The sequence below is a fragment of the Microbacterium sp. 1154 genome (assembly GCF_031455375.1).
GTDB lineage: Bacteria > Actinomycetota > Actinomycetes > Actinomycetales > Microbacteriaceae > Microbacterium.
Genome location: NZ_JAVDSN010000003.1, coordinates 282082 through 337811 on the forward strand (window position 1 = coordinate 282082; position 55730 = coordinate 337811).

General features: G+C 70.2%; 53 protein-coding genes and 1 tRNA gene (2 of these 54 only partly in view). 24 read left to right on the forward strand and 30 right to left on the reverse strand.

Features of this window, described 5'->3' with window-relative positions:
* Positions 1–50 carry the 3' portion of a heavy-metal-associated domain-containing protein gene (locus tag J2X55_RS13085; RefSeq protein ID WP_309823921.1) on the forward strand. The gene continues 277 nt to the left of window position 1, outside the view, so only the last 50 of its 327 coding nucleotides appear in the window; its start codon lies off the left edge, out of view; it ends in the stop codon at positions 48–50.
* A 57-nt stretch (positions 51–107) separates the two neighbouring features.
* On the opposite strand, the gene J2X55_RS13090 is transcribed toward J2X55_RS13085, so the two are convergent.
* The gene (locus J2X55_RS13090; protein ID WP_115919375.1) at positions 108–404 is read right to left on the reverse strand and encodes a hypothetical protein; all 297 of its coding nucleotides are present in this window, start codon (positions 402–404) and stop codon (positions 108–110) included.
* A gap of 100 nt (positions 405–504) precedes the next feature.
* On the reverse strand, positions 505–1050 hold the full coding sequence (locus J2X55_RS13095) for a helix-turn-helix transcriptional regulator (RefSeq protein WP_309823922.1): 546 nt from the start codon (positions 1048–1050) through the stop codon (positions 505–507).
* A gap of 132 nt (positions 1051–1182) precedes the next feature.
* Here J2X55_RS13095 and J2X55_RS13100 point away from each other — a divergent pair, with 132 nt between their 5' ends.
* Genes J2X55_RS13100 through cydC form a run of 4 tightly spaced genes read left to right on the forward strand, consistent with a single transcriptional unit; the run spans position 1183 to position 7054 of the window.
* Positions 1183–2622 (forward strand): cytochrome ubiquinol oxidase subunit I, encoded by a 1440-nt coding sequence (locus J2X55_RS13100; protein WP_309823923.1) that lies wholly within the window; start codon positions 1183–1185, stop codon positions 2620–2622.
* 9 nt (positions 2623–2631) lie between these two features.
* A complete protein-coding gene (gene cydB / locus J2X55_RS13105) occupies positions 2632–3657 on the forward strand; it encodes a cytochrome d ubiquinol oxidase subunit II (RefSeq protein ID WP_309823924.1) in 1026 nt (341 codons plus the stop codon).
* Between the two features lie 2 nt (positions 3658–3659).
* On the forward strand, positions 3660–5372 hold the full coding sequence (cydD, locus tag J2X55_RS13110) for a thiol reductant ABC exporter subunit CydD (protein WP_309823925.1): 1713 nt from the start codon (positions 3660–3662) through the stop codon (positions 5370–5372).
* Positions 5369–7054: a thiol reductant ABC exporter subunit CydC gene (cydC, locus tag J2X55_RS13115; RefSeq protein WP_309823928.1), complete on the forward strand. Its 1686-nt coding sequence runs from the start codon at positions 5369–5371 to the stop codon at positions 7052–7054. Before cydD ends, cydC begins: the two co-directional genes overlap by 4 nt.
* A 1-nt stretch (position 7055) precedes the next feature.
* Here the strand turns inward: cydC and J2X55_RS13120 are convergent, their stop codons facing one another.
* From J2X55_RS13120 to modA, 3 genes are read right to left on the reverse strand one after another with little or no spacing between them, the layout of a single operon-like run.
* Complete coding sequence (locus tag J2X55_RS13120) at positions 7056–8099, reverse strand: ATP-binding cassette domain-containing protein (protein ID WP_309823930.1); 1044 nt, start codon at positions 8097–8099, stop codon at positions 7056–7058.
* Positions 8096–8875 carry a molybdate ABC transporter permease subunit gene (modB, locus tag J2X55_RS13125; RefSeq protein WP_309823931.1) on the reverse strand — a complete coding sequence of 260 codons (780 nt, stop codon included), beginning with the start codon at positions 8873–8875 and terminating at the stop codon, positions 8096–8098. Before modB ends, J2X55_RS13120 begins: the two co-directional genes overlap by 4 nt.
* Positions 8872–9630 (reverse strand): molybdate ABC transporter substrate-binding protein, encoded by a 759-nt coding sequence (modA, locus tag J2X55_RS13130; RefSeq protein ID WP_309823932.1) that lies wholly within the window; start codon positions 9628–9630, stop codon positions 8872–8874. Before modA ends, modB begins: the two co-directional genes overlap by 4 nt.
* A 181-nt stretch (positions 9631–9811) precedes the next feature.
* Between modA and J2X55_RS13135 the strand changes: the two genes are divergently transcribed.
* Positions 9812–10651: a helix-turn-helix transcriptional regulator gene (locus J2X55_RS13135; RefSeq protein WP_309823934.1), complete on the forward strand. Its 840-nt coding sequence runs from the start codon at positions 9812–9814 to the stop codon at positions 10649–10651.
* 90 nt (positions 10652–10741) lie between these two features.
* The gene (locus tag J2X55_RS13140; RefSeq protein ID WP_309823935.1) at positions 10742–11653 is read left to right on the forward strand and encodes an SDR family oxidoreductase; all 912 of its coding nucleotides are present in this window, start codon (positions 10742–10744) and stop codon (positions 11651–11653) included.
* A 58-nt stretch (positions 11654–11711) separates the two neighbouring features.
* Here J2X55_RS13140 and J2X55_RS13145 read toward each other — a convergent pair whose 3' ends face one another.
* A complete protein-coding gene (locus J2X55_RS13145) occupies positions 11712–12107 on the reverse strand; it encodes a TOBE domain-containing protein (protein ID WP_309823937.1) in 396 nt (131 codons plus the stop codon).
* 164 nt (positions 12108–12271) lie between these two features.
* Between J2X55_RS13145 and moaA the strand changes: the two genes are divergently transcribed.
* From moaA to J2X55_RS13170, 5 genes are read left to right on the forward strand one after another with little or no spacing between them, the layout of a single operon-like run.
* Positions 12272–13453, forward strand: a complete 1182-nt coding sequence (moaA, locus tag J2X55_RS13150) for a GTP 3',8-cyclase MoaA (RefSeq protein ID WP_309823939.1) — start codon at positions 12272–12274, stop codon at positions 13451–13453.
* Entirely contained in the window at positions 13450–14220 is a 771-nt protein-coding gene (locus J2X55_RS13155; RefSeq protein ID WP_309823941.1) for a HesA/MoeB/ThiF family protein, read from the forward strand. The genes moaA and J2X55_RS13155 overlap by 4 nt, the downstream gene beginning before the upstream one ends.
* A gap of 14 nt (positions 14221–14234) precedes the next feature.
* Positions 14235–15458, forward strand: coding sequence for a gephyrin-like molybdotransferase Glp (glp, locus tag J2X55_RS13160; RefSeq protein WP_309823943.1), 1224 nt, complete (start codon positions 14235–14237; stop codon positions 15456–15458).
* Positions 15455–15991 (forward strand): cyclic pyranopterin monophosphate synthase MoaC, encoded by a 537-nt coding sequence (moaC, locus tag J2X55_RS13165; protein WP_309823945.1) that lies wholly within the window; start codon positions 15455–15457, stop codon positions 15989–15991. The genes glp and moaC overlap by 4 nt, the downstream gene beginning before the upstream one ends.
* Complete coding sequence (locus tag J2X55_RS13170) at positions 15988–16224, forward strand: MoaD/ThiS family protein (RefSeq protein WP_309823947.1); 237 nt, start codon at positions 15988–15990, stop codon at positions 16222–16224. Before moaC ends, J2X55_RS13170 begins: the two co-directional genes overlap by 4 nt.
* A gap of 415 nt (positions 16225–16639) precedes the next feature.
* On the opposite strand, the gene J2X55_RS13175 is transcribed toward J2X55_RS13170, so the two are convergent.
* The 3 genes from J2X55_RS13175 to J2X55_RS13185 all read right to left on the reverse strand — a co-directional run bounded on the left by J2X55_RS13175 (position 16640) and on the right by J2X55_RS13185 (position 19223).
* On the reverse strand, positions 16640–17068 hold the full coding sequence (locus J2X55_RS13175) for a molybdenum cofactor biosynthesis protein MoaE (protein ID WP_115919407.1): 429 nt from the start codon (positions 17066–17068) through the stop codon (positions 16640–16642).
* Positions 17065–17547: a MogA/MoaB family molybdenum cofactor biosynthesis protein gene (locus tag J2X55_RS13180; RefSeq protein ID WP_309823949.1), complete on the reverse strand. Its 483-nt coding sequence runs from the start codon at positions 17545–17547 to the stop codon at positions 17065–17067. Before J2X55_RS13180 ends, J2X55_RS13175 begins: the two co-directional genes overlap by 4 nt.
* Before the next feature lie 62 nt (positions 17548–17609).
* Positions 17610–19223 carry an SDR family oxidoreductase gene (locus tag J2X55_RS13185; protein ID WP_309823951.1) on the reverse strand — a complete coding sequence of 538 codons (1614 nt, stop codon included), beginning with the start codon at positions 19221–19223 and terminating at the stop codon, positions 17610–17612.
* Positions 19224–19355: 132 nt separating this feature from the next.
* Here J2X55_RS13185 and J2X55_RS13190 point away from each other — a divergent pair, with 132 nt between their 5' ends.
* Positions 19356–20837, forward strand: coding sequence for an MFS transporter (locus J2X55_RS13190; protein WP_309823953.1), 1482 nt, complete (start codon positions 19356–19358; stop codon positions 20835–20837).
* 66 nt (positions 20838–20903) lie between these two features.
* Here J2X55_RS13190 and J2X55_RS13195 read toward each other — a convergent pair whose 3' ends face one another.
* The 3 genes from J2X55_RS13195 to J2X55_RS13205 all read right to left on the reverse strand — a co-directional run bounded on the left by J2X55_RS13195 (position 20904) and on the right by J2X55_RS13205 (position 25026).
* A complete protein-coding gene (locus tag J2X55_RS13195) occupies positions 20904–22868 on the reverse strand; it encodes a helicase HerA-like domain-containing protein (protein WP_309823955.1) in 1965 nt (654 codons plus the stop codon).
* 10 nt (positions 22869–22878) lie between these two features.
* Positions 22879–23577, reverse strand: coding sequence for a phosphatase PAP2 family protein (locus tag J2X55_RS13200; RefSeq protein ID WP_309823956.1), 699 nt, complete (start codon positions 23575–23577; stop codon positions 22879–22881).
* Positions 23578–23688: 111 nt separating this feature from the next.
* Positions 23689–25026, reverse strand: a complete 1338-nt coding sequence (locus J2X55_RS13205; RefSeq protein WP_181906513.1) for a multidrug effflux MFS transporter — start codon at positions 25024–25026, stop codon at positions 23689–23691.
* A gap of 231 nt (positions 25027–25257) precedes the next feature.
* Between J2X55_RS13205 and J2X55_RS13210 the strand changes: the two genes are divergently transcribed.
* Together J2X55_RS13210 and J2X55_RS13215 are read left to right on the forward strand one after the other, a co-directional pair.
* On the forward strand, positions 25258–25965 hold the full coding sequence (locus J2X55_RS13210; protein WP_115919417.1) for a DUF3105 domain-containing protein: 708 nt from the start codon (positions 25258–25260) through the stop codon (positions 25963–25965).
* Positions 25965–26636, forward strand: coding sequence for a DUF305 domain-containing protein (locus tag J2X55_RS13215; RefSeq protein WP_115919419.1), 672 nt, complete (start codon positions 25965–25967; stop codon positions 26634–26636). Before J2X55_RS13210 ends, J2X55_RS13215 begins: the two co-directional genes overlap by 1 nt.
* A gap of 528 nt (positions 26637–27164) precedes the next feature.
* Here J2X55_RS13215 and J2X55_RS13220 read toward each other — a convergent pair.
* From J2X55_RS13220 to J2X55_RS13230, 3 genes are all read right to left on the reverse strand, one after another.
* On the reverse strand, positions 27165–28142 hold the full coding sequence (locus J2X55_RS13220) for a carbohydrate ABC transporter permease (protein WP_115919421.1): 978 nt from the start codon (positions 28140–28142) through the stop codon (positions 27165–27167).
* Positions 28139–29491, reverse strand: a complete 1353-nt coding sequence (locus J2X55_RS13225; protein WP_309823960.1) for a carbohydrate ABC transporter permease — start codon at positions 29489–29491, stop codon at positions 28139–28141. Before J2X55_RS13225 ends, J2X55_RS13220 begins: the two co-directional genes overlap by 4 nt.
* A 129-nt stretch (positions 29492–29620) precedes the next feature.
* On the reverse strand, positions 29621–30949 hold the full coding sequence (locus tag J2X55_RS13230; RefSeq protein ID WP_115919423.1) for an extracellular solute-binding protein: 1329 nt from the start codon (positions 30947–30949) through the stop codon (positions 29621–29623).
* A 238-nt stretch (positions 30950–31187) separates the two neighbouring features.
* Between J2X55_RS13230 and J2X55_RS13235 the strand changes: the two genes are divergently transcribed.
* Entirely contained in the window at positions 31188–32201 is a 1014-nt protein-coding gene (locus J2X55_RS13235) for a LacI family DNA-binding transcriptional regulator (RefSeq protein ID WP_115919425.1), read from the forward strand.
* A 52-nt stretch (positions 32202–32253) separates the two neighbouring features.
* On the opposite strand, the gene J2X55_RS13240 is transcribed toward J2X55_RS13235, so the two are convergent.
* The 5 genes from J2X55_RS13240 to J2X55_RS13260 form a co-directional block, all read right to left on the reverse strand.
* Positions 32254–36921, reverse strand: coding sequence for an ExeM/NucH family extracellular endonuclease (locus J2X55_RS13240; RefSeq protein ID WP_309823962.1), 4668 nt, complete (start codon positions 36919–36921; stop codon positions 32254–32256).
* Positions 36922–37200: 279 nt separating this feature from the next.
* Entirely contained in the window at positions 37201–37587 is a 387-nt protein-coding gene (rplL, locus tag J2X55_RS13245) for a 50S ribosomal protein L7/L12 (protein WP_108317207.1), read from the reverse strand.
* Positions 37588–37626: 39 nt separating this feature from the next.
* Entirely contained in the window at positions 37627–38142 is a 516-nt protein-coding gene (gene rplJ, locus J2X55_RS13250; protein WP_094735742.1) for a 50S ribosomal protein L10, read from the reverse strand.
* 387 nt (positions 38143–38529) lie between these two features.
* The gene (locus J2X55_RS13255; protein WP_309823964.1) at positions 38530–39375 is read right to left on the reverse strand and encodes a hypothetical protein; all 846 of its coding nucleotides are present in this window, start codon (positions 39373–39375) and stop codon (positions 38530–38532) included.
* Positions 39376–39734: 359 nt separating this feature from the next.
* Positions 39735–40136 carry an SIP domain-containing protein gene (locus J2X55_RS13260; RefSeq protein ID WP_115919431.1) on the reverse strand — a complete coding sequence of 134 codons (402 nt, stop codon included), beginning with the start codon at positions 40134–40136 and terminating at the stop codon, positions 39735–39737.
* A gap of 102 nt (positions 40137–40238) precedes the next feature.
* On the opposite strand from J2X55_RS13260, the gene J2X55_RS13265 reads away from it, so the two are divergent.
* The 4 genes from J2X55_RS13265 to J2X55_RS13280 all read left to right on the forward strand — a co-directional run bounded on the left by J2X55_RS13265 (position 40239) and on the right by J2X55_RS13280 (position 44333).
* Positions 40239–40913, forward strand: coding sequence for a YqaJ viral recombinase family protein (locus J2X55_RS13265; RefSeq protein ID WP_115919433.1), 675 nt, complete (start codon positions 40239–40241; stop codon positions 40911–40913).
* Between the two features lie 100 nt (positions 40914–41013).
* Complete coding sequence (locus J2X55_RS13270; RefSeq protein WP_309823967.1) at positions 41014–42708, forward strand: MDR family MFS transporter; 1695 nt, start codon at positions 41014–41016, stop codon at positions 42706–42708.
* A complete protein-coding gene (locus J2X55_RS13275) occupies positions 42701–43174 on the forward strand; it encodes a MarR family transcriptional regulator (protein ID WP_309823968.1) in 474 nt (157 codons plus the stop codon). The genes J2X55_RS13270 and J2X55_RS13275 overlap by 8 nt, the downstream gene beginning before the upstream one ends.
* 139 nt (positions 43175–43313) lie before the next feature.
* Positions 43314–44333 carry an NADP-dependent oxidoreductase gene (locus J2X55_RS13280; RefSeq protein WP_115919439.1) on the forward strand — a complete coding sequence of 340 codons (1020 nt, stop codon included), beginning with the start codon at positions 43314–43316 and terminating at the stop codon, positions 44331–44333.
* 2 nt (positions 44334–44335) lie between these two features.
* Here J2X55_RS13280 and J2X55_RS13285 read toward each other — a convergent pair whose 3' ends face one another.
* On the reverse strand, positions 44336–45223 hold the full coding sequence (locus J2X55_RS13285; RefSeq protein ID WP_309823969.1) for a LysR family transcriptional regulator ArgP: 888 nt from the start codon (positions 45221–45223) through the stop codon (positions 44336–44338).
* 28 nt (positions 45224–45251) lie between these two features.
* Between J2X55_RS13285 and J2X55_RS13290 the strand changes: the two genes are divergently transcribed.
* Both J2X55_RS13290 and J2X55_RS13295 read left to right on the forward strand, forming a co-directional pair.
* Complete coding sequence (locus J2X55_RS13290; RefSeq protein ID WP_309823971.1) at positions 45252–45953, forward strand: LysE/ArgO family amino acid transporter; 702 nt, start codon at positions 45252–45254, stop codon at positions 45951–45953.
* Between the two features lie 41 nt (positions 45954–45994).
* The gene (locus J2X55_RS13295; RefSeq protein WP_309823972.1) at positions 45995–46270 is read left to right on the forward strand and encodes an acylphosphatase; all 276 of its coding nucleotides are present in this window, start codon (positions 45995–45997) and stop codon (positions 46268–46270) included.
* A 1-nt stretch (position 46271) separates the two neighbouring features.
* Here the strand turns inward: J2X55_RS13295 and J2X55_RS13300 are convergent, their stop codons facing one another.
* The 6 genes from J2X55_RS13300 to rplK form a co-directional block, all read right to left on the reverse strand.
* On the reverse strand, positions 46272–47315 hold the full coding sequence (locus J2X55_RS13300; protein WP_309823973.1) for a nitronate monooxygenase: 1044 nt from the start codon (positions 47313–47315) through the stop codon (positions 46272–46274).
* Between the two features lie 9 nt (positions 47316–47324).
* Entirely contained in the window at positions 47325–48140 is an 816-nt protein-coding gene (locus J2X55_RS13305; RefSeq protein WP_309823974.1) for an amino acid ABC transporter ATP-binding protein, read from the reverse strand.
* Positions 48127–48792 carry an amino acid ABC transporter permease gene (locus tag J2X55_RS13310; RefSeq protein WP_115919448.1) on the reverse strand — a complete coding sequence of 222 codons (666 nt, stop codon included), beginning with the start codon at positions 48790–48792 and terminating at the stop codon, positions 48127–48129. The genes J2X55_RS13305 and J2X55_RS13310 overlap by 14 nt, the downstream gene beginning before the upstream one ends.
* A gap of 88 nt (positions 48793–48880) precedes the next feature.
* Positions 48881–49684, reverse strand: a complete 804-nt coding sequence (locus tag J2X55_RS13315; RefSeq protein WP_115919450.1) for an amino acid ABC transporter substrate-binding protein — start codon at positions 49682–49684, stop codon at positions 48881–48883.
* 191 nt (positions 49685–49875) lie between these two features.
* On the reverse strand, positions 49876–50568 hold the full coding sequence (gene rplA, locus J2X55_RS13320) for a 50S ribosomal protein L1 (protein WP_094734955.1): 693 nt from the start codon (positions 50566–50568) through the stop codon (positions 49876–49878).
* A gap of 11 nt (positions 50569–50579) precedes the next feature.
* On the reverse strand, positions 50580–51011 hold the full coding sequence (rplK, locus tag J2X55_RS13325) for a 50S ribosomal protein L11 (protein WP_058232721.1): 432 nt from the start codon (positions 51009–51011) through the stop codon (positions 50580–50582).
* 332 nt (positions 51012–51343) lie between these two features.
* Here rplK and J2X55_RS13330 point away from each other — a divergent pair, with 332 nt between their 5' ends.
* Positions 51344–52303 carry a hypothetical protein gene (locus J2X55_RS13330; protein ID WP_115919452.1) on the forward strand — a complete coding sequence of 320 codons (960 nt, stop codon included), beginning with the start codon at positions 51344–51346 and terminating at the stop codon, positions 52301–52303.
* Positions 52304–52745: 442 nt separating this feature from the next.
* Here the strand turns inward: J2X55_RS13330 and nusG are convergent, their stop codons facing one another.
* From nusG to J2X55_RS13345, 3 genes are all read right to left on the reverse strand, one after another.
* Positions 52746–53876 carry a transcription termination/antitermination protein NusG gene (gene nusG / locus J2X55_RS13335; protein WP_309823978.1) on the reverse strand — a complete coding sequence of 377 codons (1131 nt, stop codon included), beginning with the start codon at positions 53874–53876 and terminating at the stop codon, positions 52746–52748.
* Between the two features lie 60 nt (positions 53877–53936).
* Positions 53937–54212, reverse strand: a complete 276-nt coding sequence (gene secE, locus J2X55_RS13340) for a preprotein translocase subunit SecE (RefSeq protein ID WP_115919456.1) — start codon at positions 54210–54212, stop codon at positions 53937–53939.
* Positions 54213–54254: 42 nt separating this feature from the next.
* Positions 54255–54327, reverse strand: a tRNA-Trp gene (locus J2X55_RS13345).
* 253 nt (positions 54328–54580) lie between these two features.
* Between J2X55_RS13345 and J2X55_RS13350 the strand changes: the two genes are divergently transcribed.
* Positions 54581–55730 carry the 5' portion of an HSP90 family protein gene (locus tag J2X55_RS13350; RefSeq protein ID WP_309823980.1) on the forward strand. It continues 677 nt past the right edge of the window, so the window shows 1150 of its 1827 coding nt (coding positions 1–1150); the start codon lies at positions 54581–54583; its stop codon lies off the right edge, out of view.

A 55730-nucleotide genomic window follows, 5' to 3' on the forward strand; every position in this document is an offset into this window, starting at 1 on the left:
ACGCACTCGCCGCGGCGATCGACGAAGCGGGTTACACGCTCGTCCGCTGACCTGGACAGGGTCGGCGGCGCCCTGCGCACGGGGGCGCGCTCACCGCGACGCGGACGTCAGAAGACGCGGCGCACCAGCGCGTCGACGGCCGCGTGGAACGTGAGGTGCTGCGACACCTCGACCGCGCGGTCGTAACGCGCACCGCCGAGCGCCACGAAGACGGCGCCGACGACCTCGACGTACCCGACGATGTACCCGTCGCGGGCGACCTCGTACAGGTCGAGATCGATGCGCGTCCACGGGATCTCGGTGGGAACAGGCGGGGCCACGAGGGGGACTGCGGTCGCCTTGGCGGCGGCGCGAGCGGCGGCCTTCGTCGATCCCGGGCGGCTGAGGGGTGCTTCCATGACCATGCGAGAACTCCTTGGCTCTTCCGGGGTGTTCTCAGAGTGCGTTGTCCGGCCCTGAACCGCGCGGCCCTTGACGGGACGACGGATCGGGGATACGGCGAGATCAGACGGCGCTGCGTGCGGGGCGGCCCCGGCGTGGGCGCTCCTCAGACAGGTCGAACGGCTCCGCCCCCACGGTGAGCCTCTCGACCTCGTCGAGCCAGCGCAGGTCTGCCTCGAGCCTCTCGCGGCGAGCCGCGCGCACGATGGCCGCGGGAACGGCATCCGTCGTCTCGTCCTGGACCTCGGCGAGCGCCGCACGGACGGCATCGCGTTGAACGGACAGGATGCCGGGCACGTCCGCCCCCGGCAGCGTCAGGGCCAGCGCGATCTTGAGGGCGACGTCGTCGCGCCCCTCGACCAAGGACGGCCCGGCGAGCCATGCTCTCACCTCGGCCCGGCCGTCGGCGGTCAGCTCCCACAGCACGCGCGCTTCGTCGTCGAGGCCCGCGCCCTGCACCAGCCCATCGCGCTCGAGACGCTCGAGGGTCGTGTACACCTGCCCGACGTTGACGCGCGCGCCGGTGCGACGCTCGTATTCGGCCCGCAGTTGAGAGCCGTAGCAGGTGCCGCGATCGAGGATCGCGAGCAGGCTCAGACGGACGGTCACGGGCGCCTCCTGGCGGGTCAGAAATGACTTGCCGAGTATATCGTTCGACGCCGAGGGATCCCCCGACGCGCCGGTAAGGCCCGGCGTAGCATGTGGTCTGACCACACAAGACGGTTCGATCGGAGGCTCCTGATGGAGTGGCTCGACCCCCTCGCCCTCGCCCGCTGGCAGTTCGGGTTGACGACGCTGTACCACTTCCTCTTCGTCCCGCTGACGCTCGGCATGTCGCTCATCGCGGCGATCTTCCAAACCATCTGGTACCGCACCGGAGACGTGCGGTGGCTGCACATCACCCGCTTCTTCGGCAAGATCTTCCTCATCAACTTCGCCATGGGCGTGGTGACCGGCATCGTCCAAGAGTTCCAGTTCGGTATGAACTGGTCCGCCTACTCCCGCTTCGTCGGCGACGTCTTCGGAGCCCCGCTCGCCTTCGAGGGCCTGCTCGCCTTCTTCCTCGAGGCCACCTTCATCGGCCTCTGGATCTTCGGGTGGGACAAGCTCCCCCGCCTCGCGCACCTCGCGAGCATCTGGATGGCGTCGATCGGCGCGACCCTGTCGGCGTACTTCATCATCGCCGCGAACGCCTTCATGCAGAACCCGGTCGGCTACCAGATGTCCGCCGACGGACACCGCGCCGAGTTGGTCGACTTCTGGGCGATGCTCACCAACCCCGTCGCCCTCGCGGCCTTCCCGCACACGATCTTCGCCGGGTGGATGTTCGCGGCGATGGTCGTCGTGGCCGTCTCGGCCTGGCACATGGCCCGCGGGCGCAACACCGACCTCATGCGTAAGACCCTGCGCTTCGGCCTCTGGTCCACCCTCGTCTCGTTCGTCCTCGTCGCCATCGTCGGCGACCAGTTGAGCCTGGTGATGGTGGCGACCCAGCCGATGAAGATGGCGGCAGCCGAGGCGACGTTCAACACCGTCTGCGGACAGGATGCCTCGTTCTCGATCTTCACGCTCGGCACCCCCGACGGAACCAGCGAGCTGTTCTCGATCCGCGTGCCCTTCCTGCTCAGCATCCTGTCCACGCACTCGCTGGACGGCTGCGTCGAGGGCATCAACGACCTCAACACGCTGTACAGCCAGCAGATGTTCCCCCAGTTCGCCGACCAGGTCGACGGCAACTTCGCCCCCGTGCTGTGGGTCACCTACTGGGCCTTCCGCTGGATGATCGCCCTGGGTGGGATCGCGGCGCTCGTCAGCGTCGCGGGCCTCTGGGTCACGCGCAAGAAGGCGACCCGCCCGGTCGCCCCGTGGATGTGGCGCGTCGCGATCTGGGCAGCTCCCCTGCCGATGCTGGCGAGCCTCGTCGGCTGGATCTTCACCGAGATGGGCCGACAGCCGTGGATCGTCTTCGGGCTCATGCTCACGCAGGACGGCGTCTCGCCCAGCGTCCCCGGCTGGAGCGTGCTCATCTCGTTGATCGCCTTCACCCTCGTCTACGCCACCCTCGCCGTCGTGGAGTTCGGCCTCATCGTGAAGTTCGCGCAGAGGGGCCCCGATCCGCTGCCCGACCCCGATGCCGAACACGACGACTCGGTCGAGAACACCCCGACCACGGTCTACTAGGAGCCCCTCATGGACCTCGCACACCTCTGGTTCTGGATCGTCGCCTTCCTCTTCGTGGGCTACTTCGTGCTAGACGGCTTCGACTTCGGCGTGGGGATGTCATTGCCCTTCCTCGGCAAGGACGACATCGCCCGTCGCCAGATCATCAACACGATCGGCCCCGTCTGGGACCTCAACGAGACCTGGGTGATCGTCGCCGGCGCCGCCCTGTTCGCGTCGTTCCCCGAGTGGTACGCGACGCTGTTCAGCGGCTTCTACCTGCCGCTGCTGGCGATCCTCATCGCCCTGATCGCCCGCGGCGTGTCGTTCGAGTACCGCCACCAGCGCGACTCCGCGAGGTGGAAGCGCACTTTCGACCGCATGATCGTCGCGGGGTCCGCCGCCCCCGCGTTCCTCTGGGGCGTGGCGTTCGCGAACATCGTGCAGGGCGTGCCGCTCGATGCCGACCACGAGTACGTGGGCACCGTGCTGACGCTGCTGAACCCCTACGGCATCCTCGGCGGGCTCACGACCCTCAGCCTGTTCTTCCTGCACGGGGTGTACTTCGTCGCGCTCAAGACCGACGGCCAGGTGCGCGCCGACGCGAGGCGCCTCGCGGGCCGCGCGGGCCTCGTCACGATCGCCCTGGCCGCGCTCTTCCTCGTCTGGACGATCGCGAACGCCGCCGGCGCCCCGCTGTTCCTCGGCGTGGTCGCCCTCTCGGGCGTCGCCGCGCTGACGCTGATCGGTTCGTGGCTCGCCAACGCCCGCGACCGCGAGGGCACCGCCTTCACCCTCGGCGCGGTGACCATCGTCGCCGCCGTCGCCGCGCTGTTCTTCGCGCTGTTCCCGAACGTCATGCCCTCCACGCTCGGTGCAGGCTCGAGCCTCACGATCGACAATGCGTCGAGCACCGACTACACGCTCACGATCATGAGCTGGGCGGCGCTCATCTTCCTGCCGCTGATCCTCGCTTACCAGGGCTGGACCTACTGGGTGTTCCGCAAGCGCGTGACCCGCGCCCGCATCGAGAAGGCCGCGCTCGTCGCCCACTGACCATGAAACCCGTCGACCCGCGGCTTCTCCGCTACGCCACCGCCTCTCGCGGCTTCTTCGCCGTGACCGCGGCGATCGTGCTCGCGCAGACGGGCGTGATCGTCGGGTTCGCGTGGGCGCTGACCGCCGCGCTGGTCGGCGTGATCGAGGGCCGGCCGGTCGACGAGCTGTGGGGATACGTGGGGGTGGCGGCATCCCTCGTGCTTCTGCGGGGACTGCTCATCGCGGCCTCGGAGAGCGCGGCGGCGCGGGGGGCGGCGGCGGCGGCGCGGCAGGTGCGGGCGGCGCTCGTGGGCGCGGTCGTTCGTCTCGGACCGGGCTGGCTGGCCCGGCGCAACTCCGCGTCCCTGTCGCTCACCGCGGGACACGGGCTCGAGGCGCTGGATGCGTACTTCGGGCGATACCTCCCGCAGCTCGTGTCCACCGCGCTGACCATGCCGATCGTGATCGGCGCCATCGCCCTGGCCGACCCCCTGTCGGGGCTGATCGTGGTGCTGACGATCCCCCTGATCCCGCTGTTCATGGTGCTGATCGGCCTCGCGACCCGCGGCGTCCAGGAGCGCCAGTACCGAACCCTCGGCCGCCTCGCCGCGCGTTTCGCCGACACCGTCGAGGGCCTGGGAACGCTCAAGGCGTTCGGCCGTCAGCACCGCGCGGCGCGCTCGATCGAGACCCTCACGCGGGACTACAAGCGCGAGACGATGACGGTGCTGCGCGTGTCGTTCCTCTCGGGGTTCGCGCTGGAGTTCCTGGCCTCGATCTCGGTCGCGATCGTCGCCGTCACCATCGGCTTCCGCCTGCTCTCGGGCGATCTGACCCTGCTGACCGGCCTCTTCGTGCTCTTGCTCGCCCCCGAGGCGTACCTGCCGCTGCGCCAGGTCGGTGTGCAGTTCCACGCGGCGTCCGAGGGGGTGGCGGCCACCGACGAGATCTTCGACGCCCTCGACGCCGCCCGCGCGGTCGAAACCCCCGAAGAGCGGATCCCGGATGCCGGTACCCCGGCGCTCGGCTCGACGATCGCCCTCGACGGGGTCCGCGTGCACCGCGAAGGGCACGCGCTCCCCACGGTCTCGCTGTCGGTGTGGCCCGGAGAGATCGTCCTCGTGACCGGGCCGAGCGGCGTCGGCAAGTCGTCGCTGATCGCCGCGCTCCTCGGGTACGCGGAGCACGACGGGCGGGTGCGCATCGACGGCGTCGCCGTGCCGCACGCGCGCGCGTCGGTCGCCTGGGCGGGGCAACGGCCCGGTCTGGTCTCGGGCACCGTCGCCGAGAACGTCGCGCTCGGCTCCCCCGCCGACGCCGACCGGATCGCGGCAGTCCTCACCGATACGGGGGCGGCCGACATCGACCCGGCCACCCCGCTCGGCGCCGGCGGCGCGGGACTCTCGGGCGGGCAGGCTCAGCGCGTCGCCGTCGCGCGGGCGCTGTACCGCGCGCGGGTCGGCGGCGTTCCGGTGCTCGTGCTCGACGAGCCCTCGAGCGCTCTGGATGCCGACACCGAGGCGCACCTGTGGACGACGCTGCGGCGCGAGGCCGACGCCGGCCGTGGCGTGCTCCTCGTCTCGCATCGCCGCTCCGCCCGCGCGATCGCCGACCGCGTGGTCGAGCTCACGCCCCCGTCTTCCCCGCTCGAGTCGCCGGAATCTGTCGCCCGAGCGGTCCCTGAAGTGACAGACTCCGGCGACTCACGCGGGGTGGAAGAGGTCCGCTCGTGAACGCCCGGGTGCGCGGCATCCTGAACTCCGCGATGCCCTCGCGTCGGCGCTTCGCGCCCGCGGTACTGTCGGGCTTCGGCACCGCGGCGAGTTCGATCGCGCTGCTCGCGGCGAGCGCCTGGCTCATCGCCCGGGCCGCAGAGCAGCCGCTCGTGATGTACCTGTCGATGGCCGTCGTCGGCGTCCGCGCGTTCGCGCTGTCGCGCGGGGTGTTCCGCTACCTCGAGCGCCTCACGGGTCACGATGCCGCCCTGCACCAGCTCGCCGGTGTCCGCGCCGATCTGGTGCGCGACCTGGTTCCGCTCGCCCCCGACGGTCTCGCGCGCTCGCGCCGCGGCGGGCTGCTCTCGAGTGTGGTCGACGATGTCGAGGAGCTCCAGAACCTCCCCCTGCGGGTCGTGCTGCCGCTCTCGGTCGCCGCGGTGACCTCTCTCGCCGCCGTGGCCTTCACCGCTTTCATCTCGTGGCCGGCCGCCCTCGTGCTCCTGGCGTGCCTCGCCGGCGCCTTCGGCCTCGCGGTCGCCGTCGGCTGGGCTGCGGGCGCCCGCGCCGAGCGCTCGATCGCACCGCTGCGCGCCGACGTCGCCGACGCGGTGCACGATCTGCTCGCCCGTCTCGACGTGCTGACGGCGTACGGGGCCCTGGACGCCGCGACCGAGCGCGTCCGTCTAGCCGATACCGCGCTGCGCCGGGCCGTCGTCCGACGCGGCGGCGCCCAGGGGCTCACCTCGGGCGCGGTGTCGGTGCTGGCGGGGGTCGCCTCTCTCGCCGCCCTGCTCGTCGCCGCTCCCGCGGTCACCGGCGGGACGCTGTCGGGGCCCGGTCTCGCGGTCGTCGTGCTGCTGCCGATGGCGGTGTTCGAGGTGTTCGGGCCGGTGCCCCTCGCCCTCGCCTCGTGGCGGCAGGTGCGGGCGGCGGCGGAGCGCATCGCCGAGGCCGTGCCCGAGAGCGTCCCGGACGGGCTCCCGCGAGACGAGCCGTCCGCGACCGACGAGGCGCCCGCCCTCGGCGCGGGGATCGAGCTCCGTGGCATCCGGGCGCACTGGCCCGCCCGCGGTGACGACGGGGGCGACTCCGGCCGCCTGCACGAGGTCGACCTGCGCGTCGGGCCCGGCGAGCGCGTCCTCGTGACGGGCCCGAGCGGGGCGGGCAAGACGACGCTCGCCCACGTCATGACCCGCTTCCTCGACTACGAGGGGTCGTACCGGATCGGTGGCCGCGAGACACGGAGGATCGCGGGAGACGACCTGCGCCGCACCGTCGGGCTGATCGAGCAGTCGCCCTACCTGTTCGACGAGTCGGTCCGCCAGAACCTGCTGTTCGCGCGCGAGAGCGCGAGCGACGAGGAGCTGTGGACGGTGCTCGATCGGGTCGGACTCGCCGACTGGACACGAGAGCGTGGGGGGCTGGACGCCGCGGTGGGCGATCGGGGCGGGCTCGTCTCCGGCGGTCAGGCGCAGCGACTGGGCCTCGCGCGGGCCCTCTTGCGCGGCTTCCCGGTGCTCGTGCTCGACGAGCCCACCGCGGGCGTCGACCCGGCGGCATCCGATGCCCTCCTGGGTGACCTGCTCGGTGCCGTCGGACGCGAAAGCGCGGTGGTCCTGATCTCGCACGTGGAGGTACCCCCGGGGCTCGTCGACCGCGAGGTGCGGCTCGAGAACGGACGCATGGCGGCGGAATGAGTCAGGATGCCGCGACGAAGCGGACGCGCTCCGGGGCGACGCTCACGCGCACCGCGTCACCCGGGCGGATCGTCGCGGCCTCGGCCGGCGGCACCTCCGCCGCACCGTGATCGGTGGCCACCCGCACGCCCGTCGGCGTCGGCTCGAGGTGGACCACCGTCGCCGGAACCCCCTCGCCGAGCCGCGCGTCCACCGCGCGATACACCGCGGCGAGCGGGACGCCGTCGACCGCGGCGAGAGCGAGCGAGGCGGCATCCCTCGCCTCCAGGCGCAACGCACCCCGCACGAACGCTCCGCCCCGCGCCACCCCCTCGAGTCGCTCGAGCCCCGCGATCCGCGCCGCGACGTCGGTGGCGGGCGCCGAGAGCACCTCGCGCACGGGCCCCTCCTGCGTCACCCGCCCGCGTTCCACGATGACGAGCCGGTCCGCGAGGGCCGCGGCATCGATCGCGTCATGCGTGACCGCGACGGTCGTCACCCCGGCGAGACGCTCGCGCAGCATCGCCCGGATCTCGGAGGCCGTCACCGCGTCGAGCGCGACGAGCGGTTCGTCGAGCAGCACGACCCGGGGCTCGGCCGCGAGCGCCCGCGCGACGGCGACGCGCTGCTGCTCCCCGCCCGACAGCTGCGCGGGGCGCCGGTCACCCGTGCCGGGGAGCCCCACGCGGTCCAGCCACTCGTCGGCTTCCGCCCGGGCACGGGATGCCGGTACCCCGGCCGACCGCGGACCGAAGGCGACGTTCTCGCGCGCGGTGAGGTGCGGGAACAGTCGGGCCTCCTGACCCAGCAGCACGATCCCGCGCCGCATCGGGACCGTGCGCAGCCGCGGCGCACGGTCGAGCACCCGGCCGTCGACGGAGATCTCCCCCTCGTCGAGCGGGGTGAGCCCGGCCAGAGCACCGAGCAGGGTGGATTTTCCGGCACCGCTGCGCCCCATCACGGCGACGGTCTCCCCCGGGGCGACGTCGAGCGCGATGTCGACGACGAAGTCACGGCGGCGTACCGCGATGCGGGCGCGGAGTTCCGCGGCATCCGGGATCGTCATCTGCCCACCCCCGGCCGCCATCCGCGCACGAGCAGCAGCACCGCGACGGCGGTGATGAGCAACAGCAGCGACAGGGCCACCGCGGTGCCCTGCGAGACGCCCGCCCCGTTGAAGGCGGTGTAGATCGCCAGCGGCATGGTCTGCGTCACCCCCGGGCGGTTGCCGGCGAAGAGCGCGGTCGCGCCGAACTCTCCGATCGCTCTGGCGAAGCACAGCACGACCCCGGCGACGATGCCGGGGGCCGCGAGCGGAAGGGTGACGCGGCGCAGGATCGTGGCCCGGCTCGCCCCGAGCGAGGCGGCGGCCCGTTCGAACTCGACGCCGGTGCTGCGCAGCGCCCCCTCGACCGCGAGCACGAGGAAGGGCAGAGCGACGAAGACCTGCGCCAGCACGACCGCGGGGGTCGTGAACGGCAGGCCGAGGAAGCCGAACCAGCCGTTGCGGCCGAAGAGGTAGAGCAGGGCGACACCCCCGACCATCGGCGGCAGGACGAGCGGCACGGTGACCAGCGCCCGCAGAGCAGCCGCAGCGCGGGCGGGACTGCGCGCGATCAAGAGGGCGAGAGGGATGCCGACCACCGCGCACACGACGGTGGCCACGGCCCCGGTGCCGAGCGACAGGGCGAGGGCCGAGAGCGCGGCCTCGGAGGTCACGTCGCTCCACAGCGTCGCCCACTCCACGCGCGCCACCAGCGCGGTGAGCGGGACGAGGAGGAAGAGCAGGCCGGCCACCGCCGGCACGATCAGCCAGCGGGGGACGTATCCCGCCTCGCTCACGGCGCGCGGAACCCGGCGTCCGCAAGCACCCGCTGCCCGTCCTCGCCGAGGACGAAGGCCACGAACGCGGCGGCGGCGTCGGGGTTCGGGGCGCCGGTCAGGGCGGCGATCGGATAGCGGTTGACGACCGCGTCCGCACCGGCAGGAACGATGGTCTCGACGTCGTCGCGGCCGTTGACGTCGGTCGCGTAGACGAGACCGGCGTCGGCCTCGCCGGCGGCCACCTTGGTCAACACCGCGGTGACGTTCTGCTCCGAGCTTGCGGGCGTCACACGCACGCCGGCGTTCGACAGGAGGGTCGCCGAGGCGGCGCCGCACGGCACCTCGGGGGCGCACAGCACCGTCGTCACGCGGGCGAGATCCGCGAGGGTCGCCACAGCGCCCGGGTTGCCCTTCGGGACGGCGATCACGAGGGTGTTCCCGGCGAACAGCTGGGGGTCGGGGGCCTGCGCCGCCACCTTGGACATGTTCTTCTCGTCGGCAGAAGCGAAGACGTCGGCCGGAGCGCCTTCGCCGATCTGCGTCGCAAGGGTGCTCGACCCGTCGTACACCGCGCTCACCGTGACGCCCGGGTGGGCGGCTTCGAACGCGGAGGCGATCTCGTCGAACGAGCGCTGCAGCGACGCCGCGGCGTACACCTCGACGGTTCCCGAGAGCGCGTCCTCGGATGCCGCGGGCGCGGGCGCCGTGCTCGTGCATCCGGCGAGCAGGACGGCGGCGCCGACGACGGCGAAGAGGCGGAGGGGGCGGCGCATGGTGGTCCTTTCGGCGCGGCCGGCGGCCCGCTGACGTCCTATTATTCCGCATTTGCGGACTCACGGCCCTGATACGTCCGTTTTCGCCCCGGAAGACGCGCAGGAGGCGACGAGGGGTGGACCGACGAGTCCTGGCACGCCGGCGACCGACGCGATAGGAACGGGGGATGCGAGGAACACCGTGAGCGACCTGCCGAGCCTGGGCGACTTCCTCCAGCGCCGACGCGAGGCCCTGCAACCCGAGGACGTCGGTCTCGCGCGCGGCGCGCGGCGGCGCACGGCGGGCCTCCGTCGCGAGGAGGTGGCCCTGCTCAGCCACATGTCCACTGACTACTACGCGCGCCTCGAGCGCGGCACCGGACCGACCCCCTCGGAGCAGATGCTCACCGCTCTCGCGCAGGGCCTGCACCTGAGCCTCGCCGAGCGCGATCACCTCTTCCGTCTCGCGGGGCACCGGCCACCGTCTCGCCACTCGGGGACCGAGCACGTCAGCCCCGGCATGCTCCGCATCCTCGATCGCCTCGACGACACTCCCGCCGAGATCGTCACCGAGCTCGGCGAGACGCTGCGTCAGAGCCGTCTGGGCATCGCCCTCCTCGGCGACGCCGCGCTGCGGACGGGGCCGGCGCGGAGCATCGGCTACCGCTGGTTCACCGACCCCGCCTCCCGGGCCGCGTACCCGGCCGACGAGGCCGCCAACCTGTCGCGCGTCTACGCCGCGGGCCTGCGCGAGATGATCGCAGCGCGGGGCCCGCAGTCTCGCGCCGCCGAGCTGGCCGACGACCTCCGCGCCCGCAGCACGGAGTTCGCCACCCTGTGGGACACACACGAAGTGGGCGCCCGACCGCCCGAGGTCAAGAGGTTCCACCACCCCGAGGTGGGCCACCTCGACCTGTCGTGCCAGACCCTGCTCGACCCGGATCAGTCCCACCGGCTGCTCGTCTACACGGCGCAGCCCGGCAGCGAGAGTGCCGAGAAGCTGCGCCTGCTCGCCGTGATCGGATCGCCCTCGGTCCGCTGACGGGTGGATCGCCGATCAGCGGGTGAGCGCGCACTGGTCCCCTCTCCGCGGGGACGGGAGCATCGACGTATCGACGCGAAAGGACCGATCATGTCCCCCACCTCCTCCCCGCTCCGCGGCCGCCTGGCCCTCGTCACCGGTGCCAGCGACGGCATCGGGACGGTCATCGCGACCCGTCTCGCCGGTCTCGGCGCCGAGGTCGTCCTGCCCGTCCGTTCCCCCGAGAAGGGGCATCGCGCGCTCGACGCCCTCCGTCGGGAGGTTCCGGATGCCGTGGCCTCGACCCGTCCCCTCGACCTGGCGGACCTGGGCTCGGTGCGCGCCCTCGTCGAGGCACTGCGGTCCGAGGGCCGGCCCGTGCACCTGCTGGTCAACAACGCCGGCGTCATGACCCCGCCGACACGCCAGGAGACCGCCGACGGCTTCGAACTGCAGTGGGGCACGAACCACCTCGGTCACGCGGCGCTCACCCTCGGCCTCCTGCCGCTCCTCCGGGAGGGCCGCGCGCGCGTCGTACACCAGACGAGCATCGCCGCGCGACGAGGCCACTTCGACGAGGGCGCGATCGACGCAAGCCCGTACGACGCCATGGCCTCGTACGTGCAGTCGAAGATCGCGGTCGGCCTGTTCGCCGAAGAGCTGCGGCGCCGCAGCGGCGCCGAGGGGTGGAACGTCACCAGCACCCTCGCGCACCCCGGAGTCTCGCCCACCAACCTTTTGGCCGCTCAGCCCGGCGTCGGCCGCGAGCGCGAGCTGGGCGCGCGCCGGGTCATCCGGGTGCTCTCGCGCCTGCACATCACCGGCTCCGTGGCATCCGCCGCCGAACCCGCCGTGCTCGCGGCGACCGCCACCCCCGCGCAGGGGACGTTCTTCGGACCCTCGCGGCTGATCGGCGGCCCGGCGCGTCCCTCGCCGCTCTGGCCGCCGTTCTCCGACGCCGCCGACGCTCGCCGTCTGTGGGAGCTCACGGTCGACGCGATCGGGCCGCGCTTCGCGGGGTGAGGCGATCGCACAGCCCTCGCCCGGCCGGCTCGACGCGGTCGCGTCGAACATGTGTGTCTCAGCCGCGCGGCGCCTCGACCGTGACAACCGTCGCCTTCACCGAGGCCACCGCCAGAGAGCCCGGCTCGAGCGCGAGCTCCTCGGCCGCCTCGGCCGACATCAGCGACACCACCCGGTGCGGTCCGCACTGCAGGTCGACCTGAGCCATGACCCCGTCGATGCGCACGCGCGTCACGATCCCGACGAAGCGGTTGCGCGCGCTCGAGGCGATGCCGGTCGGATCGTCCGGTTCGTCGGCGAGCGCGACGGCCCGCTCGGCCAGCGCCGCCCCGGGGATCTCGGTCGGCGACGTCCCGGTGGTGGGCAGCGCGCCCTGATCGATCCATCGACGCACGGTGTCGTCGCTGACTCCGAGCAGGCGTGCGGCTTGCGCGATGCGGAAGGTGTGCGGCATCCCTCGAACGTACCCCCGCCCTCGCGACGCGAGCCGGCTCCACCGCGGGAGGAAGCGCGCCCACGGGAGGATCGCCGGGCCGAAACCGTCCTCCCTCCCCCGAATCTCCTCCCCCGCGCGCTCGCGCCGCCCTCCCCCACCCCGTGCTGACCTAGGCTCGACCCATGGATGCCGAGCACGCGAGCGCGACACGAGGGCCCGTCGCCGTGGCACTCGGCGCCACCGTGACCCGCGCGTCCGGTGCCACCGTTCTCCCCGCAACCGGCGCACCGGCCACCACGGCCCCCGGTGCGACCTCGCTCGCCGCGACGGGCGCCCCCCGCGAGGGCGGCCTGCTCGACCGCTTCGGCCGGGTCGCGACCGACCTGCGCGTCTCGGTGATCGACAAGTGCAACCTGCGCTGCACGTACTGCATGCCGGCCGACGGGATGCCGTGGCTCCCGCAGGCGCAGCTGATGTCGACCGACGAGATCCGCCGCATCGTCCGCGTGGCGGTGCAGTCCCTCGGCGCCGAAGAACTGCGCATCACCGGCGGCGAGCCCCTCGTCCGCAAAGACCTCGAGTTCATCATCGCCGGGATCCGCGAAGACAACCCCGACCTGCCGATCGCCCTGACCACGAACGCCGTCGGGCTCGACCGCCGCGCCCAGGCGCTCAAGGACGCGGGGCTCACGCGCCTGAACGTCTCGCTCGACACCCTGCATCCCGAGACCTTCGCCGAGCTCACCCGCCGCCCGCACCTCGACAAGGTGCTCGCGGGCCTTCAGGCCGCACGCGCCGCGGGCCTCGGGCCCATCAAGATCAACGCGGTGCTCCTGCGCGGCATCAACGACACCGAGGTCGTCCCCCTCGTCGACTGGGCGGTGACGAACGGCTTCGAGATGCGCTTCATCGAGGACATGCCCCTCGACGGCGACCGCTCGTGGTCGGCGACCAACGTCATCCCCGCGCGCGACATCCGGGCCGCGATCGAAGAGGGCTTCACCCTCACCGCCGACCCCCGCGGCCGCGGCGCCGCTCCCGCCGAGCGCTGGGAGGTCCGCCGCCCCGGCGAGACCGAGGTCGCGGGGCACGTGGGCATCATCTCGTCGGTCACCGAGCCCTTCTGCGCCGCGTGCACGCGCACCCGTGTGACCGCGGACGGCAAGGTGCGCTCGTGCCTGTTCTCGCACGAAGAGACCGACCTGCTCTCGGCCCTGCGCGCGGGCGCCGACGACGAGGGTGTGGCCCAGATCTGGCGGGATGCCATGTGGGCCAAGCCCCGAGCCCACGGTTCCGACCGCGTGGGACTCGCGCGGCCCGACTTCGTCCAGCCCGAGCGCACGATGAGCGCGATCGGCGGATGAGGCCGCTCGTCGAGCCGGTGGCATCCCTCGCCCCCGAAGAACTCATCCGCACCGCCCGTCATGCCGTGCTCGCCGGGATCGGCGAGGAGGGACAGCGTCGCCTCGCCGCCGCACGCATCGCCGTGGTTGGCGCGGGCGGCCTGGGTTCGCCGGTGCTGCTCTCGCTCGCGGCCGCGGGGGTGGGCGAGCTCATCGTGATCGACGACGACACCGTCGAGCGCACCAACCTGCAGCGCCAGCTCGCGCACCGCGTCGCCGACATCGGCACCGCCAAGACCGCCTCGGCCGCCCGCGCCGTGCACGATCTCTCGCCCCTCACCGTCGTGCAGGAACGCTCGGTACGACTGACCTCCGACAACGCCCGCGATCTGCTGCACGGTGCCGACCTCGTCATCGACGGGAGCGACACCTTCGACACGCGCGAGGCCGTCGCCGCGGCCGCCGAAACCCTCGGCATCCCGCTCGTCTGGGGAGCCGTGCAGGAGTGGGCGGCGCAGGTCACGGTGTTCTGGTCGAATCCGCCCGAGGGCCACGCCCCCGTCGTGCTCGGCGATCTCTTCCCGCCCGGGTCCGCGGGCGAACCGCCGACGTGCGCGCAGGTCGGCGTTCTCGGCTCGCTCTGCGTGCAGGTCGGCGGGCTGCTGGCGACCGAGGCCATCAAGCTCGTGACGGGCGCCGGTGAACCCCTGCTCGGCCGCCTCGTCGTGGTCGACGCCCTGCGCGCACGACAGGATGTCATCGCGCTCACCCCCGCCGTTTCCCCTTGACCCCGGAGGCCCCGATGACCCCGCTGCTCACCGTGGAGGAGCACCGCGCCCGCGTGCTCGCCGCCGTCTCGGTCCTGCCCGTCGAGACGGTCCGCCTCGCCGACGCGTCCGGTCGGACGCTCGCCGAGCCCGTGCTCGCGGCGCACGACCTGCCCGGCTTCGACAACTCGTCGATGGACGGCTTCGCGGTGCGCTTCGCGGATGTCGAGAGGGCGGATGCCGAGAACCCGGCGACCCTGCGCGTGGTCGATGACCTGCCGGCCGGGTCGTCGGCCGACCCGTCCTTCGGCGAGGGCGAGGCGGTGCGCATTATGACCGGTGCTCCGGTTCCGGCCGCGGCCGATGCGGTCGTCCCTTTCGAGGACACCACCGGCGGCCTCGCCGATTCCCTGGAGACCATCGAGGTGTTCCGAGCCCCCGCCGCGGCGGGAGCGTTCATCCGCCGTCGGGGCGGTGACACCCGGGCGGGCGACGTGGTGCTCGCGGCCGGCGAACGATTGGGCCCCTTCGCCCTCTCCGCCGCTGCGGCCTCCGGTGTGGCCGAACTCGTCGTGCACCGCCGCCCCCGCGTCGCCGTCGTCTCCACGGGCAGCGAGCTGGTCGCTCCCGGCACCCCTCCGGGGCGGGGGCAGACTCCGGACTCCAACTCGACGCTCCTGGCGGCTCTCGTCGCCGACGCCGACGGCGACGTGACGGTCATCGCCTCCGTGCAGGACGAGGCGAACGCGATCCACGCCATCCTCGATCACGCGGCCGAGGCCGATGTCGTGGTGTTCACGGGCGGTGTGAGCGCCGGAGCCTACGAGCCGGTGCGCCAGGCCCTCTCCGACCGCATCGCCTTCGAGAAGGTCGCCATGCAGCCCGGCAAACCGCAGGCCTTCGGCGTCCTCGACGACGGTCGCCTCGTCTTCGGCCTCCCCGGCAACCCCGTGAGTGTCGCGGTGTCGTTCGAGGTGTTCGTGCGCCCCGCTCTGCTGGCCCTCCAGGGGCGTACGGTGCTCGATCGGCGTCTCGCCCGGCTCACGGCATCCGAGAGCTGGACGACGCCGCCCGGCCGACGCCAATACCTTCCGGCGGCGATCGACCTCGTCGAAGGCACGGTCCGCCCCGCGACGGCCGGCGGTTCGGGCTCGCACCTGGCCGCCTCCCTGGCCCGCGCCCAGGCCTTCGCTATCGTCCCCGCCGAGGTGTCCACCGTGTCGGTGGGCGACCCGCTCGATGTCATGCTGATTCCATGAGCTTCACCCACCTGGACGCCGCGGGCCACGCCCGCATGGTCGACGTCACGCTCAAGCAACCCACCGTCCGCACCGCCAGCGCGCGCGGGTTCGTGCGGTGCGCTCCCGACGTGATCGCGGCCCTCCGCGACGGAACCGCCCCCAAGGGCGATGTGCTCGCGGTGGCGCGGATCGCCGGCATCCAGGCCGCGAAGTCCACCCCGGCTCTGCTCCCCCTCGCACACGTCATCGGTGTGCACCGCGCCTCGCTCGACCTTGAGATCACCGACGAAGGCGTCGAGATCGAGGCCACCGTCGGCACCGCCGACCGCACCGGCGTCGAAATGGAGGCGCTCACGAGCGTCTCGGTCGCGGCGCTGGCGATCGTCGACATGGTGAAGGGCATGGACAAGGGCACCTTCATCGAGAACGTGCGCATCGTGTCGAAGACCGGCGGCAAGTCGGGCGACTGGTTGCGCCCGGGCGAACCCGGAGTGGGCCCGTCCGCGACCGCTCCCGGCGACGTGCCGGCGACCGAGGGGGAACGCGCGTGAGCGTGCGCGTGCGATACTTCGCCGCCGCGGCCGAGGCGGCGGGGACGGATGCCGAGGACCGCACCGAAGCGACCCTGACCGCCCTGCGCACCGGCGTCGTCGCCGACCACCCCGCGCTCGGCGGCATCCTGGATCGCTGCGCCGTGCTCGTCGACGGCACCCGCCATGACGATGACGCTCCGCTCGCGGGCGTCACGCACGTCGACGTGCTCCCGCCCTTCGCCGGCGGCTGAGCCCGCCCCGCGGTCGCTCGGGCCCCGCCCGCCGCACCGAAATCGGAGATCCACACCGAAATCGGACACAGGTCCGCAAGGCATCCGATTCCGACGCGACCATCCGGTTCTGACGCCACGATCTGTCCGACGCGATCATCTGTTTCCGACGCGACCATCCGGTTTCGCGGCGCCAGCCCGGCCGCGCCACGACCGCACCGAAATCGGAGATCCGCACCAAAATCGGACGCAGGTCGCCGAGTCATCCGATTCCGACGCGACCATCCGATTCCGCGGTGCCAGCCCGGGCCACCCCGCGCCCGCACCGGAATCGGAGATTCGCACCGAAATCGGACGAGAACCCCCACGGCATCCGATTCCGCTGCGCATCTCCGATCCGGCGAGCGCTGCCGAAAGCCTGCGACGCGCGCCGCGCCTAGCCCCCGAGGCCCTTCCACTCGGTCGTGCCGTCGGCCTCGACCTGGCGCTTCCACACGGGCAGGTCGGTCTTGATCGTCTCGATCACGGTGCGGCACACCTCGAACGCTTCGGCACGATGACCGGATGCCACGGCGATCACGACCGCGGCCTCGCCCACGCCCAGCCGGCCGACGCGGTGGCTGACGGCGACGATCGCGTCGGTGCCCGCGGCCGCCGTCTCGGCGAGGCGGTGCAGGGTCTGCTCGGCGTCGGGGTGCGCGCTGTACTCGAGCGCGACGACCGCGCCCGACGCGTCGGGGTCGATGTCGCGCACGCGACCGACGAAGGTGGTCACGGCTCCCGACGACGACTCCTCGACGGCGTCGAGGTGCGCGTCGAGATCGAGCGGGGTCTCGGACAAACGGGCGATGCGGACGGCACTCATGCGTGGTCTCCTCCGGAGAGCTGGTCGAGGATGTGCGGGGCGAGCTCGGCGACGACGGCGATCCCGGATGCCACGGCCCGCGTCGACCCGGGAAGGTTCACGACGAGCGTGCCGGGGTCGACGATGCCCGCGAGTCCCCGTGAGATCACCGCCATCGGGGTGTCGGCGAGCCCTCGACGCCGCAGTTCCTCGGCGATACCGGGCAGCTCGCGATCCAGCACGCGGGCGGTCCCCTCGGGCGTGCGGTCGGTGGGGGCGATTCCCGTGCCACCCGTCGTGACGACGAGCCCGGCGCCCTGCGCGACGAGATCGCGCACGGCCCGCTCGACGCTGTCGGCGCCGTCGGGCACGACCACCGGGTCGGCGCAGGCGAACCCGGCCTCGCGCAGCAGCGAGACGGCGAGCGGACCCCCGCGGTCCTCGCGCAGGCCCGCGGCCGAGCGATCGGAGACGGTCAGGACGCGAGCGACGTGGGGCACGCCGCTCAGCCTAGGCGCTAGGCCCACCGCCGCGGCGGGCTGGTGCTCGCCGGCGGGAATACCTAGGACGAGGGCGCGGCGGTCGTCTCGACTTCGGCGATCTCGGGCGCGATGCGGCCCGCCTTCGCCTTGGGCTCGAGATCCTCACGCTGGACGTGCTCGGCCGCGGCCGTGATGCGCCGGGCCATGCCGCTGAAGATGAGCCCGTGAAAGGGCAGCACCGCCAGCCAGTACAACCGGCCCGCGAGTCCGGTCGGGAAGAACAGGGCCCGCTGATCGAACCGCGCACCGGAGCCCTCGGGCGACGCGCGCAGTTCGAGCCAGGCGCCGCCCGGCACCTTCATCTCGGCTCGCAAGCGCAGCAGGTGCCCCGGCTCGATCGCCTCGACGCGCCAGAAGTCGAGGGCGTCGCCCACGGTCACCACCGAGCGGCTCCGACGCCCGCGGGCCAGGCCCACGCCCCCGACGAGTCGGTCCATCCAGCCGCGGATCGCCCACAGCAACGGCGAGGAGTACCACCCGTTCTCGCCACCGATGCCCTCGATCACCGACCAGAGCTGCGCGGGGCTCGCTTTCGTGGTCATCGAACGCACGTCGGTGTAGACCAGGCGCCCCGCCCACTCGGGGTCGCTCGGCAGCGGGTCGCTCGGCGCACCCGAGACCTCGGCATCTTGCCAACTCGTCTCGATCGCGTCGTCGTTCACGCGGCCCAACGCCCGGCGCACGGCCTCGCGGTACGGCAGCAGGCCGCCCTCGGGGCGCGGCACGAGATCGTCGATCGCGCGGTCCTTGACGATGCAGTCGTTCTGCAGCGACTCGACGAGCGGCCGGGCGATCGACTTCGGGATGGGCGTGACGAGGTTGACCCAGTGCGAGGCGAGTCGCGGGGTGAGGACCGGCAATGAGGCGATCGCGCGCTGCGGGAGCCCGGCCTCCATCGCGTAGCCGTTCATCATCTGCCCGTAGCGCAGCACGTCGGGCCCGCCGATGTCCACGGCACGGTTGACGTTCGGAGCGACGCGTGCCGCCCCCAGCAGGTAGTGCAGGACGTCGCGCACCGCGATCGGCTGGATACGGTTGCGCACCCACTTCGGCGCGGGCATGTACGGGAGCACATCGGTGAGGTGGCGGACCATCTCGAACGACGCCGACCCCGAACCGATGACGACGCCGGCCTGCAACACGAGAGTGGGCACGCCGCTGTGCAGCAGGATCTCGCCCACCTCGACACGCGAGCGCAGGTGCGCCGAGAGCGTGGCGTCCTCGGGGTGCAGACCTCCGAGGTAGACGATGCGCGAGACGGATGCCGCCGAGGCGGCGTCGGCGACGGTCTGGGCCGCCACGCGATCGGTCGCCTCGAAATCCCGGCCGCTGCCCATCGAGTGGATCAGGTAGTAGAGGACGTCGACGCCGTCCACCGCGGCCCGGACGGCGTCGGCATCGGTCGCGTCGCCCACCGCGGTCTCGACCTCGTCGCCCCACGGGAAGGCCTCGACGCGGCGGGGGTCGCGCGCGAGGACGCGCACCCGATATCCGGCCGACAGCAGTCGAGGAACGAGTCGTCCTCCCAGGTAGCCGGTGGCTCCCAGCACCAGCGCGCGCGGCGCCGATCCATCGGGGCGGGGCTGGGCGATGAGAGCCGGTTCGCGGCCGGTGGGGGCGGAGAGCTCGGTCATGCCCGACACGGTACGCCGGGCCGCCGACATCCCCGGGGGCTTGACGCGACGACTCCCCCGCGTCGGTAGCACACCGCCTGCGCGCACCGACCGGACTGGAAACGAAAGAGGGATCCGGGTAACGGTAGAAGGATGAACGAGAAACCCCCCTCGGCATCCGAAGCCCCCCGACTCGAGGTCGACGACGTCATCGTCGTCGACCAGAAGCGCGTGCGCACCGCCATCGGCGGGACCGTCGTCGGCAACTTCATGGAGTGGTTCGACTTCGGCATCTACGGCTATCTCGCCGTCACCCTGACCGCCGTCTTCGCCTCCGACCTGCCCGACCCCTGGGGACTGCTGGTCACCCTCCTCGGCTTCGCCATCTCCTTCCTCGTCCGCCCCTTCGGCGGCTTCGTCCTCGGTCCGCTCGGCGACCGCATCGGCCGGCAGAAGGTGCTGTTCCTCACGATGGCGATGATGGCGACGGCCACCGCGCTCATCGGCATCCTGCCGACCTCCGCCCAGATCGGACTCTGGGCGATCATCCCGCTGTACCTGCTGAAGATGATCCAGGGCTTCTCCACCGGCGGCGAGTACGCCGGTGCGACCACGTACGTGTCGGAGTTCTCCCCCGACAAGCGCCGCGGATTCTGGTCGTCGTGGCTCGACGTGGGCTCGTACGTGGGTTTCGCCGCGGGTGCCGGCGCCGTCGCCATCACCACCGCGATCGTCACGAACATCTCGGGGCCCGATGCGATGACCGAGTACGGCTGGCGCATCCCGTTCCTGCTCGCCGTCCCCCTCGGTATCGTCGCGATCTGGTTCCGCCTGAAGATCCCCGAGACCCCCTCGTTCGAGCAGACGCACGCCGCCGAGGCCGAGACCGAGATCGACAAGGACGACCCGATGTCACGCCAGGGTCTGACCGGCATCGTGCGCCACCAATGGAAGGCGCTGCTCATCGCGATCGCCCTGGTCGCGGCGACGAACACCGCCGGTTACGCGCTCACGAGCTACATGCCGGTGTACCTCGAGAAGGAGGTCGGCATCTCGAACGTCGGTTCGGCCGTCGCCACCGTCCCGGTGCTGCTGTTGATGTCGGCCATGCTTCCGATCTTCGGGCGGCTGAGCGACAAGATCGGCCGCAAGCCCATCTACGTCCTGGCGGCCGGATCCGCTCTCGTCCTGCTCGTGCCGGCCTTCCTCATCATGCAGATCGGTCAGCTGTGGGCAGTGATGATCGCCCTCGTCCTCGCGGCGGTACCCGTGGCGTTCTACGCGAGCATCGCGGCATCCACTCTTCCCGCGCTCTTCCCCACCGCCTCGCGCTTCGGGGCGATGGCCATCGCCTACAACGTGTCGGTGTCGCTGTTCGGCGGCACGACCCCGCTGTTCAGCCAGGCGCTGATCGACTGGACGGGCAACACGCTCATGCCCGCGTTCTACATCATGTTCTTCGCCGCGTTGGGCCTGGTGGCGCTGATCGCGATGCCCGAGACGGCCAAACGCCCCCTGCTCGGGTCGGTCCCCACGGTCGAGACCCCTGCCGAGGCGAAGGCTCTGGTCGAGCGTCAGGACGATGATCCCCTCCTCGACACGTCCACCATGCCGCTCGAGCTGCACCGCCCGTAACCGGGACGAAAAGGGAACGGGATGCCGAGTCAATCGGCATCCCGTTCCGTTCTCTGCGGGCAGCAGCTAGCGGCGCCGCCCGGTGCCGAACAGCCCGCGGATGACCCCGTTCACGATGCTCTTGGTGGCACCGCGCCCGAGCAGGCCGTCGAGGCCCGCGGTCGGCGTGCTCGTGCGAGAGCGCGGGGCCGCGGTGCTCTTGAGGATCCGTTCGTACTCTCGCTGCGCCTTCTTCTGCGCTTCGGCATTGGCCTTGTCGATCGCCGCTTTCTGCTTGGCGTACTCGGCGGCGCCCGCGGCCTCTTTCTTCGCCCGCTCCGCCGCGTCCTTCGCCGCGCTGGCCGCCTGCATGCGGGCGCCGAGGATCTCGCGCGCCGACTCGCGGTCGATGGGCGTGCCGTAGGTCGAGAAGAGGGGGGATGCCGCCACCGCCGACGCCATCGCTTCGGCGGGGATGGGCGACATCGAGGCGCGCGGTGCGAAGAGGCGCGTCCACGCGACCGGGGTGGGGGCTCCGCGCTCGCTCATCACGGTGATGATCGCTTCGCCGGTGCCGAGCTCCTGCAGGACCCGCTCGAGGTCGTACCCGGACTCGGGGTAGGTGCGCACGGAGGCGCGGAGGGCCGTGGCATCGTCGGGGGTGAAGGCCCGCAGGGCGTGCTGCACCCGCGAGCCGAGCTGGGCGAGCACGTCGCCGGGAACATCCTTGGGCGTCTGCGTGACGAAGAAGACGCCGACGCCCTTCGAGCGGATCAGCCGCACCGTCTGGGTGATCGCGGCGAGGAACGCCTTCGACGCGTCACGGAAGAGCAAGTGCGCCTCGTCGAAGAAGAACACGAGCTTGGGCTTGTCGAGATCGCCCACTTCGGGAAGCGCCTCGTACAGCTCCGCGAGCAGATACATCAGGAATGTGGAGTACAGCTCGGGCCGTGCCGCGACGTTCGGCACCTCGAGCAGGCTCACGATGCCCGCGCCCGTGGCATCCGTCCGCAGGAACACCGAGACGTCGAGCTCGGGCTCGCCGAAGAAGGTGTCGGCGCCGACGGCCGCGAAAGCCACCAGCTCGCGCAGGATGACACCCGCCGTGGCCGCGGAGAGCCCGCCGATGCCCTTCAGCTCCGCCTTGCCCTCATCGCTCGTGAGGTAGGTCAGCACCGCGCGCAGGTCGGAGAGATCGACCAGCGCCAAGCCCTTCTCGTCGGCGTAGTGGAACACGAGGCCCAGGCTCGACTCCTGGGTCGGGTTGAGCCCCAGCACACGACTGAGCAGCAGCGGGCCGAAGCCCGAGACCGTCGCCCGCACGGGGATGCCCGACCCCACGTCGTCGCCGAGCGCGAAGAACTCCGTGGGGAACGAGCGCGCCGACCAGTCCTGGCCGAGAGCGGCGGTGCGCGCGATGAGCTTGTCGCTCGAGACACCCTCGGCGGCCAGGCTCGACAGGTCGCCCTTGATGTCAGCGGCGAACACCGGCACCCCGTTCTCGGACAACTGCTCGGCGAGCAGCTGCAGCGTACGAGTCTTGCCCGTGCCCGTCGCGCCGGCCACGAGACCGTGGCGGTTCGTCATCGCGAGGGGAATGCGGACGGGGACAGATGCCACGGGCCCACCGTTCACGAGCACGCCGAGGTCGAGGGCGGCTCCGGTGGTGGCGTAGCCGGCGGCGATCTTCTCGATCTGCGCGGCGGAGAGCGGGCCGTCGGCGGAGGGTGTGGGGGCCGGGGCAACGGGGGCCGAGGGTGAGGCGGCGGGGGCCGCTCCGCTCTCGGTGATCGACGGCGTGGCCTGCTCCGCCGAGGGAGGCGTCACCGCGGCCCGCTCCTCCGGTGGCACGACCGGCGCCGTGTCGGATGCCGTGTCAGCCGCTCGCTCACGCGCGGCCGCCGCCTCCGCCGCGGCGAGGTCGGCGCGGGCGCGGGCCAGCCGCAGCTCGGCCTCGGCGGCCTCGGCTTCGGCACGCAGACGTGCGAGCTCGGCATCGGCCGCTGACGGATCGTCGGAAGAAACGGAGGGCACGGCCCCGGGCTCGCTCATGCGCGACAGCCTACGACTCGACCGCCGACCCGGCATCCGCCTTGCGCCCCCTGCGGATCGCCAGTCGGTCTTCGTCGCGAGCGCGCAGGCGCGAGAACGCCGCGGCCAGGATCAGCGCCGCTCCGGCGCCGATGAGCGCGCCGCCCGCGGTGTCCGAAAGCCAGTGCGCGTGCAGGTAGGTGCGGCTGAACGCCATGAGCACCACCCAGGCCACGCCGACGATCCGTACCCAGAGGTGCGGGAAGAGCACCGCGGCCACCAGGGCGATGGTCGCCGCGTTGGCCGTATGCCCCGAGGGGAATGACCCGTAGTCGCTGACGATGAGGATGTCCTCGGGTCGCGCCCGACCGAACGTGTGCTTGACGACCTGCACGAGAAGGGCGCTGCCCACCGAGGTGGTGAGGAAGTACAGCGCCGACCATCGCCGACGCGAGAGGAAGAGCGCCAGGGCACCCAGAACCGGCACGATCAGGACGGCGGTGAGATGCCCCCCGACCGTGTCCATCGCGATCGCGAAGACCAGGAGCGGCTGCGAGGGCGCCGAGGCGAACAGCTGGTTCCACCACACGTCGACCGCGAAAGGACTGGGCCCTCGGAAGAAGACCCACGCCCCGAGGGCGCACGCGAGGGCGATGAGCACCACGCCCACCGTGGCGCGCGAGCGCTGCGGGCGCGTGTCGAGCACATCGTCTACGGCAGAGGCATCCATCGCCTCATGATGCCGCGTCGGCGGCGAGGGGGGAATGGGTCGGTCCCGGCAGCGAACCGCCGGGACCGACCTGCTAATGTGTGCGCCGCTGACCGGCGGGCGCGGGGCCGATCAGGGGGCGAGGCGCTCCACCGTGCGCGGGCGCACGAGCAGCCAGAGCGCCAGCACGCCGATGACCGCGCAGCCGAGCATGACCGAGGCCATCGTCGTGGCGGTGATGCCCGAACCGGTGGCGAGCAGGCCGACCAGCGGCGAGATGATCCCGGCCACGCCGAAGTTGGCCGCACCGATGATCGACTGCGCCGTTCCCGCGGCCTTGCCGTGACGGTCGAGGGCGAGCACCTGGGCGCACGGGAACGTGAATCCGCACGCGGTCATGAAGAAGAACAGCGGCACGATGGTGCCCCAGAGTCCCAGGCCCAGCTGATCGGTCAGCACGATGGCGCCGCCGGCGAGCACGAGCACCGCCGTCGAAACAGCCAGTACCCACTGCGGCCCGAACCGAGCGGCGAGCCGCGAGGCCACCTGCACGCCGACGACGACTCCGATCGAGTTCGCGGCGAACAGCACGCCGTACCCCTGCGCGCTGAACTGGTAGGTCACCTGGAACAGGAAGGAGGATGCCGACAGGTACGAGAACAGTCCGCTGAAGGTCATCGCCCCGATGATGAGCACGCCGATGAAGACGCGGTCGCGGAACACGCTCGCGTAGCGCTGCCAGACGGTCGTGGTGCCGGGACCGCCGCGGCGAGCGGGGGGAAGGGTCTCGGGGACGAACAGGATCGCCGAGACGAGCATGACAGCGCCGTACACGGCGAGGACGACGAAGATGCCGCGCCAGTTCATCACCAGCAGCAGGGCGGAACCGGCGAGCGGCGCGAGCACGGGCGCGACACCCGACACCATCGCCATGCGCGAGAGCATCACGACGAGCCGGCGCCCGCCGAACAGGTCGCGGATGATGGCGGCGGCCACGACGCCACCGGCGGCGGCGCCCGCACCCATCAGCACGCGCGCGATCGAGAGGGTCTCGAGAGTCGGCGCCGAGGCGGCGAAGATGCTCGCGGCCACGTGCAGTGCGGTGACCGAGAGCAGGGGAAGGCGCCGGCCGACCTTGTCGCTGAGCGGGCCCACGATCAGCTGACCCAGCGCGAACCCGATCATCGTGCCGGTGAGGGTGAGCTGGATCGCGGCCGCGGTCGTCTGAAAGTCGGCCTCGAGCACGGGGAACGCCGGCAGGTAGAGGTCGATCGTGAAGGGGCCGAGAGCGGTCAGCGCGCCGAGCACGATGATGTACAGCAGGCGGCGGGATGCCGGGATCGCGTCGCCCGGGTGCAGCACGATCGGTGCGGTGGCGGGGTTCTTGCCGATCGCGCGGATCGCGCCGGTGGTCGTCTGCGGGGGCCGGGACGACGAGGGGATGACGGGGTGGGAGGCAGTATCGAGCACGCGTCTGGTTTCGTTTCGCAACACGGACAGCCCGACGGAATCGGGCTGAGAAAAGAGGGGGATCGTCGAACCTCGAATCGATTCGACATCGTCATACTACCGTGGCCGCCCTCCGCTCACCATCCCGGGCTCGCGGGTTCCTCCCAGGCCATCGACCCATTCACCCGCATAGGCTGGGGGCGTCGGCGGCTGCCGATGTGTCCCGCCCCGAAGAGAGACAGAACACAGCGCATGACCTCCCCCTCCGACAAGCGAGCCAGTGGCAACCCCGCCAAGCAGGCGCAGATCGACCTCACCGTCAAGCAGCAGCGCGAGCAGAAGCGGCAAGAGAAGCTCGCCGAGTACCAGAAGCAGGTCGCGAAGCGTAAGCGCGGCAAGCTCGTGTGGTGGGTCGTGGGTTCCACGGCCGCCGTCGCCGTGATCGGCCTCGTCGTGGCATCCTTCGCCTTCGCTCCCGCTCCGCCCACGAGCTACCAGGCCGGCAACAGCACCGGTCGTGAGATCAGCGGCGTGCAGACGTTCGAGAACCGCTCCGACCACGTGCAGGGCACCGTGACGTACGAGCAGAACCCGCCCGCCGGTGGTCCGCACAACCCGATCTGGCTCAACTGCGGCGTCTACACCGAGCCGCAGCAGAACGAGAACGCCGTGCACTCGATGGAGCACGGCGCCGTGTGGATCACCTACGACCCCGAGCGTGTCGATCAGGCCGGTATCGACGCGCTCAAGGCCGTCATGCCCTCCAGCTACGCCCTCCTCTCCCCCTACCCCGGCATGGACACCCCCGTCGCGGTCAGCGCGTGGAACCACCAGCTGAAGCTCGACGACCCGAGCGACCCGCGCATCGCGGAGTTCTTCACCGAGTACTGGCGCAGCCAGAACGCCCCCGAACCGAACGCCGCCTGCTCGGGCGCGATCGACGGTCCGGGCAAGGCCTGATGACCGACGACGCCCCGGTCGCTCGTCCCGCGATCCGCTGGGTCGTCGTCGCCCTCGTCGCCGTCGCGGTGATCGCCGTCGCCTTCGCGGTCGGACGCTTCACGGCGTTCGGCGCGACGGCGGCGCCCGCGCACCCCGGCGAGAACTCCGCCGAAGCGGGGTTCGCGCGCGACATGCAGGTGCACCACACGCAGGCGGTGCTCATGGCGATGGAGATCTACCGCAAGACCGACGACGCCGAGCTGCGCACCCTCTCGTACGACATCGCCACCGCCCAGTCGGGTCAGCGCGGCGAGATGTACGGGTGGCTCGTGCAGTGGGGCCTCCCCCAGTCCTCGAGTCAGCCCTTGATGACGTGGATGGAGAAGTCCGGCGAGCACAGCCACGGCGACACCGCGGCGCTCACGCAAGAGCAACTGCTCGCCGAGATGGGCATGGCCACCGACGCCCAGCTCGACGAGCTGCGCAGCGACGAGGGCCGTCCCGCGGACTGCCTCTTCCTCGACCTGATGATCCGCCACCACGAGGGAGCGATCCCCATGGCGCAGGCGGTCATCGAGCTCGGCAGCGACGCGCGCGTCAAAGAGGTCGCCGGGGCGATCGTGACCGGCCAGTCGGCCGAGCTCGACGCCATGCGCGACATCCAGTCGCGTCTGTCCTGCAGCGCCTGACGCGCTCTCCCGGCCGGCGCGGCTCGGCCGCTGCTCCTCGGCTCCGCCCTGCTCCCGGCCGTCGCCTCGCTCGCCCCTGCGCCCGGTCCGGCCCCGCCCCGGTCGTTGCACGTGTTTTAGTCACGCATAAACGCGATCCGCTCACAGAAACGCGTTCTCCCCGCGTTTACAGGCGCGGATCGCGTTTATGCTCGCCCGCACCACAGCCCGCCCGGCACACCACCCACCGCGGCGCGGAGCCAGCCCGACTCCGGCCCGGGGGAAGCGCTGCGTCGCCGGCATCCGGCATCCGCATCCCGGCAACCCGGCAGCCCGGCAACCCGGCAGCCCGGCAGCCCGGCGCCATGCTCACGCATAAACGCAATCTGCACGCATAAACGCGCTCTGCCCGCGTTTATGGCCGCGGATGCCGTTTATGCCTGACACCGCGGCCGTGCGCGCCCACGGCGACTCGTCGCAGCCGAGCAGGCGAACGACGAAGGGGCGCGACACCCTTCCGGATGCCGCGCCCCTTCGGTCGTGACGGGATCAGCCCTTCGTGGCTCCGGCCAGCAGGCCTCGGACGAAGAAGCGCTGCAGCAGGAAGAACACGATCAGCGGAACCAGGATCGAGATGAACGTTCCCGCCGACTGCAGGAACCACTGGTCGCCCCAGGTGCCCGACAGCGAGTTCAGCGACTGCGTGAGAGGCAACGACGAGGATGGCGCGAAGATCGTCGCCACCAGCAGGTCGTTCCACACCCAGATGAACTCGAGCACCGCGAACGAGGCGAGAGCAGGAGCGGCGAGCGGGAGGATCAGGCGGAAGAAGATCTGCCCGTGTCCGGCACCGTCCACGCGCGCCGCCTCGATGACCTCGGCCGGAATCTCGGCGATGAAGTTGTGCAGCAGGAAGATGGCCAGCGGCATCGCGAAGATCACGTGAGCGATCCACACGGTCGCGAAGCTGTGCTCCACACCGCGCAGGTCGAAGCCCGGGAAGATCGTGACGTCGTTGATCGTCAGGCCGCGCGAGAACAGGCTGAGCAGCGGCACGAGGGCCATCTGCAGCGGCACGATCTGCAGCGCGAAGATGAAGATGAAAAAGAAGTTGCGCCCCTTGAAGTCGATCCAGGCGAACGCGTACGCGATGAGCGAGGCGACGGCGAGGGCGAACAGCACGACCGGGATCGTGATCGCGAGCGAGTTCAGGAACGACTGCGCCAGCGTCAGCGCGGTCCCGCCCGAGGTCAGCGCGAGGCGGTAGTTCTCGAGCGTGAACGACGGGTCGGTGAACACCGTCCACCATCCCGACGACTGGGTGTCGGAACCCGGTCGGAACGAGGTGATGAACAGACCGAACGTCGGAATCGTCCAGAAGAAGGCGATCACGATGGCCGCGATCGTGGCCCCCTTCGAGGTGAGACGCTTGCGCGCCATCGCCTCGTGCTTGCGCGTGTCGCGAGCGACCTGGCGAGCGGAGCGGGTGTCGGTGGTGGGTTCGAGCACCACGGTCGAGGTGGTCATCGCACTTCCCTCTGCTTCCGGATCTGGCGCACGTTGAAGATGATCAGCGGCAGCACGAAGATGAACAGCACCACGGCCAGCGCCGCGGAGTGCCCGTAGCTCTGAAATCGCTGCTGCTGGTTGACCATCTCGAAGGCGAGCACGGTCGAGTCGTTTCGACCACCGGTCATCACGGCGACGATGTCGTAGATCTTCAGCGCCCCGATGGCGATCGTGGTGAGCACCACGATGAGCGAGGAGCGGATGCCGGGAACGGTGACGTTGATGAAACGCTCCCAGGCGCTGGCGCCGTCGAGTTCGGCGGCTTCGTTCTGCTCCGGCGGCACGGCCTTGATGGCGGCCGACAGGATGACCATGGCCAGTCCCGTCTGGCTCCAGATGAAGACGACGACGAGCAGCAGCGTGTTGATCAGCGGCGACGCCGCCAGCCACGACACCGGTTGCCCGCCGAAGGCCGTGACGATCGCGTTCAGCACGCCGATCTGGTCGCCCTGGCGGAAGTCGTAGACGAACTTCCAGATGATGCCGGCGCCGACGAACGAGATGGCGAACGGCATGAAGATGAGCACCTTGAGGTACTTCTCCCCCGCCGCGCGGTCGATGAAGACCGCATAGGCCAGACCGATCGCCGTGGCGATGGTCGGGGCCAGGAGCACCCAGATGAGGGTGTTGATGACCGACCAGAACCCCTCGGGGTTCGTGAAGGTCCAGATGTAGTTCTCGAGGCCGACGAAGTTGTCGCCGGTCTTGTCGAAGAACGACTGGAAGAAGGTGGTGATGGCCGGGTAGACCAGGCCGATCAGCAGCAGGATCGACGCGGGGGCCGCGAACAGGATCAGCTGGAAGAGGTACCCCGCGCCCTGGCGCGAGCGGTAATCGGCGTAGAACAGGATCGCGCCGAGCAGGATCGCGATGCCGAGAACGTAGATGACGGCGTTCTGGTACGGGCGCAGGAGCATGAACGCCAGGACCGGGATACCGAAGCACGCCACGAGTCGCAGCCAGAAGTATCCCTTGCCGGAGCGCGGCGCGTACTCGATGAGGAGCAGCAACAGGCCCACGACGGCGCCGAACGCGACGACGACGAGGGGGATCTGGACGAGGGGGCTGAGCCCGCCCAGCCAGATGAAGAAGCTGTTGAGGCTGAAGCCCAGTGTGGTGGGCTTGGTCTCGGCGGGCGCCCGCGTGACCATGAAGAGGAAGAGCGCCACCGCGAGGATGAGCCCTACGAGGACCACGAGCAGCGTGGTCCGATTGCGTGCGCCGGAGCCGCGCGTGTGACGCTCGGCTCGTCCGCCCGGCGGAGGTGACGCCGTCGGCGCCTTCTCCGCGTTTTTGATATCGGTCATGACGTCCCTCCCGAACACGCCTTCGTGCTCATCGTTGAGTGCCCGTGTGGTGCGTGCGGGCGGATTAGAAGTATGGACCCGGATGGGCCGCCCGCGTGGCGGGCGGCCCATCGATGGCGAAGCGGTCGGTTAGTTGTTGTAACCGGTCTGGATGTCGCTCAGCACCTGGTCGGTCGGCGTACCGTCGATCCAGCTGACCATGCCCTTCCAGAACGAACCCGAACCGACGGTGGCCGGCATGAGGTCCGACGCGTCGAAACGCAGCGTGGTGTTCGGGTCCTGCACGACCTTCATGGCCTCCTGCAGGAACTCGCTCGAGGCGAGCGAGGGGTCGGCACCCTTGTTGGCCGAGATCACGCCGCCGAGCTTGACGCGGGCGTCGGCGAACTCGGGCGTCGACATGAACTCGGCGACCTTCTGGACGTTCTCGTCGTCCGAGAACGTGGTGACGAACTCGCCGCCACCCTCGACCGCGAGGTTGCCCTCGGTCACGCCGGGGAGCAGGAACGCGTAGACGTCACCGTCGGGGGCGACGGTCGGCGTCTGGCCAGCGGCGTTCTTGACCGTCAGGAAGTTCGACGACAGGAACGAGGCCTGGTGGGTCATCGGGCAGCTGCCGTCGGCGACCTTGGCGGCCACGTCGGCGAAGGCGACCGAGTTGATGCTCTTGACGTCACCGAAGCCGGCGTTGACGTACGAGGGGTTCAGGAGGATCTTGCCGGTGGCCTCGAAGGCCTCCTTGATCGGCGCGTCGGTGAACTTGACCTCGTTCGCGACCCATTGGTCGTAGACGTCGGCACCGGACTGACGCAGGACCATGTCCTCGATCCAGTCGGTTCCGGGCCAGCCCGACGCGTCGCCCGAGGCGAACCCGGCGCACCAGGGGGCCGCGCCCGTCTTCTGCTGGATCGTCGCCGTGAGGGTCATGAGCTCGTCGAGCGTCTTGGGAACCTCGACACCCCACTCCTTGAACTTCGCCGGCGAGTACCAGACGTAGCCCTTGAGGTTGGCGAGCATCGGGGCGGCGTAGAACGTGCCGTCCTCGCTGCCGTAGGACTTCCAGTCCTCGCCCCAGTACTGGTCGACGTTCGACGAGACGGTGTCGGACGCCTTCTGCACGTCACCCGTGCCGATGAGGGTCTTGAGCAGACCCGGTTGGGGAACGATCGCGATGTCGGGGGCGTCGCCACCGGTCACCTTGGTGACGATGTTGCCCTCGAAGCTCTTGTCGCCGGTGTAGACGACCTTGATGCCGGTGTCCTTGGTGAACTGGTCGAACGACTGGTTCAGCAGGTCGGCCTCGCTACCGGTGATGCCGCCGGAGATGCGGACGGTGGTCTCGCCTCCGGAACCGCTCGTGCCGCCGCTGTCGCCTTCTGCGCAGCCTGCGAGAGCGATCGCACCGACCGCCAACAGCCCGACGGGCGCCAGCAGACGGTACCGCTGTGACATACCCATGTGGTCTCTCCTCTTTGAGTGTCTTGGTGCATCGGATCCCGTCGGGAACCGATTCCAGGCAACCGTAGAGGCAATCCACAAGACTTGCAACCGGCCTCAGGTCACGAAGAGATAACTGGCATAAATACGCGCACTTCACCCGGTATATCGGACCGGGACCGGTTCCACTTTGCCGATTTCTCGGATACTGTTCTCGACGTCGACACGGACGTCGACGCATTACGAGGAAGATCACGGCATGAGCGGAATCGCCGATGTGGCACGCCTGGCCGGCGTGTCCAAATCGACGGCAAGCCGCGCTCTCACGGGCGGCGGCTACGTCTCCGACGGCACGCGCCAGCGCGTCACCGACGCGGCGGCATCCCTCGGCTATGTGCCCTCGACGAGCGCGGTGAGCCTCGCCACCGGGCGCACGCGCACGATCGCCCTGATCGTCCCGAAGGTGAACCGCTGGTACTTCGGCTCGATCGTCGAGGGAGTGGAACGCACCCTCATCCCCCTCGGCTACGACGTCACCCTGTACGTCGCGGAGCCCGGCTCGAACGACCGCGAGAGCCTGTACTCCACCTATCTGGCCCGCAAGCGCTTCGACGGCATCATCGCCGTCGCCCTCGAGCCCGACGACGCCGACCTCGAGCGCCTGGCCAACATCGGCAAGCCCGTGGTGAGCATCGGCAACGCCCTGAGCGGGGTGCCCACCCTCGGTCTCGACAACATCGCCATCACGCGCATCATCACGCAGCACCTCATCGCGCTCGGTCACACCGACATCGCCTTCGTGGGCAGCACCCCCCGCAGCGACGCGCCGGCGAAAGACGTCGACGAGCGCTCGATCGGCTACCGCAACGCGATGAACGACCACGGCCTCGCCGTGCGGATCCGCAGTGTTCCCTCCACCCTCACGATCACCGACGCGTACGCCGCCGCGGCGTCGTTCCTGGCCGACGCGGCCTCGCGTCCCACCGGTGTCGTCGCCGCCTGCGACGAGGTCGCGATCGGCGTGATCATCGCCGCGCGCCGCATGGGCATCTCGGTCCCCACCGAACTCAGCGTCGTCGGGATCGACGGTCACGACTACGCCGAGATGTTCTCGCTCACCACGATCGAGCAGTTCCCGCAGGCGCAGGGAGTCGAGGCGACCCGCATGCTGCTCTCGATGATCGAGGGCGGCACCGACCACCCCGCGTGGCGTACCGAGGCGGAGACGCGACTCGTCGTCCGCGCTTCGACCGCTCCCCCGCGCTCCGCATGAACAGGAGAGGGCCCCGGATGCCATGGCATCCGGGGCCCCTTTCTGTCACTGGTCAGTCGGCCTGGCGCGTCGCCCGTCGACGGGCCACGAGCCCCAGGCCCAGCAGCGCGAGGGCGGCGAGCACACCCGCGCCCATCCACGCCGTGTCGGTACCGGTGATCGGCAGAGCGCCCGAGCCGGAACCCTGACCCGAGCCGCCCTGGCCCTGGCCCGCTCCGTCGCCGGGGGTGCCGACGCCGTCACCGGGCGCCGCGACCCGCACGGGGACGATCACGTCGGTTCCGCTGGGCTGCGCCACCAGGCGCAGCTGCAGTGTTCCGACCGCGTCCGCGGGCACGCCCAGGGTGACGGTCGCGGCCCCGTTCACGACGGGGACGCTCGTCGCCGCCGGGGCGGCGAGAGCCGCGACCCGCGCCGTGGGAGCGGCGAACAGGGCGAGGCGGGTCGAGGCGGCGTCGGCCCCGAACGAGGCGTCGAGGGTCGTGTTCTCGGGCGCACCGAGCGAGGTGAGGTTCAGGTTCGACACCGTCACCGTCAGGTCGGAACCGGGGGCGGCCGTCGTGGAGCCCGACACCTGCACACCGCGAGCGGTGAAGTCCGGCGTCAGACCACGGTTGGCGGCGAGGTAGTCGATCCATGCGTCGCGGTCGATGAGGCCGGAGTCACGGGTGTCCGTGCCTCGCGCGAAGACCGAGAAGCTGTCACCTCCGCCGAGCAGGAAGTTGAACGAGCCCACGCGGTACCCCTTCGCCGGGTCGACGGCCAGACCGTCGATCCAGACGCCCGTGACGCGCTGACCCGCCGGAAGCGACGCGTCGTACGTGAACCGGAGGTTCTCCGACACGCCGAGCGCGAGGTTGGCATCGTCGGTGCGCTTCGAGAAGTCGCCCCACTGCTGCTCGAGCACCTGTCGGATCTGATCGCCCGTGAGGGTCGTGGTCCACAGATTGTTCAAGAACGGCAGGACGGCATTGGCCTCGGCCAGCGTGATCACGCCGTCCGAGCCGTAGAGCAGCTCGTCGCGCAGGCCGCCCGGATTGACGAACGCGACCTCCGCGCCGCCACGGTCGGCGTCGTCGAGGGAGTCGAGCAGAGCATCCGCGACCAGCCCTCCCAGGGCGGACTGCTTCGTGCGGTCGCCCCGCGCGCCACCGGTGTAGACGCCGTCGACGTACGAACCGCCGCTGAAGGCCGTCGTGATGTCCGCGCTCACCGAACCCGCTTCCTTCTGCCCCACCACATCCGCCTCGGCACGCGCCGCCTTCACGATCGCGTCGACCTCGGCCACGCGCGGGTAGGTCCGGATGAGCTCCGCGTCCAGCGCCGCGTTGACGGCCGCGTCCTTGCCCCCGAGTCGAGCGACGTTACGCGCGGAGGAGCTCACGACGTCACCGTCGGCGTCGACATTCAGCACGATCTGACCGATGTTCTCGCCGTAGCTGCCGGTCTGGACGATCGGGCGGGTGCCCTCGCGGCCCGGGATCGGCGCGTTCCACGCGTAGAGCTGGTGCGTGTGACCGGTGAAGATGGCATCCACCTCGGGCGAGGTCTCGTTCACGATCTCGGCGAACGGGCCACCCGCCGCGAGGGCCTGCTCGAGCGTCGTCGTGGCCTGACCGGTACCGGAGCCCTCGTGGTACTGGGCCACGATCACGTCGACCTGGTCGTCGATCTGGGCGACCACACGGTTGACCTCGGCGACCGGATCCCTGAACTCGATCCCCTGGATGCCGCTGGGTGTGACCAACGTCGGGGTCGACTCCGTGATGGCTCCGATGACGCCGACGCGCACGCCGTCGACCTCGAAGATCGCGTACTCCTGCAGGAGCGGCTTGCCGTCCTTGAAGACGTTCGCGGCCAGGTAGGGGAAGTCGGCGAGCGTGTCGACGCGCCCCGTGAGGTCGTCTGCACCCTTGTCGAACTCGTGGTTCCCCGCGGCCGAGGCCTTCAGGTCGAGCGCGTTCAGCACGTCGATGGTCGGCTTGTCGCCGAAGTACGACGAGGCGAACACCGAGGCGCCGATGTTGTCGCCGTTCGAGATGAAGAGCGAGTTCTTCTCGCCGTACTGCGCGCGCACCTGCTCGACGGTTCCGGCGAACCGCACCGTGTTGGCGTCGATGCGACCGTGGAAGTCGTTGATGCCGATCAGGTTCACCTGGGTGGTCGGCGAGAGATCGAGGCCGACGATGACCGGGTCGTGATCGCTGGAACGGTAGGGCGAGGAGTCGTAGAAGTTCAGCGCGTTGTAGTTGTAGCGGCTGTACTCGAGGGCGAGCGCCTCGACGGCGTTGATGTTCCAGATGTCGGTGCCGGTCACCAGCTCGCGCGCCGAGGGCGATGCCAGCACGTGGTCGAGCGAACCCGACTGGCCGCTGAACGAGTACGAGTACTTGCCCGTGCCGGCCTCGAGCGGCTCGAAACCGAAGTCCCGCAGCTTCTGGATCGGGTCCTCCTGCGAGTAGGAGTTGAAGTCTCCGAGCAGGAACACGTCGTCGGTGCCGACCGCGGCCGAGCGGGTCTTCGCGAAGTTTCCGAGGGCTTCCGCCTGACGCACACGGTCGCCGTTGAACGCGCCCTGGATGCCGTTGGCGTTGTCCCCCGTGGCCTTGGGGTTGCTGTCGCCCTTCGACTTGAAGTGGTTCACGATCGCGAGGATCTTGGCATCCGGGAACGCGACCGGAGCGAACGCCTGCGCGAGCGGCTGGCGCGCGTTGCGGAACGCGGCGTCGTCGAGGATCACGCTGTCGCCCACGGGCGCGGCGACGGCCTTCTTGTAGATGAAGGCCGTGCGGATGACGTCCTCCGTCGCGGGCAGGGCCGCGGGAGAGGGCACGAACGCCCACTGCTCCGAGCCGAGCGCCGTGTTGAGGGCGCCGACGAGGGTCGACAGCGCCGCGTCGCGGTTCTTGCCGAACTTCGCGGAGTTCTCGATCTCTTCGAGCGAGACGACGTCGGCGCCGAGGCCGTTGATCGCGGCGACGATCTTGTCCTGCTGGCGCTTGAGGTTGGCGTCGTTCGCGGCGCCACGGGGACCGGGCGCGGGGCACGTGTCCGCGGTGATCGGGTTGCCCTCGCGGTCCCGGTAGACCGAGGTGCATCCGACGCTCTCGGCGGTCGTGGTGAAGTAGTTGAGGACGTTGAAGCTCGAGATCTTCAGATCACCGCCGACCGGCGCGGGCGCCTTCGTGCGGGTGTTCGCGAAGGTCGCGGGCTGCACGTCCTTGGCGTTGTCGACCGTCAGCTGCTGCGTCGGCTGGAACTTCCAGGCGTTGTTGCGGTAATCGAGGACCACCGGCTTCGTGAACGTCACCGGGGCGCCGACGCGCACCGGGTTGGTGAGCGAGACGTACGGCAGGGCGATGCCCTTGTTGGCGTCGCTGAGGAAGTTGATCGACGCACCGTCGTCGAGCACGACGGCTCGGGCGTTGTTGTCGGCGACCGCCGCGACGTACTCGGGGCTGTCGGGAACAGCCACGTCGGTGGGGGTGCGCAGCGGCGTGGTGCCCGCGGCGAGGCCCACCTCGGCGTACTGGTTGGTCGAGTACGAGTTCGTGACCGTGAAGTCACCCTGCGGCGCGAGGAGCATGCCCTCGAAGCGCTCGCGCTCTTCGTCGGTCTTCGGCCAGGCGATCTTCGCGGGCTGTACGGCGGCCGCCTGCTCGGTGAGCACGCTCACCCCGGAGGCCTCGGCGGTGATCTGCGTCTGGCCCGAGAACTCTTTGGCCGTACCGGTCACCTCGACGTGCTGGCCGACGGCCACCTTCGCCGTCGCGGCCGAGCCGTACACGAACACGGCGTCGGATGCCAGATGCGTCTGCGGATCGATCTCGCCACCGGTGCCGGGGGTCTGGATGAAGAAGCCGTTGTAGCCGCCGGTCGGATACGCGGCGGTCACGATGCCGCGCGTGGTGACGGTCTGATCGGCCAGGGGTGTGGTGGCACCCGTACCCTGGATCTCGCTGATCGGGATGACCGTTCCCGGCGTGACCGGGGGCGCCTGCGTCGGCGAGGTGGAGGGCGAGGGCGAGGCCGATCCCGACGGGTCGGGGTTCGGGGCGCCGGTGCCCGAACCCTGCGGGGTGACCGTCGTGGTGTTGGTGAAGTCCTTCGAGTTGTCGTTCGAGTCGACGAAGTCGGTGCGGACGAGAGCGTTGGGCGTGGTGTTGCCTTCGGTGACCGTGGCGGCCTTCGTCTCGAAGCTGACGGCGGAGCCGTAGCCGAGGAAGTCGACCACGCGCGAGTCCGCGATGGATCCGCCGGGAAGCTCGAGCGCCTCGGCGACATTGGCAAGGAAGAGCTGGCCGGACGTCCCGCCGGGGTTGAGCGTGCTCGTGAGGTCGGTCTCCGGGAGCACCGCACCGGTGGTGCCGTTGCCGGGCAGCCCGATCAGGAAGTACCCGCCGGGTTCGATCAGGCCGCTGAGCTGCTGGGTGTTGGACGCCGAGGCCTTCGCGACACTGGAGTCCTTGCGGTACTGCAGCGACCACCCGCTGAGATCCTGCGCGGTGTCACCGGCGTTGTAGAGCTCGACGAACTTCCGGTTGAAGAAGGCGCCTGGGCTCCCGCCCTTCAGGTAAGCCTCGTTGATCACCACCTTCGAGCCGACGGCAGCCGACGCCGGCAGCGGGACGATCGCGGAACCGAGCAGGGCGACGCCCAGGGCGGCGCTCAGTGCGGCGGTGAAACGGCGCGCGGGCACGCGCGAAGCATCGGAGGGCATGGGTCTCCAAGTACCGGCGTGCGTGGGGCGACGTCGGAGGTGGGGGGATCGACGGGGGTCTCAACGACCGTAAACGATCCACATACCCTTTTCCCAGGCTTCTTTATTTCGATCTGGTGAACATCGGTACCTCGACGGGTGAAACCGCGTCTCACCGCGACGGAGGGGACATCACCCCGGACGGCCGACTGTCCTCACCTCCCGGGTGGAACGACGAAGGCCCGGATGCCAATGGCATCCGGGCCTTCGTTTATCGCGTGAAGCGACCGTGAAGCGTGATTACTTCAGGGTCACCGAAGCGCCGGCCTCCTCGAGGGCAGCCTTGGCCTTCTCGGCGGTCTCCTTGTTCGCGCCCTCGAGCACGGCCTTGGGAGCGCCATCGACGACGGCCTTGGCCTCGCCGAGGCCGAGCGAGGTGAGCTCGCGGACGACCTTGATGACCTGGATCTTCTTGTCGCCGGCGGCCTCGAGGACGACGTCGAACGAGTCCTTCTCCTCGACCTCTTCGGCGGGCGCGCCACCGGCAGCGCCGGCTGCGGCCACGGCCACGGGGGCGGCGGCGGTGACGTCGAAGGTCTCCTCGAACGCCTTGACGAACTCGGACAGCTCGATGAGCGTGAGCTCCTTGAACGCGTCGAGCAGCTCTTCGGTGCTGAGCTTAGCCATGTTGTATCTCCTTGAATCGGGTTGTTCAGCCGGGCCGAATTAGGCCGCGGTGTCCTGCTTCTCGCGCAGCGCGTCGACCGTGCGAACGGCCTTCGACGGAAGCGCCTGGAAGACGTATGCCGCCTTGGTCATCGTCGCCTTCATCGCACCGGCGAGCTTCGCCAGCAGGACTTCACGGCTTTCGAGATCGGCGAGCTTGTTGACCTCATCCGCGGTCAGAGCGGCGCCATCGAAGTAGCCGCCCTTCACCACGAGCTGAGGGTTAGCCTTGGCGAAGGCACGCAGGCTCTTCGCGACGGCGACAGGGTCACCGTGCACGAACGCGATGGCAGACGGGCCCTTGAGCTCGTCGTCCAGTCCAGTGACCCCCGCGTTTGCCGCGGCGATCTTGGTCAGCGTGTTCTTCACCACGGCGTAATCCGCGTCCTGACGGATGTCGTTGCGCAGCTGCTTGAGCTGGGCAACCGTCAGACCGCGGTACTCGGTCAGCAGAACGGCGGTCGAGCTCTCGAAGTTCTTCGTGAGCTCGGCGACCGATGCATCCTTCTGCGCCATGGCCACTCCTTGTGTGAACGAGGCGCTCCGCGATGGCGGGGCGCCGGCCGAAGACACCGGGTCCGGACAAAAAGAAGAGCTCCGGCGCAGGCGCACGGAGCTCGGATTCCCGGAGGAGAGTTCGTTTACCTGCGTAGGTCTCTGCTTTTCAGCAGACGCTTCGATCGAAATGCGAGCACTCCGATAACCGACGGTCTTTGGCTTGCCCCCACTGTACCCGATGCCCCGCTCCCCGCCAAACCAGCCCTCCCGCCCCCACCCCTTCCCGCCCGCGCCCCCGCCCACCGAGATGACGGGCGTTCGTCGAGATCACCCGCGATTCGGCCCCAAAACGGGTCTTCTCGCGAACCGCGGGTCATCTCGCGTCGGGCGCCGGCGGCAGGAGGGTCAGCGCGGCGGGCGGACCCCGAAGGCGGCGAGGCGCGCAGCGAGTGTCTCGGGCGTGCGGATGTCCGCGAAACCGCCCCGACACAGCCGCCACTGCGTGACGCCGCGGATCCAGTCCTCTCGACGCTTCTCGTCAAGCACGACCGCCTCGATGGTCCTCCCTCCGCGCATCGTGGCATCCCGGTACTTGACCTCGCCGTCGAACTCCCAGAAGCTCCGAACCTCGCCCAGCGCGATGTCCACGAGGTAGTCGGACCCGCGCGGACCTGCCACCGGCACCTGGAGATCGATCTCCCGAAAGCCGATGCGATGCAACTGCAACCGACTCACGCTCTCGCCGGGCAGCTCCGCGCGCCCGTCGGCGAACTCGATCACCTGACGAGCGCGACGGATGCCACGTCTTCCCCGCGCCCGGTCCACGCGTTCGCGCATGCGTTCACGCCATCGTTCCTGCGCCTCCGCGTCAAAACGTCGAGCTGACGCCGCCTCCCGCCGCAGTGCCGCGTCGGCACACGTGAGGGCCATCTCCCACGGCGCCGTACGGGCGACGTCGAAGACCGTGCGGTCGAGACTGGTGCAGACGATGCCGCCCGCTTCCACCACATCACCCTCGGGCAGCGCATCCAGGTGTCGTCGAAGTCCCGCACGACTGGTGCCGCCGGCCGGTCCGACCAGCGTCACTTCCACCGGTCGCTCGCCGAAGCGGTACTGCGGCAACCCATGCACGACGGCCGCAGAGAGGTGGGAGACCACCGCTGATCCTCCGCGTGCATTCTTGACAGCCGCATCGACTGCAGCGCGATGCCGATCAGCCGGGGGGAGCTCAAGGTAGGCCGCCCGATCCACATATGCCCCGGGCTGGAGGCGTAGCCACGGCCCTCCGCTCGACGCGCGCGACAGGACGCTGGCCGGCACCTCGCGCGAAAGTAGGTCTCCCCGCGAGTACACGGTGACGACGGCGTCTACTCGCTCCGCTTCCATGCCCCGATGCTCGGTCATCCGCCACCCGCCGCTGGCCCCTCGACCGCCATCCGCGGACAACCTCCCCCACGTCACCCACTGGGGAGGAACCACGCCTACAACCTCGCCAGCACTGAGATCACCCTCGATTGTCGAGAGGACTCACGACGCACGCGATTTGGTGGTCATCTCGCGAAAGCCGGGTCATCTCGACGCGCAAACAGCCATACCCCACCCGCCGCGCGTCAGGACACCCGCGCCTCCGGCAGCATCGCCCGCGTCATGCGCACGATGCGCGAGGGGGTCCGCGCACCGAGCCACACCGTGCACACGGGGGCCTCGCCGCAGGCCCATTCGGCGCACCACGCGTGGATCGCCGTCGCGAGCCTCTCGCCGCGGGGGCGCAGCTCGCCGTCGAGCGTGCGGTCGAGCCAGCTCACCCGCGCCGACGGCGCGTCGAACGCCTCGATCTCGCCCGCGCCGCAGATCTCGACCAGCACGGTCGCGTGCGCCTCGGGCGAGAGGGCTGCGGCGATCCGCCGCATCTCGGGGACGTTCCGCACGTCGCCGCCGAGCAGCACGGCACCTTCGAGGTCGCACCAGCGCCCGCCGTCGGGGCGGCGCAGCGAGGAGTCATCGGGAAGCATGCACACAACTTAGGTCACCCTTACTTCGTCCACAAGACCCCGGATGCCGACGCGCCGCCCCTCCGATGCGATCCACGGGCGGACGGGGTTAGGGTCGAACGCATGTCCCCCGAGCTCGTCGCCTCCCGCAGCGCCGACCTCGACGCCCGGATCGTCGCCGACTCCCGCGACCGCGTCGCGTGGATCCGCGCGCGCTCGCGCGGCATCACCGCCACCGACGTGGCCGCCCTCACGAGCACCAACGCGATATCGAGAGCGGCGGATGCCAAGCTCATGGGCTCGAACTTCTCGGGCAACGCCTTCACGGCCCACGGTCGTCGCCGCGAGCCCGAGATCGCCGCGTGGGTGGCCGCGACCCACGGCATCCGCCCGTCGTCCGCGCTCTACCACGCGGTGGTCGAGAAGCGGCACCTCGCGACCCCCGACGGCGTGGTCGTCGACGGCGAGGGGCGTGTCGTCCTCGCCGAGATCAAGACCACCAACAAGGCGTGGCGCTCGATCCCGAAGACGTACATGCGCCAGATCTGGTGGCAGCAGCACGTACTGGGGGCCGAACGCACCCTCGTCGCGTGGGAGCAGCACGACGGCTTCGTTCCGATGCACGACGAGCCCCGCTGCCAGTGGATCGACCGTGACGAGCGCGAGATCGCGAAGCTCGTCGGGCTCGCGACCTCGCTCATCGACGAGCTCTACCGCCGCACCATGGAGGCACGACGCCCCGCTCCGGCGCAACAGGAACCCACGGACAGGTACCGGGCCCTCGCCCTCCTCGAGTAATAGTTGACGCAAGTCAAGCAATAGGCGTATCGTTGACATCAGTCAACCAATCGCGCCATCGTCGTCGCGGCATCCGTCCCCCTTCTCGTGGAGCTCCCGCATGACAGCCATTTCTTCCGACGCGCCCGCCCAGCGGCGCGTCCTGCCGGCTCTGATCGGCCTGCTGCTCGGCACGTTCGTGTCGATGCTCGCCTCGACCGTCGTCTCGACCTCGCTGCCCGTGATCGTGCACGATCTGTCGGGCGACCAGAACGCCTACACCTGGGTCATCACCGCGACCCTGCTGACCACCGCGATCTCGACCCCCATCTGGGGCAAACTCGCCGACCTGTTCAACCGCAAGGTGCTCATCCAGATCGCCATCGCGATCTTCGTGCTCGCGACGGCCGCCGCCGGCTTCTCGCAGGACACGAACATGCTGATCGCCTTCCGTGCGATCCAGGGCCTCGGCGCCGGTGGCCTTGCCGCCCTCAGCCAGGTGATCATGGCCGACATCATCAGCCCCCGTGAGCGCGGTCGCTACATGGGCCTGTTCGGCGCGGTCATGGCCGTCGCCACCGTCGGCGGCCCGCTGCTCGGCGGTGTCATCACCGACGCCTTCGGCTGGCGCTGGAACTTCTTCGTCGCCCTCCCCTTCGCGGTCGCCGCCCTGCTCATCCAGCAGCGCACGCTGCACCTCCCGGCCCGAGCGAAGCGCACCGTGAAGATCGACTACGTCGGGATCGTGCTGCTCTCGGCCGCCGTGTCCCTGCTGCTCATCTGGGTGACCAACGCCGGCAGCTCCTTCGAGTGGGCCAGCACCGAGACGCTGCTCATGGTCGGCGGTGCGGTCCTCGCGGCGATCCTCTTCGTCGTGGTCGAGCTGCGCTCGTCGGAGCCGCTCGTTCCGCTGACGCTGTTCCGCGACGCGACCTTCACCCTCGCCACGATCGCCTCGATCGCGACGGGCCTGGCGATGTTCGGCACCTCGGTGTTCCTCAGCCAGTACATGCAGATGGCTCGAGGGGCCACCCCGACCGAGGCGGGCGTCATGACGATCCCGATGATCGGCGGCCTGCTCGTCTCGTCGATCGTCGTCGGCGCGCTCATCTCGCGCTTCGGACACTGGAAGCCGTTCCTCATCGCCGGTGGCGTGCTGCTGATCGCGGGATCGTTCCTGCTGTCGACCATCCACTACGACACCGACTTCGCCCTCGTCTCGATCTACATGGCCCTGCTCGGCGCCGGTGTCGGCATGACGATGCAGAACCTCGTCCTCGTGGTGCAGAACACCGCCAACCCCACCCAGATGGGCGCCGCCAGCTCGGGCGTGACGTTCTTCCGCAGCCTGGGCGGCACGATCGGCGTCTCGGTGATGGGTGCCGCTCTCGCGAGCATGGCGACGAGCCTGTTCACCGATCGCGCGGCCGACCTCAAGGCCGCCATCATCGGTCTCGGCGCCGACGGGGCCTCGGTCGCGCAGAGCCTGCAGTCGGGAGCCATCCCGCAGGTGTCGACCCTCCCCGAGAGCGTCCGCGTGATCGTCGAGGACATCTACGCGCAGTCCATCGCGCACTCGTTCCTCATCGCCGTGCCCGTCGCGGTCGTCAGCCTCGTCGCGATCCTGTTCCTGCCCAACCGTCCGCTGACCCGCATGACCACCACCGAGCGCGTCGCGGCAAGCGAGGCCGACTTGGCGACCGTGTCCGTTCCCGAGGCCATGGCCACGCTCTCGGCCACCGGCACGATCCCGACACAGGATGCCGACTCCCCTCGCCGTGCACGCCGCGCGCCCGAGATGGGAGAGGATGGCTGACGTGACGAGCGAACTGGACGACGAGCGCCGCGTGGCCGTGCAGGCCCTCGAGTCGTCGTTCTCGGAGCTCATGACCGTGTTCCGCCGCTTCGTCTCCGAGGCGGCGGAACGCGTGAGCCCGGGAATGCTGCCGGCGACGTTCAAGGCCCTCTCGGTGGTGAGCCGGTTCGGTCCGCTGACCCTGTCGGCGCTGGCCGAGCGGCTGGCCGCCGACAAGGGGTTCCTCAGCCGCTCGATCACCGAGCTCGAGGATCTGGGCCTGGTCACCCGCACGCCCGACCCGAACGACCGGCGCTCGCGACTCATCGCCGTCACCGAGGTGGGCCACGCCCGGCTCGCCGAAGCGCGTGCTCCCCACGAGAGCCGTCTGTTCGAAGCGATCGCCGACTGGACGATCGACGACATCCGTCACCTGTCGACGCTGCTGCACGCTCTGGCCGTCGGCGAAGTCCCCGCCCGCGACTGATCTCGACTCTCGCGGGGGCGCGAGGGCGGGCTTCGCCACACGGTGACCGAGGCGTAACACCGTCGAGACAATGGCGGGGTTGACTGAGGGGACCGCGGCGAGGCCGCCACGGACCGACCGCAGCGAGAGTGAGCGCCCGATGAGATTCCGATCGACGCGTCCCGAGACCGACCTCCAGCCCGCTCCGCCGGTGCCGGACACGATGCGCGCCGTGGTCATCGACGGCCCCGGCGACGCCGAGGCCCTCCACCTCGCCGAGGTCGAGGTCCCCACCCCGGTGCTGAGCGAGGTGCTCGTGCGGGTCGTCGCGGCCGGCGTCAACCCAATCGACGCGAAGACCCGGGCGGGGCGCGGTCTCTCCGGGGCCATCTCGTCGTGGCCGGCCGTGCTCGGGCTCGACGTGAGCGGAGTCGTCGTGCGCGCCCCCTTCGACGCGCATCCCTTCCCCGTCGGGACCGAGGTCTACGGCATGGCCACCGTGCCGCGCACGAGCGGCTCCTACGCCGACTACGTCGTCGTGCCCACGCTCTCTCTCGCCCGCAAACCCTCGTCGCTCTCGCACGTCGAGGCCGCGGGCGTGCCGGTGGCGGCCCTGACGGCCTGGGGCATCGTGGTCGAGACCGCTCTCGCGCACCAGGGTCAGCGCATCCTCGTGCACGCGGGCAGCGGCGGTGTCGGCCACTTCGCGGTGCAGTTCGCCGCGTACTTCGGCGCGCACGTGATCGCGACCGGGTCGCCGCGCAACCTGGAGTGGCTGCGCGAGTTGGGGGCCGCCGAGGTGGTCGACTACACCTCGACACGGTTCGAAGAGGTGGTCTCCGAGGTCGACGTCGTCATCGACCTGATCGGCAACGTCTCGGACGACACCGGCACGCGTTCGCTCGAGGTGCTGCGTCCGGGCGGTCTGCTCATCGAGGTGCCCACCGGGGCGTGGCCCGACTTCCGCGAGGCCGCCGCGGAGCGTGGCATCCGTTCCACCGACTACAAGACGATCCCCGACGGCGGGGCTCTCGCCACGATCACCCGCCTGCTCGAGTCGGGAGCCGTGCGCGTATACGTCGAGCACGTCTTCGAACTCGACGACGCCGCGGCGGCGCACACGGAGCTCGAGCGCGGGCACACCCGGGGCAAGATCGTGCTGAGCGTGAGCGACGACTGACCTCAGCCCGCGGCCAGCACCCGGCGCCCCTCGTCGACGATCTCGTCGGCCACCTCGTCGAGCAGCGGAGAAGTGAGGTTCCACTGCTGCCAGTAGAGCGGCACGTCGACCGGATCGTCGCCCAGGCGCACGAGCTCGCCGGTGTGCAGTGCCCCCTCCGACTGGAACCCCGGGAGCAGTCCCCAACCGAGGCCCAGTCCGACGGCGGAGGCGAAGTCCTGGGATGCCGGAACTCGGTGCCGCGGCGGAGCCGCTGCGGGCACCCCACGGCGTGCCAACCACTGCGTCTGCAGGTCGTCGCGCCGGTCGAAGTCCACCACGGGCGCGGCCCGGAGCGCTTCGGCATCGACCCCTCCGGCGAACCATCTCGCAGCGAACGCGCCGGTGGCCACCGCCTCGTACCGCAGCACGCCCAGCCGCCGCACGCGACACCCGGCGACGGGAGCCTCGCGCGAGGTGACCGCGGCCATCACCGTTCCGGATTCGAGGAGCCCCGCGGTGAAGTCCTGGTCGTCGCGATGCAGATCGAACACGACAGAGCGGCGCTGCGCCACGCGGGCGAGCGGCGGAAGAAACCACGTGGCGAGGGAATCCGCGTTCACCGCCAGCGGGACCGATGCCACGGCCCCGCCCTCGGCACCGATCGCGGCGAGGGCGTCGTGTTCGAGCAGGGCGAGTTGGCGAGCCAGTCGCACCACCGCGTCGCCCGCTTCGGTGGCGCTCACGGGCTTACTGCGCACGAGCACCACGCGCCCGAGCTGATCCTCGAGCGCCCGGATGCGCTGACTCACCGCGGAGGGCGTGATGTGCAGACGCCGGGCGGCGGCGTCGAGGGTTCCCTCCTCGACGACGACGGCGAGGGTCCGGGCGAGATCGAATGGAATCGGCATGAAGGAATGCTAATGGTCCTACAGAATCATGAGCTGGCCTACGCTTCACTCCTCCCCTAGCGTCGTCCTCGTGCTCCCCTCCCTGCTCGCCGGCCTCGGTCTCGGCTTCTCTCTCATCGTCGCCATCGGCGCCCAGAACCTCTTCGTCCTGCGTCAGGGCATTCACCGCGAGCACCTGCTCGCCGTGGTGGCGGTGTGCGCGCTCTCCGATGCCGCGCTCATCCTGCTCGGGGTCTCCGGCATCGGCCTGGTGCTGCAGACGGTGCCGTGGCTGATCGTGGTCGTCCGGTGGGCGGGAGCGGCCTTCCTCGTCGGATACGGCCTTCTGGCCGCGCGCCGCGCCCTGCGCCCCAGCGGCGCGACGCTGCACCTCGAGACCGCGGCATCCCTTCTCGCACCGATGGCAGGCGGCACGACGGTGCAGACCCGCCCGGCCCGCACGACGCTCACGGCGACGGTGCTGACCTGCCTCGCCCTCACCTGGCTGAACCCGCACGTGTACCTCGACACGGTCTTCCTGCTCGGTTCCGTGGCGTCGACGCACGGCGACGGGCGCTGGGCGTTCGCGGTGGGGGCGTGCATCGCGAGCCTGGTCTGGTTCTCGGCCCTCGGCTACGGTGCACGGTTCCTCGGCCGGTGGCTCGACACCCCGCGAGCCTGGCGCATCCTCGACGGCGTCATCGCCGTGGTGATGTTCGCGATCGCCCTGTCCCTCGTGCTGCCGCACTGATGCTCGACGCCGGGGGCCCGGCCGTCGGCGAGAATGGGCCGATGCGAACGGTGACGATGACGGTGACGGGACGCGTCCAGGGCGTCGGCTTCCGATACTCCCTGCGCACCGAGGCGGATCGTCTCGGCATCGACGGCTGGGTGCGCAACCGCCGTGACGGTTCGGTGGAGGCGTTCCTCTCCGGCGACCCCGACGACGTCGAGAGCGTGATCGCCTGGGCGCACGACGGGCCGGCCGGAGCACGCGTCGACGATGTGGACATCGTCGAGGGCACCGAGCGGGCGGCATCCGGCTTCGAGATCCGCCCCACCGCCTGAGTCAGACCGGAAGACCGGCTCTCAACTCGGCGAGGACGTCGGCGACGTCGTCGAAGCGCGAGAGCGCCGCCCCTTGACCCGCCCACAGCGACACCAGTTCGCCGTCGCCCCGTGCGGTCGCCGCGGCGCGAAACACCCCGGTCAGCCAGTTCTGCGCGGGGAACGGGGCGATCATCCCCGACGCCTCGAGCTCGTGCATCGCTCGATTCGGGATGCCGCGTGCCAACCGCCCGCTCATGGCCCGGGTCAGCACGGTGTCGGTGTCGGCCGCTCGACCGATCGCGTCGCGATGGGCGGCGGTGGCCGCCGACTGGGAGGTGCGCAGGAACGCCGTCCCCACCTGCACCCCCTCCGCGCCCAGGGCGAGGGCTGCTGCGACGCCACGGCGATCGGCGATCCCGCCCGCCGCGATGACCGGGATGCCGACGGCATCGACGACCTGCGGCACCAGGGCGAAGGTCCCGACGAGCGAGGCCGATGCCTCACGCAGGAACGACACCCGGTGCCCGCCGGCCTCCGACCCGGTGGCGACGACGGCGTCGACGCCCGCCGCCTCGAGCGCGACGGCCTCGGCGACCGAGGTGGCGGTGCCGATTACACGGATGCCGCGGTCTCTCGCGCTCGCGAGGGTGTCGGCATCCGGGACTCCGAAGACGACGCTCAGCACGTCGGGGCGGGCCTCGAAGACGGCCTCGAGCTGGTCGGCGACCGGCGGGAGGAACGCCGTCGGGGGTGCGGGCACCTCGACCCCGGCCGCGGCGAACAGGGGAGCCGCGGCATCGAGGAACGGGTGCACATCGAGGTCGGCGGGGGTGATCTCGTCGCCGCGCGGGAGCCAGAGGTTCACGGCGACCGGGCGCCGGGTGGCGGCCCGCAGCTGCGCCACCGTGTCGCGGATGCGATCGGGCGCGTAGCCGTACAGCCCGAACGACCCGAGCCCTCCGCCGTTGCTGACAGCGGCGGTCAGGGCGACGGACGACAACCCGCCGAAGGGGCCGAGGACGATCGGAACGTCGATGCCGAGCAGGTTCTCGAGGCGACTCATGCCTCGACCCTACGGCGCGCGGTTCTCCTCCGGGTCGCCCGAGGAGTCGGGGCCGTCGAGCGGGCGCAGCAGACGGTTGAGGAAGCGCTGCGTGCGCTCCTTCTTCGGCTGACGCAACAGCTCCGACGGCGCCCCGCGCTCGACGATCACTCCCTCGTCGAAGAACAGCACCTCGTCCGCGACCTCGCGCGCGAAGCCGAGCTCGTGCGTGACGATGACCATCGTCCAGCCCTCTCGAGCGAGCTCGCGCAGGACCGTGAGCACCTCGCCCACGAGCTCCGGATCGAGCGCGCTGGTCGGTTCGTCGAACAGCAGGAGCGAGGGCTGCAGGGCCAGAGCACGGACGATGCCGACGCGCTGCTGCTGACCGCCGGAGAGCTCGGACGGGTATGCGTCGCGCTTCTCCGACAGGCCGACGCGGGCGAGCAGCGTCTCGGCACGGGCGACGGCCTCGGCCCGAGCGACGCCGTGCGCCTGGATCGGCCCCTCGATCACGTTCTGGATGACGGTGAGATGCGGGAAGAGGTTGTGATGCTGGAACACCATCGCCGAACGATCGCGCAACCCGGTGCGGTCGGCCTTCGAGACCTTCTGCGAGAAGTCCACGACCGGTCCCCCGTCGAACGCCACCACTCCGGCATCCGGGGTCTCGAGTCCGTTCAGGCAGCGCAGCACGGTGGTCTTGCCCGAGCCGGAGGGGCCGATGAGCACGAGAACGTCGCCGCGGCGCACCTCGAGATCCACGCCGTCGAGGACGCGATTGTCACCGAAGCTCTTGCGCAGACCCGAGACGGCGAGCAGCGGGGCGGTGTCAGTGGGCGACATGGCGGTCCAGCCTCTTTTCCAGGGCGTTCTGCCCGAACGACAACACGAGGCAGAACAGCCAGTAGATGAGCGCGGCCTCGAGGTACACCGCCATGAACTCGTACGAGAATGCCGCGATGGCCTGCGCCTGGCGGAAGAGCTCGGTGACGAGGATGAGGGATGCCAGCGAGCTGTCCTTCACGAGCGAGATGAACGTGTTCGACAGCGGCGGCACCGAAACGCGAGCCGCCTGCGGCAGGATGATGCGCGTCAGCGTCTTCCGGCGGCTCAGACCGACCGTGTGCGCGGCTTCCCACTGCCCACGCGGGACCGAGAGGATCGCCGCGCGGATGACCTCGGCGGCATACCCGCCCACGTTCAGCGAGAACGCGATGACCGCCGCGGGGAACGGATCGATCGTGAGCCCGAGCGAGGGCAGTCCGTAGAAGATCACGAAGAGCTGCACCAACAGGGGCGTGCCGCGAATGATCGAGATGTAGAACCGGGCAACGCTCGACAGCACCACATTGCGCGACAGCCGCAGGAGGGCCATGCCCAGCGCGATGACGAGACCGATCGCGAAAGAAGCCAGGGACAGCGGGATCGTGCCCGTGATGCCGGCCAGAACCATCGGCCAGAACGAGTCGACGAGCAGGGTCCAGATGTCGTTCATGGGCCTCCTTCCTCACACGCGAGCGGATCATCCGCCTCCCACGCTAGAGCGGGCAGGCGGATGATCCGCGGGGGTTTACAGCAGCTGCTTACTTCGTGACGTCGTCGCCGAAGTACTTGTCGCTGATCGAGGCGAGGGTTCCGTCGGCGCGGAGTTCCTCGAGGGCGCCGTCGACGGCCTCGGCCAGCTTGTCCTGGCCCTTCTTGAAGGCGAAGGCGCTCTCGGAGGAGTCCTCGGTCGTGGCCGCGATCTTCAGGCCGGTGGGGCTGTTGGTCTTCTCGTAGTCGAGGTAGGTGAGCTGGTCGTTGACCGTGGCGTCGACGCGACCCTGCTTGAGCAGGGCGACGGCCTGGGCCCAGCCCTCGACGGCCTCGACCTGGGCGCCGCTCGAGGTCGCGAGCTCGTACCAGTTGCTCGTGAGCGACTGGGCGGTGGTCTTGCCCGACAGGTCGGCGAAGCTCGAGATGGCGTTGTCGCTGTCGTTGGTCACGATGACACCGCGCGAGACGGTGTACGGCGAGCTGAAGGTGTACTTCTCCTGGCGCTCGGGGTTGATCGAGACCTGGTTGGCGATGACGTCGAAGCGACCGGCGTCCAGGCCCGCGAAGATCGCGTCCCACTGAGTCTCCTGGAACTTGACCTGCAGACCGAGCTTGTCGGCGACGGCCTTTGCGATCTCGACGTCGAAGCCCGTCAGCTCGCCCGCACCCTCGTGGTACGAGAAGGGACGGTACGTGCCCTCGGTGGCCACGGTCAGCGTGCCGCCGGAGATCAAGCCGAGGTCGGAACCCGCGTCGGGGTCGGCCGCGGTGGAGCCGCCGCTGCAGGCGGTCAGCGCGAGGGCGCTGAGACCCAGGGTGGCGGCGAGGACGGTCAGACGGCGACGGGGCATAGCTGTTCCAGACATGTGTGAGTGGTGTGTGTGGGGGGTACGCGGTGCAGGCGTACCCTCCAGGGAAACACGGCAGGGCTCGAAGGTCTTCCCGCATGACGCCGTATTGCACGATCGTGCAGCCGCGATGCCGCTCGGACACGCGAAAGCCCCGCCGGCACGAGGCGCGGCGGGGCTTCCGGTGACGAGTGTCAGACGATGACGTTGACGTCCAGCGGGATGCCGGGACCGAAAGTGGTCGAGACGGCGCCCTTCTGGATGTAACGGCCCTTCGAGCTCGACGGCTTGAGGCGGACGATCTCCTCGAGCGCGGCCTTCAGGTTCTCGTCGAGCTGCTCGGCCGAGAACGACGCCTTGCCGACCACGAAGTGGACGTTGGCGTGCTTGTCGACGCGGAACTCGATCTTTCCGCCCTTGATCTCCTCGACGGCCTTGGCCGGGTTGGGGGTCACGGTGCCGGTCTTGGGGTTCGGCATGAGGCCGCGGGGTCCGAGGACCTTACCGAGGCGACCGACCTGACCCATGAGCTCGGGCGTCGAAACGGCGGCGTCGAACGACGTGTAGCCGGCCGCGACCTTCTCGATGAGCTCGGTGCCACCGACCTCGTCGGCACCGGCGGCGAGAGCCGCCTCGGCCGCGGGGCCGTTGGCGAAGACGATGACGCGAGCGGTCTTACCCGTGCCGTGGGGCAGGATGACCGTGCCGCGGACCATCTGGTCGGCCTTACGGGGGTCGACCGAGAGCTTGAGCGCGACCTCGACGGTCGAATCGAACTTCTTCGAGCCGGTCTCCTTCGCGAGGGCGACGGCCTCGGTCGGGGTGTAGAACGTGTCGGCCGCGATCTTCTCAGCAGCGGCGCGGAATGCCTTGGACTTGGTAGCCATTGTTATCTCCCTCAGTCCTCGACCGTGATGCCCATGGAGCGGGCGGTGCCGGCGATGATCTTCGAGGCGGCCTCGATGTCGTTCGCGTTCAGGTCGGGCTGCTTCGTGGTGGCGATCTCGCGGACCTGCTCCTTGGTGAGCTTGCCCACCTTGGTGGTGTGCGGCGTGGGCGAGCCCTTCGCCAGGCCGGCTGCCTTCTTGATGAGCTCCGCCGCCGGCGGGGTCTTCAGGATGAAGGTGAAGCTGCGGTCTTCGTAGACCGTGATCTCAACGGGGATGACGTTGCCGCGCTGGGCTTCGGTCGCCGCGTTGTAGGCCTTGCAGAACTCCATGATGTTGACGCCGTGCTGACCGAGCGCCGGACCGATCGGCGGCGCGGGGTTGGCCGCGCCCGCCTTGATCTGGAGCTTGATCAGGCCGGTCACCTTTTTCTTGGGTGCCATATCCTTTTCCTCTCTCGAGCGAGGACCTCTCGGTTCCCTCTCTCCCGCACGTCCGGCGGTTCCGGACAGCGGTCGTCGCGCACTGAGGCACGCAACCTTGCCATTGTACGCGACATGGGGGCATTCGGCATCCGCGGGTCTGCCCCACCCCCGCACTGGCCCCCTTCCCCCGCCGGCCCGGGTGCGACGGGGGTTCTTGCGCATAAACGCGCTCCGCGCGCAGAAACACGAGGACAGCGCGTTTGTGCCAGCAAAGAGCGTTTATGCGCGGGACGAGACGAGTTCTCCACAGGCTCGAAACGCGACCGCCCCGTTTCTGAGACCCTCGCCACATGGACACCGCTCCGCGCACGCTGCGCGCGTCGCCCGCCCCGCTGATACGCGCGTCGCTCGCCCCGCGGACCGGTCCGCCGCTCTGGCGCGACGACGCACTGGTGCGGATCCGTCCCGGGATCTACACGGTCCGCACGATGTGGGACGCGCTCGAGCCCTGGGACCGGTACCGCGTGCGCGTGCACGCCTTCGCCCTCGCCAGACCGGATGCCGTTTTCTCCCACGAATCCGCAGCGTCCCTTCTCGGCCTGCCCACGTTCGGCCACCCGCGCGCGATCCACATCTTCGACGCGCGTCGCTCGCGATCGGTGACGTATGGCGACGTCACCGCCCATACGAGCATGGATCCCCGCTCGACGTTAGAGTTCGCCGGCATCCGGTTCACCCCCGTCGAAGACGTGGTGACCGACCTCGCCCGCGTGCTTCCTCCCGCGTTCGCCCTCGCGGTCGGGGACGCGGCCGTCGCAAGATTCGGTCTCCGCCGAGAGGTCCTGCTCGACCGCCTCGACGCGCAGCGCAACGCCTTCGGGGTGCGGCGGGCGAAGTGGACCCTGCAGCGCGTCACCGCGTCGGGGGAATCGCCGGGCGAATCGATCAGCCGCGCCGTCATCGAGTGGTGCGGATTCCCCGAGCCAGAGCTGCAGAGGGAGCATGAGGTCGAGGGGCGCGTCTACCGGTCCGACTTCTGCTGGCCGGACCGGAAGATCATCGGAGAGATGGACGGGTGGGTCAAGTACGACGATGCGGGCCCAGCTGAGGCGACCGAGGTGCTGCGAGCGGAGAAACGTCGCGAAGACGCCCTCCGGCGACGTGGTTGGCACGTCGCGCGCTGGGATTACGCGGGGGCGCTGAGCGTCGGCCCTCTCCGCGCCGCTCTCGTCGCCGCGGGGCTGCGGCCGGTACGCAGTCCCGAGACGGCCGCTCTGACTTCCGTCGGACGCAACCCCCGATCGATGTGACACGCATAAACGCGATCAGCGCTCACAAACGCGAGGAGATCGCGTTTATCGAGGTGGATCGCGTTTCTGCGTGGGATGCCGGGACCCGGGCGCACAGGGACGGCCGCCGAGGAGCGGGGCGAAGCGCGACAGCACGGACGGCAGCGGGACGGCACGGACGGCAGCGCTACGGCATGGGAGCGCGACGGCACGGACGGCAGCGCTACGGCATGGGAGCGCGACGGCACGGACGGCAGCGCTACGGCATGGGAGCGCGACGGCACGGACGGCAGCGCGACGGCATGCATAAACGCTCTCCGCGCTCAGAAACGCGAGGAGATCGCGTTTACCGGCGTGGACCGCGTTTATGCGTGGGATGGGATGCCGGGACCACCCGGCCGGCGAACGACGAACGCCCCGTCGGCCGGAGCCGGACGGGGCGTTCGCGAAGACGCGGGGAGCGTCAGATCATCTTGGTGACCTGGTCGAACGACAGCTCGACGGGGGTCTCGCGCTCGAAGAGCGACACCAGCACTGTGAGCTTGCCGCTCTCGGGCTTGATCTCGCTGATCGTGCCGGGCAGACCCGCGAACGAGCCCTCCTTGATGGTGATCGTCTCGCCGGCCTCGAAGTCGACCTCGGCGGGGATGACGCGGGCCGTGGTGGCCGAGCCCTTGGCGGCGGCGCCCTTGACGGGAGCGGCCTCCTTGACCTCGACGAGGCTCTTCAGCATGTTGAAGGCCTCTTCGAAGCGCAGCGGGGTCGGGTTGTGGGCGTTGCCCACGAAGCCGGTGACACCCGGGGTGTGGCGGACGACCGACCAGGTGTCTTCGTTGAGATCCATGCGCACCAGCACGTAGCCGGGGATGCGCACGCGGTTGACCATCTTGCGCTGGCCGTTCTTGATCTCGACGACGTCCTCCATGGGGACCTCGACCTGGTAGATGTCGTCCTCGACCTCGAGCGTCGACTTGCGCTGCTCGATGTTGGCCTTCACCTTGCGCTCGAAGCCGGCGTAGGAGTGGATGACGAACCACTTGCCGGGGAGCGAACGCAGCTCGGTACGGAACGCCTCGTACGGGTCGGCGTCCTCGTCGGTCTCGTCTGCATCGATGTCGACGTCGGTCGCGGCGTCGGCCGGCGACTCCGCGGCCTCGGCCTCGTCGACCTCGCTCGCCGCGGCCGAGACCTCGTCGACGAAGTCCTCGTCGAGGACGGGAGCGTCGGGCTCGCCGTTCACGTCGGGGCCGTCGTAGGGGGTGACCTCGTCAGCGGCTTCGGCGGCCTCTTCGGCCTGTTCCTCGGCGAGGGCGTCGGTGAGGACCTCGGCGGCGGCTTCGGCCTCGCTGGTCTCGTCGATCTCGAGAGCGTCGTTCACGATCGCGTCCGCCTCCGGGTCGGTGATGTCGATGTCGCCAAGATCGGCGTCGTCGGTGTCGGTCGCGTCATCGACGATGTGGACCGCGGCGTGCTCGGCCGAGTCGGAGGCACGCTCCTGGGACTCGAGCACGTTGCCCTCCTGGGCCTCGTCGTCCTCGCTGGACTGCTCAGCGGCCGTCGCCCAATCGGCGTCGTCGACATATCTTTCAGACACTGTGATCTCTTCCGTTCAGAGGCGGCCGCTCGTGGGGCCGCGCGTCCGCCCAGACGCCGGTCAGGCGCCGGCGGTACCGGGGACGCCGAAGACGGCGGTGGTGATCCACACGAACAACACGTCGAGGCCGTAGACGATCGCCATCATGACGACGACGAACCCGAGGACGACGGCGGTGAACTTGAGGAGCTCCTGCCGCGTCGGCGTGACGACCTTGCGCAGTTCCGCGAAGACCTGACGAATGAAGAGGGCGATCCGCGCGAAGAAGTTGAGCTTCTTCTCGCGGGGCGCGCCGCGCTCAGCGACGATCTCGCCCTTCGCCTCGTCCTGCGTCATCGAACCACCTAGGTCTGTGTCTGTGCCAGCGTGCGCTGTGCGCAGGGCGGACAGGAATCGAACCTGCAACCTGCGGTTTTGGAGACCGCTGCTCTGCCAATTGAGCTACCGCCCTAAGATCCCGAGGGATCCAGGATGCGAAATCGACGCGCTTCCGCCTGGAATCTCTCGGAAGGGATGCCATGTGCCCGGGGGCACGGCGAAAGAATGCAGATTTCGACTGCACTGCAAGTGTACGGCATCGGGCACACGGACGACGAACTCCGCTCCCCGGCACCACCCTCGGGAGGCCTCTCTGAATAGGGTGGAAGGTGGTCGCCGCCCCGACCCGAACCGCAGGGCGAGCGCCGACGGATCGAGGAGCACGGATGAGTTCACAGGCGCCCGCCCAGCAGTTCCAGGTCGATCTGCGGGGCGTGATCGATCTGTTGAGCCGCCATATCTACTCGGGGCCACGGGTGTTCCTCCGCGAGCTCCTGCAGAACGCCGTCGACGCGATCGCGGCGCGTCGAGAGGCCGACGGCGGCGGTGGCCGCGTGCGCATCACACCGGTCAGCGCGGCATCCGAGGAGTTCGTCCTCCGCGATGACGGGGTGGGCCTCACGCCAGACGACGTGGCCGATCTGCTCGCGACGGTGGGGCGCAGCTCCAAGCGCGACGTGTTCGATCTGCCGCGCTCGGACTTCCTCGGGCAGTTCGGAATCGGCATGCTGTCGTGCTTCATGGTCTGCGACGACATCGTCATCCGTTCCCGCAGCGCTCACGGCGCGGACCCGGTCGAGTGGGTCGGTCACGCCGACGGCACCTTCGAGGTCCGCCCCGGCGCCGCGGACCTGCCCGTGGGCACGAGCGTGCACCTGCGCCCTCGGGGAGACAGCCGTTCGCTGCTCGGCACGGCCACCGTCGTCGAGCTCGCCGAGACGTTCGGCCGGTACCTGCCCGTAACGGTGAGCATCGACCTGCCCGCGGGCGGTGAGACGACAGTCACCACCGCTCCCCCCTTCCTCGGCGACGACCGCGAGGCGCAGGCGGCCTATGGCCGAGAGCTTCTCGGGGCGGAGCCTCTCGCGATCATCCCGCTCTCGGTCCCCGCCACCCAGACGCGCGGCCTGGCCTTCGTGCTGCCGTTCGCGCCGGCATCCACCGCCCGTCAGAGCACGCGCGTCTATCTTCAGCGCATGCTGCTCACCGAGCGCGCCGACGACCTGCTGCCCGATTGGGCCTTCTTCGTGCGCGCGGTGGTCGACTCGGCGGGGCTGCACCCGACGGCCAGTCGGGAGGCGCTCGTCGATGACGACGCGCTCGAGCAGACCCGGACGGAGTTGGGGGATGCCGTGCGCCGGTGGATCCTCGATCTCGCGCTGAGCGACCCCCTGCGCCTGGCGCAGTTCGTCGCCGTTCACGAGGTCGCTTTGAAGTCGCTCGTGCGGTACGACGACGAACTGGCGCGCTTCATCGTGCCGTGGCTCTCGGTCGAGACGAACGCGGGGCGCCTGCGGATCGACGAACTGGTGCGTC

What these genes read in the sequence shown, in the direction of transcription:
- J2X55_RS13090 (WP_115919375.1), bottom strand. Translation starts at nt 404, where the DNA reads ATGGTCATGGAAGCACCCCTCAGCCGCCCGGGATCGACGAAGGCCGCC.
- J2X55_RS13100 (WP_309823923.1), top strand. Translation starts at nt 1,183, where the DNA reads ATGGAGTGGCTCGACCCCCTCGCCCTCGCCCGCTGGCAGTTCGGGTTG.
- cydB (WP_309823924.1), top strand. Translation starts at nt 2,632, where the DNA reads ATGGACCTCGCACACCTCTGGTTCTGGATCGTCGCCTTCCTCTTCGTG.
- cydD (WP_309823925.1), top strand. Translation starts at nt 3,660, where the DNA reads ATGAAACCCGTCGACCCGCGGCTTCTCCGCTACGCCACCGCCTCTCGC.
- J2X55_RS13120 (WP_309823930.1), bottom strand. Translation starts at nt 8,099, where the DNA reads ATGACGATCCCGGATGCCGCGGAACTCCGCGCCCGCATCGCGGTACGC.
- modA (WP_309823932.1), bottom strand. Translation starts at nt 9,630, where the DNA reads ATGCGCCGCCCCCTCCGCCTCTTCGCCGTCGTCGGCGCCGCCGTCCTG.
- J2X55_RS13140 (WP_309823935.1), top strand. Translation starts at nt 10,742, where the DNA reads ATGTCCCCCACCTCCTCCCCGCTCCGCGGCCGCCTGGCCCTCGTCACC.
- J2X55_RS13145 (WP_309823937.1), bottom strand. Translation starts at nt 12,107, where the DNA reads ATGCCGCACACCTTCCGCATCGCGCAAGCCGCACGCCTGCTCGGAGTC.
- moaA (WP_309823939.1), top strand. Translation starts at nt 12,272, where the DNA reads ATGGATGCCGAGCACGCGAGCGCGACACGAGGGCCCGTCGCCGTGGCA.
- J2X55_RS13155 (WP_309823941.1), top strand. Translation starts at nt 13,450, where the DNA reads ATGAGGCCGCTCGTCGAGCCGGTGGCATCCCTCGCCCCCGAAGAACTC.
- glp (WP_309823943.1), top strand. Translation starts at nt 14,235, where the DNA reads ATGACCCCGCTGCTCACCGTGGAGGAGCACCGCGCCCGCGTGCTCGCC.
- moaC (WP_309823945.1), top strand. Translation starts at nt 15,455, where the DNA reads ATGAGCTTCACCCACCTGGACGCCGCGGGCCACGCCCGCATGGTCGAC.
- J2X55_RS13175 (WP_115919407.1), bottom strand. Translation starts at nt 17,068, where the DNA reads ATGAGTGCCGTCCGCATCGCCCGTTTGTCCGAGACCCCGCTCGATCTC.
- J2X55_RS13185 (WP_309823951.1), bottom strand. Translation starts at nt 19,223, where the DNA reads ATGACCGAGCTCTCCGCCCCCACCGGCCGCGAACCGGCTCTCATCGCC.
- J2X55_RS13190 (WP_309823953.1), top strand. Translation starts at nt 19,356, where the DNA reads ATGAACGAGAAACCCCCCTCGGCATCCGAAGCCCCCCGACTCGAGGTC.
- J2X55_RS13195 (WP_309823955.1), bottom strand. Translation starts at nt 22,868, where the DNA reads ATGAGCGAGCCCGGGGCCGTGCCCTCCGTTTCTTCCGACGATCCGTCA.
- J2X55_RS13200 (WP_309823956.1), bottom strand. Translation starts at nt 23,577, where the DNA reads ATGGATGCCTCTGCCGTAGACGATGTGCTCGACACGCGCCCGCAGCGC.
- J2X55_RS13210 (WP_115919417.1), top strand. Translation starts at nt 25,258, where the DNA reads ATGACCTCCCCCTCCGACAAGCGAGCCAGTGGCAACCCCGCCAAGCAG.
- J2X55_RS13215 (WP_115919419.1), top strand. Translation starts at nt 25,965, where the DNA reads ATGACCGACGACGCCCCGGTCGCTCGTCCCGCGATCCGCTGGGTCGTC.
- J2X55_RS13220 (WP_115919421.1), bottom strand. Translation starts at nt 28,142, where the DNA reads ATGACCACCTCGACCGTGGTGCTCGAACCCACCACCGACACCCGCTCC.
- J2X55_RS13225 (WP_309823960.1), bottom strand. Translation starts at nt 29,491, where the DNA reads ATGACCGATATCAAAAACGCGGAGAAGGCGCCGACGGCGTCACCTCCG.
- J2X55_RS13230 (WP_115919423.1), bottom strand. Translation starts at nt 30,949, where the DNA reads ATGGGTATGTCACAGCGGTACCGTCTGCTGGCGCCCGTCGGGCTGTTG.
- J2X55_RS13235 (WP_115919425.1), top strand. Translation starts at nt 31,188, where the DNA reads ATGAGCGGAATCGCCGATGTGGCACGCCTGGCCGGCGTGTCCAAATCG.
- J2X55_RS13240 (WP_309823962.1), bottom strand. Translation starts at nt 36,921, where the DNA reads ATGCCCTCCGATGCTTCGCGCGTGCCCGCGCGCCGTTTCACCGCCGCA.
- rplL (WP_108317207.1), bottom strand. Translation starts at nt 37,587, where the DNA reads ATGGCTAAGCTCAGCACCGAAGAGCTGCTCGACGCGTTCAAGGAGCTC.
- rplJ (WP_094735742.1), bottom strand. Translation starts at nt 38,142, where the DNA reads ATGGCGCAGAAGGATGCATCGGTCGCCGAGCTCACGAAGAACTTCGAG.
- J2X55_RS13260 (WP_115919431.1), bottom strand. Translation starts at nt 40,136, where the DNA reads ATGCTTCCCGATGACTCCTCGCTGCGCCGCCCCGACGGCGGGCGCTGG.
- J2X55_RS13265 (WP_115919433.1), top strand. Translation starts at nt 40,239, where the DNA reads ATGTCCCCCGAGCTCGTCGCCTCCCGCAGCGCCGACCTCGACGCCCGG.
- J2X55_RS13270 (WP_309823967.1), top strand. Translation starts at nt 41,014, where the DNA reads ATGACAGCCATTTCTTCCGACGCGCCCGCCCAGCGGCGCGTCCTGCCG.
- J2X55_RS13275 (WP_309823968.1), top strand. Translation starts at nt 42,701, where the DNA reads ATGGCTGACGTGACGAGCGAACTGGACGACGAGCGCCGCGTGGCCGTG.
- J2X55_RS13280 (WP_115919439.1), top strand. Translation starts at nt 43,314, where the DNA reads ATGAGATTCCGATCGACGCGTCCCGAGACCGACCTCCAGCCCGCTCCG.
- J2X55_RS13285 (WP_309823969.1), bottom strand. Translation starts at nt 45,223, where the DNA reads ATGCCGATTCCATTCGATCTCGCCCGGACCCTCGCCGTCGTCGTCGAG.
- J2X55_RS13290 (WP_309823971.1), top strand. Translation starts at nt 45,252, where the DNA reads ATGAGCTGGCCTACGCTTCACTCCTCCCCTAGCGTCGTCCTCGTGCTC.
- J2X55_RS13295 (WP_309823972.1), top strand. Translation starts at nt 45,995, where the DNA reads ATGCGAACGGTGACGATGACGGTGACGGGACGCGTCCAGGGCGTCGGC.
- J2X55_RS13300 (WP_309823973.1), bottom strand. Translation starts at nt 47,315, where the DNA reads ATGAGTCGCCTCGAGAACCTGCTCGGCATCGACGTTCCGATCGTCCTC.
- J2X55_RS13305 (WP_309823974.1), bottom strand. Translation starts at nt 48,140, where the DNA reads ATGTCGCCCACTGACACCGCCCCGCTGCTCGCCGTCTCGGGTCTGCGC.
- J2X55_RS13310 (WP_115919448.1), bottom strand. Translation starts at nt 48,792, where the DNA reads ATGAACGACATCTGGACCCTGCTCGTCGACTCGTTCTGGCCGATGGTT.
- J2X55_RS13315 (WP_115919450.1), bottom strand. Translation starts at nt 49,684, where the DNA reads ATGCCCCGTCGCCGTCTGACCGTCCTCGCCGCCACCCTGGGTCTCAGC.
- rplA (WP_094734955.1), bottom strand. Translation starts at nt 50,568, where the DNA reads ATGGCTACCAAGTCCAAGGCATTCCGCGCCGCTGCTGAGAAGATCGCG.
- rplK (WP_058232721.1), bottom strand. Translation starts at nt 51,011, where the DNA reads ATGGCACCCAAGAAAAAGGTGACCGGCCTGATCAAGCTCCAGATCAAG.
- J2X55_RS13330 (WP_115919452.1), top strand. Translation starts at nt 51,344, where the DNA reads ATGGACACCGCTCCGCGCACGCTGCGCGCGTCGCCCGCCCCGCTGATA.
- secE (WP_115919456.1), bottom strand. Translation starts at nt 54,212, where the DNA reads ATGACGCAGGACGAGGCGAAGGGCGAGATCGTCGCTGAGCGCGGCGCG.